Annotated in this window: 53 protein-coding genes (2 of these 53 running past the window's edge); 14 read left to right on the top strand and 39 right to left on the bottom strand. The window is 75.7% G+C overall.

The window, feature by feature from the left end; all coding sequences use genetic code 11:
* The 5 genes from CSPHI_RS05125 to CSPHI_RS12665 form a co-directional block, all read left to right on the top strand.
* Positions 1-375 carry the 3' portion of a hypothetical protein gene (locus tag CSPHI_RS05125; protein ID WP_075691801.1) on the top strand. It extends 408 nt beyond the left edge of the window, so the window shows 375 of its 783 coding nt (coding positions 409-783); its start codon lies beyond the left edge, outside the window; it ends in the stop codon at positions 373-375.
* Entirely contained in the window at positions 376-729 is a 354-nt protein-coding gene (locus tag CSPHI_RS05120) for a GntR family transcriptional regulator (RefSeq protein ID WP_075691800.1), read from the top strand.
* On the top strand, positions 729-1715 hold the full coding sequence (locus tag CSPHI_RS05115) for a DUF1648 domain-containing protein (RefSeq protein ID WP_075691799.1): 987 nt from the start codon (positions 729-731) through the stop codon (positions 1713-1715). Before CSPHI_RS05120 ends, CSPHI_RS05115 begins: the two co-directional genes overlap by 1 nt.
* A gap of 72 nt (positions 1716-1787) precedes the next feature.
* Positions 1788-3008: a methyltransferase domain-containing protein gene (locus CSPHI_RS12740; RefSeq protein ID WP_075691798.1), complete on the top strand. Its 1221-nt coding sequence runs from the start codon at positions 1788-1790 to the stop codon at positions 3006-3008.
* 29 nt (positions 3009-3037) lie between these two features.
* Positions 3038-7384 (top strand): DEAD/DEAH box helicase, encoded by a 4347-nt coding sequence (locus CSPHI_RS12665; protein WP_075691797.1) that lies wholly within the window; start codon positions 3038-3040, stop codon positions 7382-7384.
* On the opposite strand, the gene CSPHI_RS05100 is transcribed toward CSPHI_RS12665, so the two are convergent.
* A complete protein-coding gene (locus tag CSPHI_RS05100) occupies positions 7381-8022 on the bottom strand; it encodes a phosphatase PAP2 family protein (protein WP_157118488.1) in 642 nt (213 codons plus the stop codon). The genes CSPHI_RS12665 and CSPHI_RS05100 overlap by 4 nt on opposite strands.
* Positions 8023-8119: 97 nt before the next feature.
* Here CSPHI_RS05100 and CSPHI_RS05095 point away from each other — a divergent pair, with 97 nt between their 5' ends.
* On the top strand, positions 8120-8569 hold the full coding sequence (locus CSPHI_RS05095) for a cupin domain-containing protein (protein WP_084210259.1): 450 nt from the start codon (positions 8120-8122) through the stop codon (positions 8567-8569).
* Here CSPHI_RS05095 and trmD read toward each other — a convergent pair.
* The 3 genes from trmD to rpsP form a co-directional block, all read right to left on the bottom strand.
* Positions 8566-9435, bottom strand: a complete 870-nt coding sequence (gene trmD, locus CSPHI_RS05090; protein WP_075691796.1) for a tRNA (guanosine(37)-N1)-methyltransferase TrmD — start codon at positions 9433-9435, stop codon at positions 8566-8568. The two genes, CSPHI_RS05095 and trmD, sit on opposite strands and share 4 nt — an antisense overlap.
* A 2-nt stretch (positions 9436-9437) precedes the next feature.
* Entirely contained in the window at positions 9438-10025 is a 588-nt protein-coding gene (gene rimM / locus CSPHI_RS05085) for a ribosome maturation factor RimM (protein ID WP_075691795.1), read from the bottom strand.
* 142 nt (positions 10026-10167) lie between these two features.
* Positions 10168-10608 (bottom strand): 30S ribosomal protein S16, encoded by a 441-nt coding sequence (rpsP, locus tag CSPHI_RS05080; RefSeq protein ID WP_075691794.1) that lies wholly within the window; start codon positions 10606-10608, stop codon positions 10168-10170.
* A 372-nt stretch (positions 10609-10980) separates the two neighbouring features.
* Here rpsP and CSPHI_RS05075 point away from each other — a divergent pair, with 372 nt between their 5' ends.
* The 3 genes from CSPHI_RS05075 to CSPHI_RS05065 all read left to right on the top strand — a co-directional run bounded on the left by CSPHI_RS05075 (position 10981) and on the right by CSPHI_RS05065 (position 17485).
* The gene (locus CSPHI_RS05075; protein WP_075691793.1) at positions 10981-13128 is read left to right on the top strand and encodes an acyltransferase family protein; all 2148 of its coding nucleotides are present in this window, start codon (positions 10981-10983) and stop codon (positions 13126-13128) included.
* A 113-nt stretch (positions 13129-13241) separates the two neighbouring features.
* On the top strand, positions 13242-15392 hold the full coding sequence (locus tag CSPHI_RS05070) for an acyltransferase family protein (protein ID WP_075691792.1): 2151 nt from the start codon (positions 13242-13244) through the stop codon (positions 15390-15392).
* A 5-nt stretch (positions 15393-15397) separates the two neighbouring features.
* Positions 15398-17485, top strand: a complete 2088-nt coding sequence (locus CSPHI_RS05065) for an acyltransferase family protein (protein ID WP_075691791.1) — start codon at positions 15398-15400, stop codon at positions 17483-17485.
* Between the two features lie 43 nt (positions 17486-17528).
* Here CSPHI_RS05065 and ffh read toward each other — a convergent pair whose 3' ends face one another.
* The 15 genes from ffh to CSPHI_RS04990 form a co-directional block, all read right to left on the bottom strand.
* Positions 17529-19142, bottom strand: coding sequence for a signal recognition particle protein (gene ffh, locus CSPHI_RS05060; RefSeq protein WP_075691790.1), 1614 nt, complete (start codon positions 19140-19142; stop codon positions 17529-17531).
* A 27-nt stretch (positions 19143-19169) separates the two neighbouring features.
* Positions 19170-21320, bottom strand: a complete 2151-nt coding sequence (locus CSPHI_RS05055; RefSeq protein WP_075691789.1) for an HD domain-containing protein — start codon at positions 21318-21320, stop codon at positions 19170-19172.
* Between the two features lie 10 nt (positions 21321-21330).
* Entirely contained in the window at positions 21331-21669 is a 339-nt protein-coding gene (locus CSPHI_RS05050; RefSeq protein WP_075691788.1) for a P-II family nitrogen regulator, read from the bottom strand.
* Positions 21670-21700: 31 nt separating this feature from the next.
* A complete protein-coding gene (locus tag CSPHI_RS05045; RefSeq protein ID WP_075691787.1) occupies positions 21701-23038 on the bottom strand; it encodes an ammonium transporter in 1338 nt (445 codons plus the stop codon).
* A gap of 188 nt (positions 23039-23226) precedes the next feature.
* Positions 23227-24750 (bottom strand): signal recognition particle-docking protein FtsY, encoded by a 1524-nt coding sequence (gene ftsY / locus CSPHI_RS05040; RefSeq protein WP_075691786.1) that lies wholly within the window; start codon positions 24748-24750, stop codon positions 23227-23229.
* Between the two features lie 73 nt (positions 24751-24823).
* On the bottom strand, positions 24824-25927 hold the full coding sequence (locus tag CSPHI_RS05035; RefSeq protein ID WP_075691785.1) for an ABC transporter permease subunit: 1104 nt from the start codon (positions 25925-25927) through the stop codon (positions 24824-24826).
* Positions 25924-26829, bottom strand: coding sequence for an ABC transporter ATP-binding protein (locus CSPHI_RS12660; protein ID WP_075691784.1), 906 nt, complete (start codon positions 26827-26829; stop codon positions 25924-25926). Before CSPHI_RS12660 ends, CSPHI_RS05035 begins: the two co-directional genes overlap by 4 nt.
* Positions 26830-26905: 76 nt before the next feature.
* Entirely contained in the window at positions 26906-30466 is a 3561-nt protein-coding gene (gene smc, locus CSPHI_RS05025; protein WP_075691783.1) for a chromosome segregation protein SMC, read from the bottom strand.
* Positions 30467-30505: 39 nt separating this feature from the next.
* Positions 30506-30808, bottom strand: coding sequence for an acylphosphatase (locus CSPHI_RS05020; RefSeq protein ID WP_075691782.1), 303 nt, complete (start codon positions 30806-30808; stop codon positions 30506-30508).
* A gap of 11 nt (positions 30809-30819) precedes the next feature.
* Entirely contained in the window at positions 30820-31521 is a 702-nt protein-coding gene (locus CSPHI_RS05015; RefSeq protein WP_075691781.1) for a DUF2786 domain-containing protein, read from the bottom strand.
* 195 nt (positions 31522-31716) lie between these two features.
* Complete coding sequence (locus CSPHI_RS05010; RefSeq protein WP_075693749.1) at positions 31717-33180, bottom strand: alanine/glycine:cation symporter family protein; 1464 nt, start codon at positions 33178-33180, stop codon at positions 31717-31719.
* An 81-nt stretch (positions 33181-33261) separates the two neighbouring features.
* Positions 33262-34122, bottom strand: a complete 861-nt coding sequence (mutM, locus tag CSPHI_RS05005) for a bifunctional DNA-formamidopyrimidine glycosylase/DNA-(apurinic or apyrimidinic site) lyase (RefSeq protein ID WP_075691780.1) — start codon at positions 34120-34122, stop codon at positions 33262-33264.
* Position 34123: 1 nt separating this feature from the next.
* Positions 34124-34852 carry a ribonuclease III gene (rnc, locus tag CSPHI_RS05000; protein WP_075691779.1) on the bottom strand — a complete coding sequence of 243 codons (729 nt, stop codon included), beginning with the start codon at positions 34850-34852 and terminating at the stop codon, positions 34124-34126.
* On the bottom strand, positions 34849-35469 hold the full coding sequence (locus tag CSPHI_RS04995) for a YceD family protein (protein WP_075691778.1): 621 nt from the start codon (positions 35467-35469) through the stop codon (positions 34849-34851). Before CSPHI_RS04995 ends, rnc begins: the two co-directional genes overlap by 4 nt.
* A 54-nt stretch (positions 35470-35523) precedes the next feature.
* Positions 35524-36264 (bottom strand): ATP synthase subunit B family protein, encoded by a 741-nt coding sequence (locus CSPHI_RS04990; RefSeq protein ID WP_075691777.1) that lies wholly within the window; start codon positions 36262-36264, stop codon positions 35524-35526.
* 307 nt (positions 36265-36571) lie between these two features.
* Here CSPHI_RS04990 and CSPHI_RS04985 point away from each other — a divergent pair, with 307 nt between their 5' ends.
* The 5 genes from CSPHI_RS04985 to CSPHI_RS04965 all read left to right on the top strand — a co-directional run bounded on the left by CSPHI_RS04985 (position 36572) and on the right by CSPHI_RS04965 (position 39737).
* Complete coding sequence (locus tag CSPHI_RS04985) at positions 36572-36943, top strand: hypothetical protein (protein WP_075691776.1); 372 nt, start codon at positions 36572-36574, stop codon at positions 36941-36943.
* A gap of 68 nt (positions 36944-37011) precedes the next feature.
* On the top strand, positions 37012-37506 hold the full coding sequence (locus CSPHI_RS04980) for a hypothetical protein (protein WP_075691775.1): 495 nt from the start codon (positions 37012-37014) through the stop codon (positions 37504-37506).
* A 60-nt stretch (positions 37507-37566) separates the two neighbouring features.
* Positions 37567-37992 carry a helix-turn-helix domain-containing protein gene (locus tag CSPHI_RS04975; protein WP_075691774.1) on the top strand — a complete coding sequence of 142 codons (426 nt, stop codon included), beginning with the start codon at positions 37567-37569 and terminating at the stop codon, positions 37990-37992.
* A 3-nt stretch (positions 37993-37995) separates the two neighbouring features.
* Positions 37996-38847, top strand: a complete 852-nt coding sequence (locus CSPHI_RS04970; protein WP_075691773.1) for a hypothetical protein — start codon at positions 37996-37998, stop codon at positions 38845-38847.
* A complete protein-coding gene (locus CSPHI_RS04965; RefSeq protein WP_075691772.1) occupies positions 38835-39737 on the top strand; it encodes a tyrosine-type recombinase/integrase in 903 nt (300 codons plus the stop codon). Before CSPHI_RS04970 ends, CSPHI_RS04965 begins: the two co-directional genes overlap by 13 nt.
* Positions 39738-39928: 191 nt before the next feature.
* Here the strand turns inward: CSPHI_RS04965 and CSPHI_RS04960 are convergent, their stop codons facing one another.
* The 20 genes from CSPHI_RS04960 to CSPHI_RS12650 form a co-directional block, all read right to left on the bottom strand.
* On the bottom strand, positions 39929-40432 hold the full coding sequence (locus tag CSPHI_RS04960; RefSeq protein ID WP_075691771.1) for a hypothetical protein: 504 nt from the start codon (positions 40430-40432) through the stop codon (positions 39929-39931).
* The gene (locus CSPHI_RS04955; RefSeq protein WP_075691770.1) at positions 40404-40889 is read right to left on the bottom strand and encodes a hypothetical protein; all 486 of its coding nucleotides are present in this window, start codon (positions 40887-40889) and stop codon (positions 40404-40406) included. The genes CSPHI_RS04960 and CSPHI_RS04955 overlap by 29 nt, the downstream gene beginning before the upstream one ends.
* A complete protein-coding gene (locus CSPHI_RS04950) occupies positions 40873-41262 on the bottom strand; it encodes a hypothetical protein (RefSeq protein ID WP_075691769.1) in 390 nt (129 codons plus the stop codon). The genes CSPHI_RS04955 and CSPHI_RS04950 overlap by 17 nt, the downstream gene beginning before the upstream one ends.
* Positions 41259-42755 (bottom strand): DUF1906 domain-containing protein, encoded by a 1497-nt coding sequence (locus CSPHI_RS11855; protein WP_084210257.1) that lies wholly within the window; start codon positions 42753-42755, stop codon positions 41259-41261. The genes CSPHI_RS04950 and CSPHI_RS11855 overlap by 4 nt, the downstream gene beginning before the upstream one ends.
* Positions 42752-44065, bottom strand: a complete 1314-nt coding sequence (locus CSPHI_RS04935; protein WP_075691768.1) for a DUF4185 domain-containing protein — start codon at positions 44063-44065, stop codon at positions 42752-42754. Before CSPHI_RS04935 ends, CSPHI_RS11855 begins: the two co-directional genes overlap by 4 nt.
* 42 nt (positions 44066-44107) lie before the next feature.
* On the bottom strand, positions 44108-45829 hold the full coding sequence (locus CSPHI_RS04930) for an SGNH/GDSL hydrolase family protein (RefSeq protein ID WP_075691767.1): 1722 nt from the start codon (positions 45827-45829) through the stop codon (positions 44108-44110).
* Positions 45830-45841: 12 nt separating this feature from the next.
* The gene (locus CSPHI_RS04925) at positions 45842-46405 is read right to left on the bottom strand and encodes a collagen-like domain-containing protein (protein ID WP_075691766.1); all 564 of its coding nucleotides are present in this window, start codon (positions 46403-46405) and stop codon (positions 45842-45844) included.
* Positions 46406-46414: 9 nt separating this feature from the next.
* Positions 46415-46708, bottom strand: a complete 294-nt coding sequence (locus CSPHI_RS12655; protein WP_157118486.1) for a hypothetical protein — start codon at positions 46706-46708, stop codon at positions 46415-46417.
* Positions 46705-47022, bottom strand: a complete 318-nt coding sequence (locus CSPHI_RS04920) for an LtfC-like domain-containing protein (RefSeq protein WP_075691765.1) — start codon at positions 47020-47022, stop codon at positions 46705-46707. Before CSPHI_RS04920 ends, CSPHI_RS12655 begins: the two co-directional genes overlap by 4 nt.
* 2 nt (positions 47023-47024) lie before the next feature.
* Positions 47025-48128 carry a hypothetical protein gene (locus tag CSPHI_RS04915; protein WP_075691764.1) on the bottom strand — a complete coding sequence of 368 codons (1104 nt, stop codon included), beginning with the start codon at positions 48126-48128 and terminating at the stop codon, positions 47025-47027.
* Entirely contained in the window at positions 48125-49339 is a 1215-nt protein-coding gene (locus CSPHI_RS04910) for a hypothetical protein (protein ID WP_075691763.1), read from the bottom strand. The genes CSPHI_RS04915 and CSPHI_RS04910 overlap by 4 nt, the downstream gene beginning before the upstream one ends.
* A gap of 4 nt (positions 49340-49343) precedes the next feature.
* On the bottom strand, positions 49344-50228 hold the full coding sequence (locus CSPHI_RS04905; protein ID WP_075691762.1) for a hypothetical protein: 885 nt from the start codon (positions 50226-50228) through the stop codon (positions 49344-49346).
* A gap of 2 nt (positions 50229-50230) precedes the next feature.
* Entirely contained in the window at positions 50231-53101 is a 2871-nt protein-coding gene (locus tag CSPHI_RS04900; RefSeq protein WP_075691761.1) for a phage tail protein, read from the bottom strand.
* Positions 53102-53103: 2 nt separating this feature from the next.
* A complete protein-coding gene (locus CSPHI_RS12015) occupies positions 53104-53382 on the bottom strand; it encodes a hypothetical protein (protein ID WP_157118485.1) in 279 nt (92 codons plus the stop codon).
* Positions 53383-53486: 104 nt separating this feature from the next.
* Positions 53487-53945 carry a hypothetical protein gene (locus CSPHI_RS04890; protein ID WP_075691759.1) on the bottom strand — a complete coding sequence of 153 codons (459 nt, stop codon included), beginning with the start codon at positions 53943-53945 and terminating at the stop codon, positions 53487-53489.
* Between the two features lie 3 nt (positions 53946-53948).
* Positions 53949-54602 carry a phage tail tube protein gene (locus tag CSPHI_RS04885; protein ID WP_075691758.1) on the bottom strand — a complete coding sequence of 218 codons (654 nt, stop codon included), beginning with the start codon at positions 54600-54602 and terminating at the stop codon, positions 53949-53951.
* A complete protein-coding gene (locus tag CSPHI_RS04880) occupies positions 54599-55009 on the bottom strand; it encodes a hypothetical protein (RefSeq protein ID WP_075691757.1) in 411 nt (136 codons plus the stop codon). The genes CSPHI_RS04885 and CSPHI_RS04880 overlap by 4 nt, the downstream gene beginning before the upstream one ends.
* The gene (locus CSPHI_RS04875) at positions 55006-55320 is read right to left on the bottom strand and encodes a DUF5403 family protein (protein ID WP_075691756.1); all 315 of its coding nucleotides are present in this window, start codon (positions 55318-55320) and stop codon (positions 55006-55008) included. Before CSPHI_RS04875 ends, CSPHI_RS04880 begins: the two co-directional genes overlap by 4 nt.
* Positions 55320-55676, bottom strand: coding sequence for a hypothetical protein (locus CSPHI_RS04870; RefSeq protein WP_075691755.1), 357 nt, complete (start codon positions 55674-55676; stop codon positions 55320-55322). Before CSPHI_RS04870 ends, CSPHI_RS04875 begins: the two co-directional genes overlap by 1 nt.
* Positions 55676-55963, bottom strand: partial view of a hypothetical protein gene (locus tag CSPHI_RS12650; protein WP_075691754.1) — the 3' portion only. It continues 132 nt past the right edge of the window; only the last 288 of its 420 coding nucleotides appear in the window; its start codon lies beyond the right edge, outside the window; it ends in the stop codon at positions 55676-55678. The genes CSPHI_RS04870 and CSPHI_RS12650 overlap by 1 nt, the downstream gene beginning before the upstream one ends.

Here is a 55963-nt window from a genome sequence, read left to right as displayed (position 1 = left end):
GTCGCCGCGGCGCTGCCCTTCTTCGACGACCCCCTCGCCGGGGCCGGGGATCTCGCCGCCGGGGTCGCCGTCTGGCTGGTCTTCGCCGCCTCGGTCATCGCGGTGACCCTCCTCGCGGCCGCCGCGGGCGCCGGCGCCCTGGCCGCCGCGGCCGCCGGCATCGGCTACGTCGCCGCGATGGCGGTAGCGTCGCTGTGGCCCGTTATCGCGGAATGGTCCCCGGCCGGGCTGCTGCGCGCCACCGCCGACCTCGCCGCCGCGGCGGAGCCCGGCCCGCCCCTGACCGGGCCGCTCGCCGCGGGTGCGGCGGTCACCCTCGCCGCGCTCGCCGCCGCCGTGCACCTGCTCACCCACCGAGACCTGAGGAGCCCCTAGATGATCATCACCGTCGACCCCGGATCGGCGACGCCGCTCTACGCCCAGATCGTCACCGCGGTCACCACCGCGGTCGCCGCCGGGGATCTCGCCCCCGGCGAGCGCCTGCCCGGCGCCGAGGAGCTCGCCGGCGGCCTGGGCCTCAACCGCAACACGGTGCTGCGCGCCTACCGCCGGCTGCGCGACACCGGGGTCATCGAGCTGCGCCGCGGCCGCGGGGCCACGGTGCGCCGCGCCCCGGCACTGCCCGCGGCGGTGGCCGCCGCCCTCGACGAGCTCGCCGCCGCCGCCCGCGCCGCCGGCACCCCCCTGGACACCCTGGTCGGCGCGCTGGCCTGCCGGGGGGTGGCGTGATGGGCGATCGTTCCCCGCGGGACACCGCCGCCCGCCGGCTGCTGGCCCTCATGATCGGCGCCCCGCTGGCCCTGGCGCTGCTCCCGCTCGGCTACGGGCTGGCCGTGCTGGGCGAGCTGCCGGACCCGATGGCGGTGCACTTCCGGGCCTCCGGAGCCGCCGACGGCTTCGGCTCCCCGCTGCCGTTCATCCTTCTCTCCGCCGCGGTGACCGCCTCCATGGCCCTGGTCGGCGGGCTGCTCGCGCGCAGCAGCATCGCCGCCGGCGCGGGCTCCCGGATCACCGTGGGCGTCTTCGTCTTCGGCGCAGGCGTGGTCGCCGGGATCGCGGTGGCCGGGATGGGCGCCCAGCGCGGCCTCGCCGACGCCGCCGGCGCCCGGCTCACCGGGGCCGCCACGGCGGCGGTAATCGCCGCCGCGGTGGCCCTGGGCGCGCTCGCCGCCGCGGCCACCCCCCGGCTGCCCGGCGCCCCCGCCCCGGCCGCCCGGGAGCCACTGGGCCTACCCGAGCACTCCGCCTCGGTGTGGTTCGGCTCCGCCCGGATGCGCCCCGTCGGCTGGTGGGCGCTGGTCGCCGTGTCCGTGCTCGCCCCCGGTCTGCCCGCCATCTGGCTCTACCGGGAGGGCGAGCCGGTGGCCACCTGGGTCCTGGGCGCGACCGCCCTGCTCGGGGCCGTGGTCATGGGGGCCCTGCGGGCGGTGCAGGTGCGCATCGACGCCTCCGGGGTGCACTGGCGCTGCGTGCCGCTGCCGCTGCCCCGCGGGGAGCTGCCCTGGTCGCAGATCACCGCGGTGGAGGCGGTGCAGCTGGCCCCCGGCGACTTCGGCGGCTGGGGCTGGCGGCTCTCCGGGGCCGGCACCGCCATCCTGCTGCGCGGCGGCGAGGGCCTGCGGATCCGGCGCACCACCGGGATGCCGCTGCACATCTCCGTCGACGACGCCGCCACCGGGGCCGCCCTGGCGGAGCATCTGCGCAAACACAGCTGAGGGTTCCCTCATCGTGAATATCGGGCATACTGGAAATCGGAGTCTCAGATCCCGATTTACAGGAGTACGGCCGTGTCCGATACCGCATCCACCCCCACCCCCGACGCCGCGCACGCCCGCGGCAACAAACGCGACCGCGATGACGAGCACCTCGGCGGGCACTGGCTGCTCGCCAAGCTCGGCAAGCGGGTGCTGCGCCCCGGCGGCCGCAAGCTCACCGGCTGGATGGTCGACCGGGCCCGGCCCACCGGCGCCCGGGTCGTGGAATTCGCCCCCGGCCTGGGGCTGACCGCCCGGGAGCTGCTGGACCGGCACCCCGCCTCCTACGTCGGGGTGGACGAGGACGCCGTGGCCGTGGCCGCCACCGCCGAGGCGATCGGCGACGCCGGCCGGGTGGTCACCGCCAAGGCGCACGACACCGGCCTCGACGACGGCTGCGCCGACGTGGTCGTCGGCGAGGCGATGCTCACCATGCAGGGCGACCGGGGCAAGGCCGCGATCATCGAGGAGGCGCACCGGCTGCTCGCCGCCGGCGGCCGCTACGCCATCCACGAGCTGGCCCTGGCCCCCGACGACGTCGCCGAGGAGGTCAAGGAGGATCTGCGCAAGCAGCTCGCCCGCTCCATCAAGGTCAACGCCCGGCCGCTCACCGTCGCCGAGTGGACCGGACTGTTCGAGTCCCACGGCTTCCGGGTGGTGGAGGCGCGCACCACCGCGATGGGGCTGCTCGACCCGCGGCAGATGCTCGACGACGAGGGCCCCGCCGGGGTCGCCCGGATCGCGGCGAACCTGGCCCGCAACCCCGCGGCCCGCAAGCGGGTGCTCGGCATGCGCGAGGTGTTCACCCGCAACGCCGAGCACCTGCGCGCGGTGAGCCTGATCTGCGAGAAGACCCTCGCCCCCGGCCACGAGATCACCTTCGCCGAGGGGGTGGCCGCCGGCGCCGACTCGGCCCGGCTCACCGCCCACGACATCACCGCGGAGGCCCCGGCGCCGGCCGAGGGCGACCGGCCCGCGATCGCCCGGCTGGCCTCTGTGGCCGGGGTGAACCTGATCGCGATGCGCTTCACCGCCGGCCAGGTGCTGCCCGATCACAAGGCCGCGCACCCGATCACGGTGCAGGGGATCCGGGGCACCGCCCGGTTCATCGTCGGCGACCGGGCCGAGGAGCTCTCCCCCGGCCGGCTGGTGCACCTGCCGGCCATGGTCGGCCACCGGGTGGAGGCCGACGGCGACGCGGTGCTGCTGCTGAGCATGCACACCGGCGAACCCGGCGAGGACGCCGCCGGATAAGCCGCCCCGGCACCGGTATCCTCGGCGCCGTGACCGATGACCACGCCCCGGCGCCGGCCGCCGGGTCCGCCGCCGCGGACCCGGCGGCCGCCCTGGATCGGTTCCCCGCCCCGGTCGCGGACTGGTTCCGCGCCGCCGTGGGCGCCCCCACCGCCGCCCAGGCCGGGGCCTGGGCGGAGATCGCCGCCGGCCGGGACACCCTGGTGGTCGCCCCCACCGGCTCCGGGAAGACCCTCGCCGCCTTCCTCTGGGCCATCGGCGAGCTGCTCCTCGACCAGGCCCCGCCCGCCCCGGGGGTGCGGGTGCTCTACGTCTCCCCGCTGAAGGCCCTCGGCGCCGACGTGGGCCGCAACCTGCGCGAGCCGCTGGCCGGGATCGCCGCCGCCGCCCGCGCCGCCGGGGCGCCGGTGCGCGACATCACCGTCGGGGTGCGCGACGGCGACACCGAGCCGGCCGAACGCGCCCGGCTGGTGCGCCGGCCCCCGGAGTTCCTGATCACCACCCCCGAGTCGCTGCACCTCATGCTCACCTCGAAGGCGGCGGCCACCCTCGCCGGGGTGGGCACCGTCATCGTCGACGAGATCCACGCCCTGGCCGGGGACAAGCGCGGCGCGCACCTGGCGCTGAGCCTGGAGCGCCTGGACGCCCTGGCCGGCCGGCCCGCCCGCCGGGTGGGGCTCTCCGCCACGGTCTCCCCCGTCGCGGAGGTGGCGAACCTGCTCACCGGGGGCCGCGGCTGCGCCGTGGTCGCCCCGCCGGCGGCGAAGCGCCGGGAGATCACCGTGCGCCCGCCGGTGCCCGATCTGGCGCACCCCCCGGAGGAGGGCGACCGGCCCGGCAGCGTCTGGCCGCATCTGGCGGAGATGGTGTACCGGGAGGCCGCCGCGGCCCGGGCCACCCTCGTCTTCGTCAACTCCCGCCGCGCCGCGGAGAAGCTCACCGGCCGGCTCAACGAGCTGTGGGCCGCCGAGCACGACCCGGAGGCGCTGTCCGCCCCGGCCCGGCGCACCCCCGCCCAGCTGGGCCTGGTCGACGACGTCGCCGGGCAGGCCGCCCCGGTGTTCGCCCGGGCGCACCACGGCAGCGTCTCCCGGGCGGAGCGGGAGGACATCGAGGAGGGCCTGAAATCCGGCCGGCTGCGCTGCGTGGTGGCCACCGCCACCCTGGAGCTGGGCGTGGACATGGGCGAGGTGGACCTGGTGGTGCAGGTCGGCGCCCCGCCCTCGGCGGCGGCGACGGTGCAGCGGGTGGGCCGGGCCGGGCACCGGGTCGGCGGGGTGTCCCGCGGGGTGGTGCACCCGATGCACCCCGGGGATCTGCTGCTGTCCGCGGTCACCGTGCGCCGCGCCCTGGCCGGCCGGATCGAGGATCTCGCGGTGCCCGCCAACCCCCTCGACGTGCTCGCCCAGCACACCATCGCCGCCACGGCCGCCCCGGTGGGCCCCGACCCCGCCGACCCCGACGGCGCCGCCCCGGCCCGGGAGCGCGCCCCCGGCCTGGACCTGGACCGCTGGTACGCCACGGTGCGCCGGGCCTGGTGCTTCCGCACCCTGGACCGGGGCCTCTTCGACGCGGTGGTGCGCCAGGTCACCGGGGAGTTCGCCGCCCCGGACCTGGCGGACCTGCGGCCCCTGGTGGAGCGCGACCCGGCCCGGCCCCGTCTGCTGCGGCCCCGCCGCGGGGCGCAGCAGGCGGTGGTCTCCGCCCCCGGCACCATCGCCGACCGCGGCTATTTCGGGGTCTACCTCGCCTCCGCCGGCGGCGACGCCGGCGGGCCCCGGCAGCCCCGCCGGGTCGGCGAACTCGACGAGGAGCTGGTCTACGAGACCCGGGTGGGCGATGTGCTCACCCTCGGCGCGAGCAGCTGGCGGGTCACCGGGATCACCCGGGACCGGGTGCTGGTCGCCCCCGCCCCCGGGCTCACCGGCCGGCTGCCCTTCTGGAACGGCGACGCCCCGCCCCGGCCGGCCGCCCTGGCCCCGGCGATCGGGGCGGCGCTGCGCGATCCGGCGGGCATCGCCGACGTCGCCGGCGCCGGGGGCGCGGCCACCCTGGTGGACTGGGTGGGGCGGCAGCGCGCCGCCACCGGCATGGTGCCCGATGACCGGGACCTGCTGGTGGAGTCCTTCCGGGACGAGACCGGCGACTGGCAGGTGGTGCTGCACTGCCCGTACGGCCGCGGGGTCACCCTGCCCTGGGCGCTGGCCGCCGGGGACCGGGTGCGGGCCCGCTGGGGCGTGGACGCCCGGCCGATGGCCACCGATGACGCGGTGCTGCTGCGGTTGCCCGCCATGGACGTCGTGCCCGGCGCCGACCTGTTCGACATCGACCCCGGGGACCTGCCCGGGCTGGTCTCCGGCACCGCGCTCTACGCCGCCCGGTTCCGGGAATGCGCCGCGCGCAGCCTGCTGATGCGGCCGGGCCGGCCCGGCCGCCGGCAGCCGCTGTGGCGGCAGCGGCTGCGCGCCGAGCAGCTGCTCTCCGCGGTGCGCGACCTCGCCGATCTGCCGGTGCTGCTGGAGGCCGCCCGGGAATGCCTGGTCGACGTCTACGACCTGCCCGCGCTGCGGGAGGTCCTCGCCGGCGCCCGGCTGCACGAGGTGGAGACCACCGCCCCCTCCCCCTTCGCCGCCGCCCAGCTGTTCCGCTACACCGGGGAGTTCCTCTACGAGGGCGACGTGCCCGCCGCGGAGGCCCGGGCGGCGACCCTGCGCCTGGACCCGGCGCTGCTCGCCGCCCTGGTCGGCGGCGTGGACCTGCGCACCGCCCTGACCCCGGGGATCATCGACGAGACGGTCGCCCGGCTACGCCGGCGCGCCCCCGGCACCCGGCCCCGCGACGCCGGGGACGTCCTCGACGCGCTGCGCGCCCTCGGCCCGGTGCCCCGGGCGGAGCTGCCCGGGCTGCTCGCCGACGGCGCGGCGCCGCCGGGGACCGCGGTGGCCCTGGACATCGGGGGCGTACCCCATCTGGCGCATCCCGTGGACGCCGGCTTCGCCACCGCCGACCCGGCGCCGCTGCTGCGCCGCTGGGCCCGCGGCCACGGGCCCTTCACCCGGGCGGAGGCCGCCGCCGGGCTGGGCCGGGATCCCGCGGAGGTGGGCCGGCTGCTCGCCGCGGCCGGCCCGGAGCTGGTCCGGGGCCGGTTCCGCGCCGGGGTGGGCGAACCGGAGTTCTGCGACCGGGGCGTGCTGGACCGGCTGCGCGGCGCCGCCCGGCGACGCGCCCTCGCCGAGCTCGCCCCGGTGGACGCGGCGGCGCTGGCCCGCTGGCAGGCCCACCGCGGCGGCGACGCCGCCGAGGTGGTGGACCGGCTCGCCGGGATCGGCCTGACCCCCGCGGAATGGGATCTGCTCGCCGGGGCCGGGGACCTCGACGCCCTCGCCGGCTCCGGGGAGCTCGCGATCCGGTTGCGCGGCCGGGACCTGCTGCTCGCCCCGCCGGAGCTGGTCGACGCCTGGCCCGCCCCAGATCCGGGGGCCGCCGGGGACCTCGACGAGGACGCCGCGGGGCTGCTCGCGGTGCTGCGCCGGGGCGGGTCCTGGACCGCGGCGGACCTGGCCGGGGCGGCCGGCGCAGCCGCCGGGGCGACCGCGGCGGGCCTGCGCGCCCTCGCCGCGGCGGGCCTGGCCGCCCCGGAGTCGATGGCCGCCGCCCGGGCCCTGGCCGGCGGCGGCCCCGCGGGCGGGCCCGCCCGCCCGGCCCGGCCGGTGCGCCGGGCCCGGCCCTCCCGGGCCCGGGTGCGCCGGATCCCGCAGCCGCCGGATGTCGCCGGCCGGTGGCGGGCCGTGCCGGACCCCGCCGCCGACCCGGTGCTCGACGCCGAGGGCCTGCTCGCCCGCTGGGGCGTGGCCTGCCGCGGCGCGGCGGAGGCCGATGGGCTGTCCTGGGCCCGGCTCTACCCGGTGCTGCGCGCGATGGAGGACGCCGGCCGGGTGCTGCGCGGCGGCTTCCTCGCCGGGGCCGGGCCCGCCCAGTTCGCCGAGCGGGCGACGGTGGACCGGCTGCGCGCCGCCGGGGCGGCGCCGCGGGCCCGGGCGGTGCCGGCCCGGGCCCCGGCCAACCCCTATGGCGCGGTGGCGCCCTGGCCGGCGGGCCTGCCCGGCCGGGCCACCCGGGCGGCGGGGGCGCTGGCCCTCCTCGCCGCCGATGGCCGGCTCGCCGGCTGGGCCTCCTCCGGCGGGGCGAACCTCCTGGTCATGCCCGGGGCGGAGGAGGCGGCGGTGGCGGCCCTGGCCGGGCTGCCCGCGGCCCCGGCGGTGCGCCGGGTCAACGGGGAGCCGGCCCTCGCCGCGGCCGCCCGGGACGCCCTGGTCGCCGCCGGGATGCGGGTCACCCCGGCGGGGCTGGCCCCGCCGGGGCCGGCCGCCGGCTAGAGCCGCGGCCCCGCCCCGCGCGGCGCGGGCAGCGCGCGCAGCACCAGCAGCGCCGCGGAGACCCCGATCACCCCGACCACCAGCCCGGCGACCACATCGCCCAGCCAGTGCGCGCCGACCCACACCCGGGCCGCGGCGACCGCGGCGACCAGGGCCAGCGCCCCGGCCTGCAGCAGCCGGGTGAGCAGCCGGCCGGCCACCCGGCGCAGCAGCTGCAGCACCGCGATCACCGTCGCCGAGGCCCCGGCGACGTGCGCGGAGGGGAAGGCGGCGTCGCCGAGGTCCACCGCGGAGAGCCAGCCCGCCGGGCGGGGCCGGCCCAGGGCCCATTTGATCAGGTAGGTCACCGCGATGGAGGTGGCGAAGGAGGCGGGCACGAGCAGCGCGAAACGGCGGAAGCGCCACCACAGGACCAGGGCGAGCACCACCGTCGCCGGGGCGAGCGCCAGCGGCCGCAGCGCCGCATCCGCCAGTGTCGCCCAGTCCGCCACCGGCCCGGCGCCGCGCAGCCGGGCGATGTCGGCGGCGACCGCGCCGTCCAGCCGCCGGCCGGCGTCCGTGGTGGACCACCAGGCCAGGGCGGCCAGCACCGCCGTCCAGCCGAGCAGATGGCGCACCCGGGTCGGCCCGGCCATCATCGGCGCACCCCCCGCGGGGCGCGGCCGGCGGCGGGGGCCGGCGGGACTGGCGGGCTGACGGCGAACGGGGGCATGGTGGTCATGGGGCGTTGATAGCATGGACCCGGACGCCGCCGGCGACCCGGGGCCGCCCGCCCCGCCGCATCCCCGCACCCGACCAGCCCCGGAGGCGACCATGGGCCACGACCCCGTCGACCACGCATTCCTCGACCCCCTCGCCGCGGCGCCGCCGGCGCGTGCCGGGGACCACCCCGCCGCACTGCGGCTGGGCACCTTCGACGGCGCCGCGGTGGTGGTGATGCGCTTCGCCGCCGGCCAGCGCCTGGACACCCACCGGGCCCCGCACGCGATCACGGTGCAGGCCCTCGACGGGGCCATCGGCTTCCGGGTCGGCGACGAGTCCGGCCTGCTGGAGCCGGGCCGGCTGGTCTACGTCCGCGCCGGGGTGCCGCATTCGGTGCGCGCCGAGCAGCCGGCGGTGATGCTGCTCACCCTGCACACCGGCGACGAGGCCGGTTTCCGGCATTCGGCCCCGCACCGGGCCTAGCCCTCGGGGCTCTCCCCCTGCTCCAGCACCGCCCGATCCCGGGCGTCGAGGTCGAGTCCGGCGAGCAGCTCCGGCCGCCGGGCCGCGGTGCGCAGCAGCGCCTGGTCCCGGCGCCACCGATCCACCCGGGCGTGATCCCCGCTGAACAGCACCGCCGGGGCCTCCCGGCCCCGCCAGGTGCGCGGCCGGGTGTAGCAGGGGCCCTCCAGCAGCCCCTCGGAGAAGCTGTCCTGCTCATGGCTGAGCCGGTTGCCCAGCACCCCCGGCACCAGCCGGGTCACCGCCTCGGCGATCACCAGCACCGCCACCTCCCCGCCGATCAGCACGTAATCGCCGATGGAGACCTCCTCGACCCGCCACCGCGCCGCGGCATCGTCGAGCACCCGCTGGTCGATGCCCTCGTAGCGGCCGCAGGCGAAGCAGATCCGCTCCTCCAGCGACCAGCGCCGGGCCAGCTCCTGGGTGAAGGGCCGGCCGGCGGGGGTGGGCACCACCAGCAGCGGCCGGTCATCGCCCGCCGCCCCGGCGGCGCCCGCGTAGGAGGACTCCGGCGGCGCCCCGGCCTTCTCGTCCCGCCGCAGCTGCCCGGCATGCGGGGCCGCCGAGGTCAGCGGGGCGCTCGCCGCGGCCGGGCCCGCGCCGGCGAGCACGTCGTCCAGGGCCGGTCCCCACACCTCCGGCTTCATCACCATCCCGGGCCCGCCGCCGCAGGGCGGGCCGTCCACGCTCTGGTGCACCCCGGGGGCCCAGGCGCGCAGATCGTGCACGTGCACCGCCAGCCGGCCCTGCTCGATGGCCTTGCCGACCAGCGCCTGGCGCAGCGGCTCCAGGTAGCCGGGGAAGATGGTCAGCACGTCCAGGCGCATGCTCACAGCTCCAGCAGCCCCGCCGGCGGGGTGATCACGATCGCGCCCTGTTCGACGTCCACGATCGGCACGATGGCGCGCACGTAGGGCACCAGCGCCTCGCCACCGTCGTCGAGGGCCACCCGCAGCAGCCGCTGCGCCGGGTTGCGGACCACCCCGGCGACCTCGCCGACGTCGACCGGCTCCGGCTGCGCCCCGTCGTAGGCGCGGGCCTCGGCCTCCGCGGCGTCGACGTCGCCGCAGTCGAGCACCCGCAGCCCCACCAGCTCATGGTCGTAGTGGGCCTCCCCGGCGGCGTCGGGCACCGCCTCGGCGAGGAAGCGCATCCCGCGCAGCGATTCCGCGGCGGTGCGGTCGGGCACCTCCTCGAAGCGCACCAGCAGCCGGCCCTGGTGCGGCCGGGCGCCGGCGACGGTGAGCTCGCGCTCCCGGCCGGCCTGCACCCCGCGCAGCACCGTGCCCGGGGCGAAGCGCCCCGCCGGGTCATCGGTGCTGGGGTCGACGGAGACCTCCCCGCGCACCCCATGCGGTTTGGTGACCCGGCCGATCTGCACCAGCTCGGCGTCCTCGGCCCTTCTGTTCTCGCTCACCCGCCCAGACTATCGCCCCCCGGGGCCGGTCCGGCACCCGGGCCGGCCCCGCGGGCCGCGCCGATCCGGGCCCCGGCATGCGACGACGCCGCCGCCCGGTGCGGGCGGCGGCGTCGCGGGTGCGGTCCTGCGGGGCCGGGTGCTACTCGGCGTCCTCGGCGGGGGCCTCCTCGGCCTTCGGCTTCTTGGCCTCCTTGGCCTCGCGGCGCTTGGCGGCGACGGTCTCCGCGGAGGCGGACTCGTTGGCCTCGGCGAGGGCCTTGTTGAACAGGTCCAGCTTGGAGGGCTTCTCCTCGGCGACCTTGAGGGTGCCCTCGGCGCCGGGCAGGCCCTTGTGCTTCTGCCAGTCGCCGGTGATCTTCAGCAGGGCGAGCACGGGCTCGGTGGGCTGGGCGCCGACGCCGAGCCAGTACTGGGCGCGCTCGGAGTCGATCTTGATGACGGAGGGCTCGGACTTCGGCTCGTAGATGCCGATGTTCTCGATGACCCGCCCGTCGCGGCGGGTGCGCGCGTCGGCGACGATGATCCGGTAGTGCGGGTTGCGCACCTTGCCGAGGCGCTGCAGCTTGATCTTGACGGCCATGGTGGGGCTCACTTCCATTGTCGGTCACGGGGCAATTCTGATGTCACCCGCGCATCGGGCGCGGGCCGGTTTTGCCCTTGGATTTGGTCTGCAGGTGACCACCGGCCGACCGTGGTCGGGGACGGTGTCTGCAGTCGCCGCCCGGGGCGCCCCCGCCCCCGCGCATGCGGGATCGGGACGCCGGTGGGCGACCGGTGGCACTCTACCAGCCGCCGGGGCGGCCCCCAAGCCGCGCCCCGCCCCCACCCGGGGCGGCGCCGGCCCGGGCAACCGCGGCGGAGCGTCGCCGTTCACCCCCGTCCCTATCGCATGCCCCGGGAAATCCCTGGTGAAACGGCGTGCACCGGCCCGGTGCCGATTAGATTCTCAACCATGCCGAGCACACGCGACACCGATCGCATCCCCGCCGGCGCGCCCGCCGCCGCCCTGCGCCGGCTGGATCTGGACGGGTTACGCGGTTTCGCCATCGCCCTGGTGGTGGTCTTCCACGTCTACGTCGGCCGGGTCTCCGGCGGCGTGGACGTGTTCCTGCTGCTCTCCGGGTTCTTCTTCATCGGGGTGCTGATCCGCAACGCGGATCGCCCGGCGGCCTCCCTCAACCCCTGGTGGCCGCTGTGGCGCACCCTGCGCCGGCTCTACCCCACCCTGGTCACCGTCACCGCCTCCTGCGCGGCGCTGGCGCTCCTCGCCGCCCCCCAGCTGCGCACCGTGGAGATGGCCGAGCAGCTCCTCGCCTCCCTGCTCTACCTGGAGAACCTCAAGCTCACCCGCAAGGCCGCCGAGTACGGCGCCGCCGCCGATGACATCTCCCCGCTACAGCACCTGTGGTCGATGTCGGTGCAGTTCCACGCCTACCTGCTGGCGATCCTCGTGGTCGCCGCCCTCGGCTGGGTGACCCGGCGGGCGGGCGCCGCCGCCGGCGCGGTCGCCCGGGCGGCGCTGCCGCTGCTCACCCTGGGGGTGGCGGTGTCCTTCGGCTACGCCTGCTGGCTGCACGACCGGGACCAGGTCGCCAACTACTACTCCACCGTCTCCCGGTTCTGGGAGATCGGGCTCGGCGGGGTGCTCACCCTGGTCCTGGCCCGCCATGGGACGCGGATCCGGGCCCTGCCCGACCGCGCCGCCGGGGCTCTGGCCGCGGCCGGGCTGCTCCTGGTCGCCGCCACGGGCCTGGTGTTCGACGGCGCCGCGGAATTCCCCGGCCCCTGGACCCTGGCCCCCGTCGGCGGGGCCGCCCTGGTGATCATCGCCGGGGGCCGGCCCGGAGCGGCGACGTCCTTCCTGGAGAGCCGCCCGGTGCTGTTCCTGGGCCGGGTCGCCTACCCCCTCTACCTCTGGCACTGGCCGCTGCTCATCATCACCACCAACATGGTCGACAGCCGGCGGCCCGGCGCCGTGCTCGGCACCGCCATCATCACCGGGTCGCTGGTCCTGGCCTGGGCCACGCACCGGTTCGTGGAGACCCCGCTGCTGCAGCGCCGGGGCCGGCCCGCCGTCGGGGAACCGGTCGTAGCGCAGGCGCTGGCCGGGCTGCGCGGGCACCGGCCCGCCCAGCTGCGCGCCCTGGCCGGGGTGGGCGTCCTCGCCGTGGCCGGGATCTGCCTGGCCGCCCTGCCCTACTCCCGCGCCGAGACGGCCCGCTACGCCGGCGTCACCCCGGATCCGGCGACGCACCCGGGGGCGCGGGCCATCGTCGGGGCCGCACCGGCGGGGGTGGCGCCCTTCCCCCCGTACCTGATCCTCGCCGAGGATTCGGATCGGGTCGGCCGGGCCGGCTGCATCGCCGGCGCGGAATACCCCGAGGACTTCATCCCCACCAGCACCCGCTCCGGCGACCCCTGCGTATTCGGCGACCCGGCGGGCGATCGGACGATGCTGCTCGTCGGCGGCTCCCACACCCAGCAGTGGTTCGATGCCCTGGACGCGGTCGCCAAACGGCACGGGTGGCGGATCACCGTGCGCATCCGGCACGGCTGCCCCGCCGCGGTCGGCGAGGTCCCCGGCCGGCGGCACAAGTGCCGGACGTGGAACGCCCGGCTGCTCCGGCACATCCGGGACACCCGACCCGATCTCGTGGTGGGCACCACCACCAGGCCCCGCCCGGATGCCGTCGGCGACTACACGCCCCGCGCCTATATCGGGTTCTTCGAGGAGCTCGCCGAGCTGGGCATCCCCTTCCTCGGCTTCCGGGACAACCCCTGGTCCCGCGACGCCGAATTCCGGAACTTCGAATCCTCCCGGTGCGTGGTCGCCGGCGGGGACCCCCGCAGCTGCGGACCGGAGCGGGCGCTGACCCTGTCCGACGCGGATTCCGGGGCGCGGGCGCTGTCCCGGTACCCGGGCACCCTCGCCCTGGACTTCAGCGACATCCTCTGCCCCGACGGGACCTGCCCGGCGGTGATCGGCAACGTCTGGGTGTACCGGGACGACGATCATCTCAGCCCGACCTTCGTGCGCACCCTCGCCCCGGAGCTGGACCGGCGGATCGGGCCCTTCCTGGACGGCCTCGCCACCGGCTGAACCACCCGGTTCCGCCCCCGGTCCGGGCCCGGATCGGGTACCGGCCGCCGGCCGGTGCGGCGGGGGCCGCCCTGAACGCCGGGCCGCCGCCGGCCGGTGCTAGGTTCGGGGCCGTGCCCCCGACCCCCGCCGGCCGCGCCGCGCCCCCGCCCAGCCCCTACCGTCGCGATCTCGACGGTCTGCGCGGTATCGCGATCGCGCTGGTGGTGCTCTTCCACGTCTACGTGGGCCGGGTCTCCGGCGGCGTGGACGTGTTCCTGCTGCTGTCCGGGCTGTTCTTCCTCGGCTCCCAGATCCGCAACGCGGACCGCCCGCATCGCTCGATCAACCCCTGGTGGTCGATCTGGCGCACCGCCCGGCGGCTGCTGCCCGGCCTGCTCACCGTGCTCGCCGCCACCGCCGCCCTGGTGCTCTGGCGGGTACCGTCGATGCGCACCATCGACAACGCCCGGCAGCTGGCGGCCAGCGTGCTGTACTTCCAGAACTGGGAGCTCGCCGCCCAGGCCCGCGACTACCGGGCCGCCGGCGCGGACTCCTCCCCCCTGCAGCACCTGTGGTCGATGTCCGTGCAGGGCCAGTTCTACCTGGGCGCGATCCTGCTGGTCAGCCTGGTCGGCTGGATCGTGCGGGGACGCAACCGGCGCCGGGCCGGGGCCCGGCCGTGGACCACCGCGGCGGCGATGACCCCGATTCTGGCGGCGGTGACCATCGCCTCCTTCGGCTACGCCTGGTGGCTGCACGGGGTGGACCAGCCGCTGAACTACTACTCCACCTGGTCCCGGCTCTGGGAGCTGGGCTTGGGCGCCCTGCTCGGCCTGGTGATCGCCCGGGTGCGCCCGCCGCGCCGGCTCGCCGCCGCGGCCGCCGCCCTCGGGGTGACCATGATCGCGGTCACCGGCCTCCTCGCCGACGGCGCCTACCACTTCCCCGGCCCGCTGACCCTGTTCCCGCTCACCGGGGCCGCCCTGGTGGTGGCCTCGCGGGGCCGCGGCGGGATGGTCTCCGCCGCCCTGGGCTCCCGGGTGGCCACCTGGTTCGGCGACATCGCCTACGCGCTGTACCTGTGGCACTGGCCGCTGCTCATCATCGCGGTGCGCGAATCCGGCCGGGAGGCGCCCACCGCGGCGCTGGGCACCGCCGTGGTGGCGGTGTCGGTGGCCCTGGCCTGGGCCACCCACCGGTTCATCGAGCGCCCCCTGATGCAGCGCGGCACCCGCCCGGACCGCGGGGACCGGGTCCTCGCCGCCGCCTGGGCGGGGCTGCGCGCCCGCCGCGGCTCCCGGCTGCGCGCCGTGGCCGCGGTGGCGCTGCTGCTCATCGCCGGGTCCCTGGTGTCCGCGGAGGAGGTGCAGCGGCACCGGATCCGGGCGGCCCGGGTGGCGGTGCTCGACCCGACGGCCTACCCCGGGGCCCGGGTGGTCACCGAGGGCGCGGCCGCCCCGGCCGGGGTGCCCTACCGGCCCGCCCCGGATCTCGCGGACTCGATGTGGCCGCAGCCGGCCTGGGAGGGCTGCCTGACCCGGCGCGCCGACGACCCCGAGGCGATCTACACCGTGAAGCGCGACATCGGCGACGGCACCGAGCCCTGCGTCTACGGCGACCCCGCGGGTGCGCGCACCATGCTGCTGGTCGGCGCCTCCCATTCCGAGCAGTGGTTCCCGCCGCTGCACGCGATCGCCCGGGAGGAGGGTTTCCGGCTCATCCCGGTGCTGCGCCCGGGCTGCCCGGTGAGCCTGCAGCCCGGCTCGGGCGAGGTGTGCGACCGCTGGTCGCAGGCGGTGGTGGACTACATCGCGGAGACCACCCCGGATCTGGTGGTCACCACCGCCTCCCGGCCCGGTTCCGCGCGGCACGATTTCACCCCGGAGGGCTACCTGCGCTTCTGGGATGCGCTGCGGGCCATCGGGGTGCCCTTCCTGGCCATCCGGGACACCCCCTGGTTCGTCGACGCCCGCGGGGAGAAGCTGCGGCCCACCGAATGCGTCGCCGACGGCGGGGACCCGGACGCCTGCGGCGCCGCCGCGGACTGGCTGCTCACCCCCTTCAACCCGGCCGAGGAGTTCATCGGCGCCTACCCGGGCTCGACCACCGTGGACTTCACCGACGTGCTCTGCCCGGACGGCTGGTGCCCGGCGGTGCTCGGCAACATCTTCGTCTACCGCGACGACAACCACCTCACCGACGACATCGCCGCCTCCCTCACCCCCGAGTTCCGCCGCCGGGTCGCCCCGGTGCTGCGGGCCATCGCGGACGGGGGGCGCTGAGGCCGATGGGCTACCGCAGGGATCTCGACGGGCTGCGCGGCATCGCCATCGCGCTGGTGGTGGCCTGCCACGTCTACGTGGGCCGGGTCTCCGGCGGCGTGGACGTGTTCCTGCTGCTCTCCGGCTACTTCTTCCTCGGCTCCCAGCTGCGCGCCGCCGATGACCCGACCCGCAGCGTCAACCCCTGGTGGCCGCTGTGGCGCACCGCCCGGCGGCTGCTGCCGGCGCTGCTCACGGTGCTCGCCGCGGTGACCCTCGCCGCGCTCGCGGCGCTGCCGCAGCTGCGCACCCTCGCCCTGGCCCGGCAGGTGGGCGCCTCGGCCCTGTACTTCCAGAACGTGGAGCTGGCCCGGCAGGCCGCGGACTACGCCGCCGCCGGGGCCTCGGTGAGCCCGCTGCAGCACCTGTGGTCGATGTCCGTGCAGGGCCAGTTCTACCTGGCGGTGATCCTCGCCACCTGCCTGCTCGCGGCCACCCTGCGCGCCACGCACGCCCCGGGCCGGCCCTCGGCGCTGCTCGCCGCGCCGCTGGCCGCGGTGACCCTGGCCTCCTTCGCCCACGCCGTCCGGCTGCACGGGTCGGACCAGGCGCTGAACTACTACTCCACCGCCAGCCGCGCCTGGGAGCTCACCGCCGGCGGGCTGCTCGCCATCGCCGGCGCCCGGATCCTGCTGCCGGCGCGGGTGGCCCGCCTCGCCGCCCCGGCGGGGCTGGCCATGGTGGTGTCCACCGCGGCGCTCTTCGACGGTGCGGCGGTGTTCCCCGGTCCCGCGGCGCTGTGGCCGCTGGGCGGCGCGGCGCTGGTGATCGCCGCCGGGGGCGCGCCGGGGGCGACCACCCGGCTGCTCGCCTCGGCGCCGATGACCTGGCTCGGCGACATCGCCTACGCCCTGTACCTGTGGCATTGGCCGCTGCTCATCCTGCTGCTGCGCGCCACCGGGGCCGAGGAGCCCTCGGCGGCGGCGGGCACCGCGGTGATCGCGGTGTCCCTGGTGCTGGCCCACCTCACCCACCGGCTGCTGGAGCGGCCGCTGATGCAGCATGCGGCCCGGCCCCGGGTGGGCGAGGCCCGGGTGCGGGCGGCGTGGGCGGGGCTCGCCGCCGGCGGCGCCCCGCGGGCCCGGGCCGCCGCCGGGGCGGCGCTCGCCGTGGTGCTGGCCGGCCTGGTGGCGCTCACCCCGGTGCAGCAGCACCGGATCGCGGCGGCCGCCGGCGGGGAGCTGGACCCGGCGCTGTACCCGGGGGCGCTGGCGATGGACCAGGGCCGGCCGGTGCCGGCCGGGGTGCGCCCGGAGCCGAACCCGGAGATCATCCGCTCCCTGTTCCCCGAGCCGGCGAAGCGCGGCTGCATCACGCTGAGCGGCGAGGGCCCGGAGACCCTGGCCCTGGAGCGGGAGGACGGCCGGCCCTGCCTGTGGGGCGACCCGGCCGGGGAGCGGGAGATCCTGCTGCTTGGCGGCTCCCATTCCGAGCAGTGGTTCAGCCCCCTGGACATCGTCGCCGCCCGGCACGGCTGGCGGCTGCGCCCGCTGCTGCGGCAGGGCTGCCCGCCGGTGCTGGGCGACATCGACGAGGTCGGCGGGGCCTGCCCGGAGTGGACCCGGCTGGCGATGGCGCATATCGCGGACAATCCCCCGGATCTGGTGGTGGTGACCTCCACCCGGCCGGACCGGGCCGGCGACGGGGACTTCGTGCCGGGCCCCTACGTGAACTTCTGGCGGGAGTTGGAGCGGCTCGGGGTGCCCTTCGCCGCGCTGCGCGACACCCCGTGGTTCACCGACGACCGGGGGGAGCGCTACTCCCCCACCGAATGCCTGCTCGCCGGCGGCGACGCCGCCTCCTGCGGGATCGCCCGGTCCCGAGTGCTCGACGAGGCCAACCCGGCCGATGCGGTGCTCGCCGGGATCGCCGGGGCGCATTCCCTGGATCTGACCGACCTGCTCTGCGGGCCGCGGTTCTGCCCGCCGGTGATCGGCAACATCTACGCCTACCGGGACGACAACCACATCACCGATGAGCTGGCCCGCACCATGGCCGCGCGGCTGGACCGGGAGCTGACCCCGATCCTGGAGGGGATCGAGGCCGCCGGCTGACCGGGCGCGCGGGCGCCCGCCCCGGGGTGCGCGGGGGCCGGGGCTAGCGCCGGCCGGGCTTGCCCTCGCCGAAGTCCAGGGCGGAGAGATCGATGCCCTCCATGCCCGGGGGCAGCTGATCGCCCATCTGCTTCTGCAGCTCCGCCAGGTCCGGCATCCCGCCGCCGGCGCCGGGCATCCCCGGCATGCCGGGCATCCCGGGCATCCCGGGCATGCCCTGCCGGGCGGCCTTCGGCGGGGTCGGCCCCCGGCCGCGGCCCTTCTTGCCCTTGCGGCCCTTCTTGCGCTTCTTCGTCGCGCTGCGGCTGCCGCCGGGCATCCCGAACTGGCCGGCCATCTGGTTCATCATCTTCCGGGCCTCGAAGAACCGGTCCACCAGCTGGTTGACCTCGGTGACGGTCACCCCGGAACCGCGGGCGATGCGCTTGCGCCGGGAGGCGTTGAGGATCTTCGGGTTCTCCCGCTCCGCCGGCGTCATGCCGCGGATGATGGCCTGGATCCGGTCGAGCTGGCGCTCGTCGACCATGTCCGCCATCTCCGACATCTGGGAGCCGCCGGGCAGCATCTTCAGGATGTTGCCGATGGGGCCCATCCGCCGGATCATGAGCATCTGCTCGAGGAAGTCCTCCAGGGTCAGCTCCCCGGAGCCCATCTTGCGGGCGGTCTTCTCCGCCTCCTTCGCGTCGAAGACCTGCTCGGCCTGCTCGATGAGGGAGAGCATGTCGCCCATGCCGAGGATCCGGCCGGCCATCCGCTCCGGGTGGAAGACGTCGAAGTCCTCCAGCTTCTCCCCCGTCGAGGCGAAGAGGATCGGCTTGCCGGTGACCTCCCGGATGGACAGCGCCGCACCGCCGCGGGCGTCGCCGTCGAGCTTGGTGAGCACCACCCCGGTGAAGCCCACCCCGTCGCGGAAGGCCTCCGCGGTGGTCACCGCGTCCTGGCCGATCATCGCGTCGATGACGAAGAGCACCTCGTGCGGGTCGATCGCGTCGCGGATGTCCCGGGCCTGGCCCATGAGCACCTCGTCGATGCCCAGCCGGCCGGCGGTGTCCACGATCACCACGTCATGGTGCGCGCCCCGGGCGAAGGCGATGCCGCGGCGGGCGACCTCCACCGGGTCCCCGTGGCTGGTGCCCATCTCATGGTCGTGGGAGCCCTCGGCGGTGCCCGGGTCCGGGGCGAAGCAGGCCACCCCGGCGCGCTCGGCGACGATCTGCAGCTGCTGCACCGCCCCGGGGCGCTGCAGGTCGCAGGCCACCAGCACCGGGGTGTGGCCCTGCCCGGCGAGGTGCTTGGCGAGTTTGCCGGCCAGGGTGGTCTTGCCGGCGCCCTGCAGGCCGGCGAGCATGATGATGGTCGGCGGGTTCTTCGCCAGGTTGAGCCGGCGGGTCTCCCCGCCGAGGATCGCGCGCAGCTCCTCGTCGACGATCTTGATGACCTGCTGGGCGGGGTTGAGCGCCTGGGAGACCTCCGCGGAGGCCGCCCGGGTCTTGATCCTCTTGATGAAGGCCCGCACCACCGGCAGCGCGACATCGGCCTCGAGCAGGGCCAGGCGGATCTCCCGCGCGGTGGCGTTGATGTCGGCCTCGCTGAGCCGGCCCTTGCCGCGCAGGTCCTTCAGTGCCCCGGTCAGCCGTTCGGACAGTGATTCGAACACGTGCCTGGTACTCCCTGATTGATTCGACTATCGAGCGCTAACCCCCTCACCATACCCGGCGCCGAGAACGCCGAGCACCCCGGTTTCCGCCGCCGCGGCCCGCCCCGGGCGGGCCCCGAGCAGGTCCACCGCGGTGCCCGCGACGGTGCCGGCGCGCACCCAGGCCAGCTCCGCCCCGGCCGCGGCGACCACCTCGGCGAGCAGCCCCGGCCGGTCCGGGGCGCGCAGTTCCACGATCCCGCCGCCGGGGCCGCGGCGCAGCAGCCGGGCATCCGCCGGCGCCGCGGGGGCCGGGCCCGGGATCGCCGCCGCCGCCGGCCCGGGGCGGCCGGCGGCGCGGTACCGGGCGCGCAGCGCCTCCGGCCGCGGCGGCCCGCCGTGGCGGGGCCGCAGCACCACCTCGGCGCGCACCCCGGCCTCGTCGAACACCGCGGTGGCCGCGGCGACCGCGCAGCCGGCGGCGGCGAGCGCCCGCAGCAGCCCGGCCAGCGCCGCCGCACCGGCCGGGTCGGCCAGCCGCACCGTCCACCCGGCCACCGCCACCGGACCCGGCTCCGGCGCCGGCGGCGGCTCCGGGGGCCCCGGCACCGCCCCGGCCAGGCGCTCCCGGGCCCCGGCGGCGAGCCGGCGCACCCCCGCCGCCCGGGAGGGCGTCCACACCCCGGGCCCGGTGCCCAGCGAATCGGCCTCGGTGAGCACCTCCAGCACGTCCAGGGCCAGGGCCGGGTCCCCGGCGTCGGCGAGCCGCCCCACCAGCGCCGCGGCCGTCGCCGGGGCCGCCGGGTCGGCGCGGGTGGCCAGCTCGGCGAGCCGCTGGTGCTCGCGCACCAGCACCTCCAGGGTCGCCGCATCGGCCGCGGGCAGCCCCGCGGCGGCGGCGAAGCCGGCGGCGATGCTCGCGCCGACCTCCGCATGGGGCCGATCCCGGCCCTTGCCGAGATCGTGCAGCAGCGCGGCGAGCAGCAGCAGATCCGGCCGGGCCACCCGGGTGCGCCGGGCCGCGGCCCCGGCGACCACGGCGATGGTGTGCTCGTCGACGGTGCGGATGTGGCTGCGCTCCCGGGGCACCAGGCCCCGGATCGCCGGCCAGTCCGGCAGCAGCGGCTCCAGCAGCCCGTGCGCGTCGAGATCGCGGAGCACCCCCGGATCCGCGGCGAGCACGGCGAGCAGATCGGCGAGCACCGCCGCCGGCCAGGGCCGCGGCGGGGCGGGGCAGTCGGCCAGCCGCCGCCAGGTGGCCTCCCCGGCGGCCATCCCGGTGCGCGCCATCGAGGCGGCCGCGCGCAGCGGCAGCCCCGGATCCCCGAGATCGGCGCCGCGGGCCAGCGCCACCTGCCCGCCGTGGTCGACGACCCCCTCGTCCAGGCTGCGCCGCACCGGCCAGCGCAGCGCGGTGCGCCGGGGCAGCGCCGCCCGAGCGGTGCCGGTGGCCCGGGTCAGGGCGGCGTCGATCTCCGCGGCGGCGTCGGCCAGGCCGCGCTGCAGGGCGCGGCCGTCGGGGTAGCCCAGGTCGGCGTGGATGAGCTCCGCGAACTCGGGGTCGAGCACGTCATGGGCCCGCCGGGCGACGAGGTGCAGCCGGGCCCGGATGTCCAGCAGCACCCCCCGGGCGGCCTCGGTGCCCCCGGTGTCGGCGATCTGGGCCAGGGCCAGGGCGCGCAGCAGATCATGGTCGCGCAGCCCGCCGCGGCCGTGCTTGAGATCCGGCCGGGTCATCGCGGTCACCGCACCGCAGCGGCGCCACCGGGCGGCGGCGGTGCCGATGAGCGCGTCGAAGCGGCCGGGCATGCCGCGCCGCCAGGCGGTGCGCAGGCGCTCCCGCAGCTCCTCGGTGAGCTCCTCGGCGCCGCGCAGATGCGCCAGATCCAGCAGGGCCAGGAACACCGCCGGGTCGGCCTCGGCGGCGGCCAGCGCCGCCGCCGGGGTGCGCACCGAATGGTCCACCGGGATCGGGTGGTCCCACAGCGGGTACCAGATCGACTCGGCGACCCGGGCGACCTCGGCCTCCGGCACCGCCGGGTCCACGATCAGGGTGAGGTCCAGGTCCGAGTGCGCGGTGGCCTCCCCGCGGGCGTAGGAGCCGGTGGCGGCCAGGGCGAACCCGGCCGGCGGGTCGATTGCGGCGAGCAGCGCCGCCGGGTCCGGCCGCGGCGGGTCGGCGCCGGGTGCGGCGGCCATCGGCGCCGGCCTAGACGGCGGCGTCGCCGACGTCGCCGGTGCGTACCCGCACCACGTGGGAGACGTCGGTGACCCACACCTTGCCGTCGCCGATGGACCCGGTGCGGGCCGCGCCGACGATCGCCTCGACCGCGTCGGCGGCGGAGCCGTCGCCGACGACGACCTCGATTTTGAGCTTGTCGACGAAGTCGACGCTGTACTCGGCGCCGCGGTAGACCTCGGTATGGCCCTTCTGCTGGCCGTAGCCGCGGACCTCGCTGACGGTCATGCCGTGCACGCCGATGCGCTGCAGCGCCTCCTTGACCTCCGGCACGGTGAAGGGCTTGACGACTGCGGTGATGAGCTTCATGGTGTTCCTCTTCGGTCGTGACGGGGTCCGGCTAGGGGCGCGGGGAGGGGATGGCGGTGGTGGTGTCGTAGGCGGTTTCGCCGTGCTCGGCGCCGTCGATGCCGGAGCGCTCCGCGGCATCGGCGACCCGCCAGCCCATGGTGGCGCGCAGGCCCAGGCCCAGTGCGGCGGTGACCGCCCCGGAGAAGACCATGGCGACCGCGGCGATCAGGATCTGCACCACCAGCAGCCGGGCGCCGTCGGCGCCGCCGCCGGTGAGCAGCCCCCGGCCGTCGGCGAGCAGGCCCACGCCGACGGTGCCCCACAGCCCGGCGACCAGGTGCACGCCGACCACGTCGAGGCTGTCGTCGAACCTGAGGCGGTACTTCAGGCCCACGCCCAGGCAGGCCAGCACCCCGCCGACCGCGCCGAGCGCGATCGCCCCGGCCGGGGTGAGGTCCCCGCAGGCGGGGGTCACCGCGACCAGGCCGGCGACCACCCCGGAGGCGGCGCCGAGGGAGGTGGCCTTGCCGTCGCGGATCCGCTCGCAGCCCAGCCAGCCCAGCATCGCCGCGCCGGTGGCCACGGTGGTGTTCAGCCAGGCCAGGCCGGCGACCCCGTCGGCGGCGAAGGCGGAGCCGGCGTTGAAGCCGAACCAGCCGAACCACAGCAGGGCCGCGCCCAGCATGACCAGGGGCAGGTTGTGCGGGCGGTGCGCGGTGCGCAGGAAGCCCACCGAGGGCCCGACGATGATGGCCAGCACCAGGGCGGCCATGCCGGCGTTGATGTGCACCACGGTGCCGCCGGCGAAGTCGATGGGCGCGATCCGCGCGACCCGCTCGCCGCCCTCGGCGACGGTGCCGAACAGGGCGGCGGGGATCCCGCCGGCGCCGTCGGAGAGCAGCCCGCCGCCCCAGACCATGTGCGCCATCGGGAAGTAGGCGAAGGTCACCCAGGCGGCGGCGAAGACCAGCCAGGTGGCGAAGCGGGCCCGGTTGGCGATCGCGCCGGTGATCAGCGCGGCGGCGATCACCGCGAAGGTGAGCTGGAAGCAGACGTCGATGACGTTGGCGTAGCCCGCGGCCCCGGCGACGTAGTCCCCGGCCCCGTCGACGATGGCCCCGGAGAGGCCGAACTGGGTGAAGGGGTTGGCGAAGACGCCGGCGACGGAGCCGCCGCCGTAGGACATCGACCAGCCCCAGAGCACGTAGACGACGCTGACCACGCCGAGGGAGCCGAAGGACATCATCATCATGTTGAGCACCGCCCGGCGGCCGGCCATGCCCCCGTAGAAGCAGGCCAGGGCGGGGGTCATCAGCAGGACCAGGGCGGCGGAGATGAGCATCCAGGCGGCGTCGCCGCTCATCGCCGCGGTGTGTTCTGCGGTCATCGGTTCTCCTCTGGGGATCGGGTGGGTGCCCCGATGACCTTTCCGGCCCGGTGTTTCCGCCCGCCCGCGGCGGCGGTAACCGGCGGGTAAACACCACTCCGCCGCCGTATCCGGCAGGTTTCGCCCCGCCGACGCCGCCGCGCCCCGCCGGGGGCTCCCGGCGGGGCGCGGTGCGGTGCGCGGTGCGGCTACTCGCCGAGCAGCGCGTCGACGAAGCTCTCCGGTTCGAAGGGGGCCAGGTGGTCGGCGCCCTCGCCGAGGCCGACCAGCTTCACCGGCACGCCCAGCTCATGCTGCACCTGGAAGACGATGCCGCCCTTGGCGGTGCCGTCCAGCTTGGTCAGCGCCACCCCGGTGATGTCCACCACGTCCCGGAAGGTGCGCGCCTGCATCAGCCCGTTCTGGCCCACGGTGGCGTCGAGCACCAGCAGCACCTCGTCCACGGCGGCCTTCTTCTCCACCACCCGCTTGACCTTGCCGAGCTGGTCCATCAGCCCGGTGGCGGTGTGCAGCCGGCCGGCGGTGTCGATGAGCACCACGTCGGCGCCGCGGTCCACCCCGGCGGCCACCGCGTCGAAGGCCACCGAGGCCGGGTCGGCGCCCTCGGCGCCGCGGATGGTGTCCGCCCCGACCCGCCGGCCCCAGGTGGCCAGCTGGTCCACGGCGGCGGCGCGGAAGGTGTCCGCCGCGCCGAGCAGCACGCTGTGCCCCTGGGCGACGAGCACCCGGGCGAGTTTGCCGGCGGTGGTGGTCTTGCCGGTGCCGTTGACCCCGACGACCAGGATCACCGCGGGCTTGCCCGCATGGGGCAGCGCGCGGATGGAGCGGTCCATGTCCGGGCCGCACTCCTCGATGAGCACCTCGCGCAGCAGGGCGCGCACCTCGGCCTCGGTGGAGATCCTGCGGGTGGCGATCCGCTCGCGCAGCTTGTCCACCACGCTCATCGTGGTCGCCGAGCCGAGATCGGCCATCAGCAGGGTGTCCTCGATCTCCTCCCAGGAGTCCTCGTCGAGGTCCCCGGCGCCGAGGATGCCGAGCACGGAGTCGCCGATGGCGGACTGGGAGCGGGAGAGCCGGCCCTTGAGCCGGCCGAGCCGGCCCTCGGCGGGCGCGATCTCGTCGAGCCGCTGCTCCGGCTCGGGTTCGGGCGCCGGCTCGGGCTCCGGCGCGGGCGCCGGGGCAACCTCCGGCTCGGCCGCCGGCTCGGGTTCGGCGGGCGGTTCCGGCGTGGGCTCGGCAACCGGCTCGGGCTCCGGCGTGGGCTCGGCAACCGGCTCGGGCTCCGGCGTGGGCTCGGCAACCGGCTCGGGCTCGGCGGCCGGGTCCGGCGCCGGGGGCGTGGGTGGCGCCGGCGGCGTGGCCGGCTCATCCGGTTCGGCCGGCACCGGCTCCGCGGGGGCGGCCGGCGGCGGGGTCGGCGGGACGGGCTTCGCCGCCGGGGCCCCGCCGACCGGGGCGGAGCCGCCGAGCTCCTGGCCGGGCAGCACCTCCGGGGATTTCGCGGCGCCCGCGGCCGGGCCGGCGGAGAAGCTGAACCCGCTCTGGGCCTGGTAGTTGCCCGACTTCTGCTCCCGGGTGAGCTCCCTGGCCTCCTCCCGCTTCGTCAACGAGATGGTGTTCGCGCGGCGGCGGGCCCGTCCCACGAGGAACAGGATCAGCAGCAGCAGCGCGAGGACGACGAGGGCTAGCGCAATCCACTGGGGTGTTGTCATGGACCCAGTGTGTCAGGTGCGGCCCGGGCTGTCAGACCGCACCCCGCCCGGCGGGGCGGCGGGGTGCGCCGGCTCAGGCGATGCGCACCCCGCGGGGCAGCCGGCCGGCGGGCACCCGCAGCCGGCGCAGCGTGGCGTAGAAGCCGGCCCCGCCGATCAGCAGGTTCACCAGCAGGCCCGGGATCCAGCGCCAGCCGGGGGTCCCCGGCGGATCCGGGTAATCCCAGGGTTCCTGGCCGCGCTTCTCCCGTTCCCGCCACTGGGCGCAGTTCAGCGACTCCGGCGGGGTGGCCGGGGTGAAGGCGTCCTCCACCCCGTCGCGGATGAGGAACATCGGGGCGTAGTCCACCCCGGCGACGCCGGGCTGGCTGTCGGCGAGCACCACCAGCGGCTGCGCCACCAGCAGCGGCGCCACCGGCCGGGTGTGCCAGATCTCCTCGGTGTACTCGGTCTCCACGCAGGGGATCGAGTCCGGGTCCAGGAAGGAGCCGTCGTCCGCGTACAGCGCGTCGAGGTCCTCGTCCGACCCGGCTTCCAGCGTCTCCCAGTCCGGGCGGGCCATGGTCACCGAGACCTCCTCGCGCAGCGCCGGGGCGATGAGGCCGAAGGCCATCGGCAGCCCCACCACCAGCACCGCCACCAGCAGATAGGACAGCATGGTGGAGGCCCCGGTGCGCGGGGTCAGGGAGCTGATCCCCAGCCCGGCGGCGCACACCGCCAGCAGCAGGGCCGCGATCACCGCCACCGCCAGCGGCAGTGACCAGGGCGCCATCGCCGACCACACCGAGGTGAACAGCAGCACCGGCAGGCTGACCAGGAGGAAGGCCAGGGAGGCGGCCCAGGCGGCGAGTAGTTTGCCCAGGGCCAGGGCCAGCGGGGACAGCGGGGTGGCCTGCACCGTGGCCAGCACCCCGTCCCGGCTGTCGCCGTTGACCGAGGTGGCGGTGAGCGCCGGGGCGATGATGAGGCCCACGCAGAGCACGAAGAACAGCACCAGCTGGTGCAGCACCACCACGCCCTCCCGGCCGGCCTCGAGCACGCCGAAGGTGCTCACCATGCCGATGGTCACCGCGACCAGCACCAGGAACCAGGCCGCCAGGGAGGCCTTCCACCGCCCGGAGCGCACCCGCTGGGTCAGCTCCAGGCGGGTGACCAGGCCCACGCCGCGCAGGCTCATCGGGTCCCCCCTCCCCCGGCGGTGAAGTACTCGTCCTCCAGGGAGGCCCGGCCGAAGGAGCGCACCGGCACCCCGGCGGCCACCGCCCGGCCGAGCACCCCGGTGGCGGCGGCCTCGTCGGCGGCGGGGAAGCCGGCCCGGGCGGGCCCGGCGCCGGGCAGCAGCCGCACCCCGGCGCCCTCGGCGGCCTCGGCGGCGGCCCAGGCGGCCAGCGCCGCGGCGTCCGGGGACTCCAGGCACCAGTTGCCGTCCCGGGCGGGGGCGGCCCCGGTGCGCCCGGCGCGCATCACCACCACGTCGTCGACCATCTCGTCGAGCTCGGGCAGCACATGGGAGCTGACCAGGACGGTGGCCCCGCCGGCGGCGAGCTCGCGCAGGATGTCGCGCAGGTCCTTGCGCCCCTCCGGGTCCATCCCGGAGGCGGGTTCGTCGAGCAGCAGCACCTCGGGGTCGTTGACCAGCGCCCGGGCCAGGGAGAGCCGCTGCTTCTGCCCCCGGGAGAGCACCCGCACCGGGCTGGCCGCGTGCTCGGCCAGTCCGACCCGCTCCAGCAGGGCCGGGGCCCGGCCGGCGGCGTCCCCCCGGTCCATCCCGTACATCCGGGCGAAGACCTCCAGGATCTCCGCGGCGCGCATCGACTCCCACATGCCCACCGCATCGGGCATCCATCCGATCCGGGCCCGGGCGGCGGGGCCCTCGGTCACCGGGTCCGCGCCGAGCACCCGGATCTCCCCGGAGTCGGGGGCGAGCAGCCCGGCGAGCATGAGCAGCAGGGTGGTCTTCCCGGAGCCGTTGGGGCCGATCAACCCGGTGATCCGGCCCGCCCGGAGGTCCAGGTCGGCGCGGTCCACGGCGACGGCCTCGCCGAAGGTCCGGCGAACGGCGGTGGCGGTGACGGACATGGGGCTGAGGATACCCTCGCCCACCCCCGGGGGCCCGGGCGCGGCCGCGGGCGCACCCCCGGTCGCGGCCGCGGAATCAGCCCCGTGGGCCCCCGGGCCCGGCCGGCGCGGCCTCCCCGCCGGCGTCCCCCTCCCCCGGGCCCGGCCCGGCGTCGGCGTCGGCGCCGGGCCGCGGCGCCGGGGACATCCGCTGGGAGAGCACCCGGGTCACCCCGTCGCCGCGCATGGCCACCCCGTAGAGCACGTTGGCCACGTCCATGGTCGGCTTCTGGTGGGTGATCACGATCAGCTGGGAGGATTCCCGCAGCTCCTCCAGCAGGGCGATCAGCCGGCGCAGGTTGACGTCGTCGAGGGCGGCCTCGACCTCGTCGAGGACGTAGAAGGGGCTGGGCCGGGCCCGGAAGATGGCCACCAGCATGGCCAGCGCGGTGAGCGACTTCTCGCCCCCGGAGAGCAGGGACAGCCGCTTGACCCGTTTGCCGGGCGGGCGGGCCTCCACCTCGATCCCGGTGGCCAGCATGTCCTCCGGTTCGGTGAGCACCAGCCGGCCCTCCCCGCCGGGGAAGAGGGTGGCGAAGACCTTCGGGAACTCCGCCTCGACATCGCGCCAGGCCTCGGTGAACAGGCGCAGGATGGTGTCGTCGACCTCGGCGACGACCTCCAGCAGATCCCGGCGGGCCCGGCGCACGTCCTCCAGCTGGGTGGACAGGAAGGTGTGCCGCTCCTCCATCGCGGCGTACTCCTCCAGGGCCAGCGGGTTGACCCGGCCCAGGGCGCGCAGGTCCCGCTCCGCCCGGGCCAGCCGTTCGGCGACCTCCGCCCGGTCGAAGCCCTCCTCCGGGGCGTGCTCGGCGAGCAGCTCCTCGACCCCGATGCCGAGCCGCTCCCCGGCGGCGGCCTCGGCCTGGTCCACCCGCAGCTGGGCCTCGGCGCGGGCGACGTCGCCGCGGTGCGCCTCGTCGGTGGCCCGGGCCAGGGCGGCGGTGGCCGCGTCCGCGGCGTTGCGCGCCGCCTGGGCGCGGGCGGCGAGATCCTTGCGGGCGGCCTCGGCGGCGTCGCGGGCGGCCGCGGCGGCGGCCAGCTCCACCCCCACCCGGGCGCCGAGGTCCTCGGCGCGCCCGGCGACCGCGGCGGCCAGCTCCCGGGCCCGGGCCCGGCGGGCGCGGGCCCGCTCGTGCCGGGCCCGGTTGGCCCGCTCCGCGGCGGCGGTGCGGCGCAGCCGGTCGGCCCGCCCGCGCACCGCGGCGGCGCGCTCCTCGGCGGTGCGCAGCGCCAGCCGCGCCTCGGTCTCCATCGCCCGGGCCTGGGCGAGTTCCGCCCCCGCCCGGTCCCGGGCCTCGGTGGAGGGCTCCGCCTCCTCGGGGTCCTCGTCGACCCGGGCCAGCCGGGCGACGATCCCGTCTAGCTCCCCGGCGAGATCGGCGGCCCGCCGCTCCGCCTCCGCCCGGGCCCGGCCGGCGCGCTCGGCGTCGTGGGCGATGCCGTCGAGGTGCGCCGCGGCCCGGGTGCGGGCGTCGTCCAGCCCGGCCAGGGCCCGTTCATGCTCGCGCAGCGCGGCCCGGGCGGCGGCGGCGTCGGTGCGCCGGTCCTCCTCCTCGGCGGCCGCCCCGGACAGCGCGCCGGCGAGATCCGCCAGCTGCGCCTCGGCGTCCTCCAGCCGCTGCCGGGCGGCGGCGATCTCCCCGCCGAGCTCCACGGCGCCGCGGCGACCCCCCGCCCCGCCGGCGACCCAGCCGGGCCCGTGCAACCGGCCGTCCGGGGTGACCGCGCGCAGCCGGTTGTCGGCCTCCACCGCCGTCCGGGCGGTGCCCGCGTCGGGGCAGAGCAGCACGTCGACCAGCAGCGCCGCCAGCGGGGCGGCCAGGTCCGGGGGCGCGATGATCTCGTCCAGCGCCCAGGCGCAGCCGGCGGGCACCGTGGCCTGCAGCCGCCAGGTGCCCCCGGCGGCGGTCTCCAGCACCATCGCCCGGCCCGCCCCGGCCTCGGCGAGCTCGGCGATGAGCCCGTCGGCGTCGTCGACGGCGACGAGGGCCTCGGCGGCCGGGCCGAGGGCGGCGGCCACCGCCGCCGACCAGTGCCCGCGGACCTGGATCAGATCCGGCAGCGCGGCCAGGCCGTGGCGCTCCCGCAGCCAGCCGGCGCCGTCGGTGAGCGCCTCCGCGGCGGCGGCCTCCAGGGCCTCGATCCGGGCGGCGGCGGCGGACACCGCCCGCTCCAGCCCCCGTTCGGCCTCGCGCAGCTGGGCGTGCCGGGCGGCGGCCGCCTCCGCCTCCGCGGCGGCCCGGTCGTCGGCGGCGGCGAGCTCCGGGCCGGCGGCCTCGGCGGCGGCGCGGGCGGCGTCGGCCTCCTCGGCGGCGGCGCGGGCGGCGGCCAGCCGCGGCTCCGCCTCGGCGATCTGCTCGTCGATCCGGGCCACCTCCGCCTCCGCGGCGGCCAGCCGGGCGCGCAGCGACTCCTCGGCGGCGACCAGGCGCACCACCCCCTCCCGGCGATCCGCGATGGCGCGCACCGCGGCGAGGTGCTCGGCCTCGGCCTCCCGGGCGGCGTCCTCCGCCGCGGCCAGCAGCTCCCGGACGTGCTCCAGGCGGCCGCGGGCGTCGTCCTCGGCCTCGGCGAGCTCCGCCTCCCGGTCCGCGGCCTCGGCGGCGCGGGCCTCCAGCTCCGCCGGGTCCGGGCCGGTCCACGGCGGCTCCGGTTCCGCCGCGGCCCGGTCGGCGGCGATCCGGGCGGTGGCGGCGACCCGCTCGGCCAGCGCGGAGAGCCGGAACCACAGGTCCCGGGCGGCCTCGGCGGCCGGGGTGGCCGCGGCCAGCTCCTCCTCCAGCCGATCCCGGCGCGCCCCGGCGTCCTCGGCGGCCGCGGCGGCGTCTTCGGCGGCCTCGGCGGCCAGCCGCAGCCGCGCGTCCGCGCCGCCGAGGGCCTCGCGCAGCTCCACCAGGTCCGCGGCGGCCAGGGCCAGCCGGGCGGCGCGCAGATCGGCCTGCACGGTGCGCGCCCGCCGGGCCGCCTCCGCCTGCCGGGCCAGGGGCTTGAGCTGCCGGGACAGTTCCCCGGTGAGGTCCTCCAGGCGGTCCAGGTTCGCCTGCATCGCGGTGATCTTGCGCTGCGCCTTCTCCTTGCGCCGCCGGTGCTTGAGCACCCCGGCGGCCTCCTCGATGAAGGAGCGCCGGTCCTCCGGGCGGGACTCCAGGATCTGGGCGAGCCGGCCCTGGCCGACGATGATGTGCATCTCCCGGCCGATGCCGGTGTCGGAGAGCAGCTCCTGGACGTCCATCAGCCGGCAGCGGGCGCCGTTGATCTCGTATTCGCTGGCCCCGTCCCGGAACATCCGGCGGGTCACCGAGACCTCCGAGTACTGGATCGGCAGCGCCCCGTCGGCGTTGTCGATGGTCAGGGTCACCTCGGCGCGGCCCAGGGGCTTGCGCCCGGAGGTGCCGGCGAAGATGACGTCCTCCATCTTCCCGCCGCGCAGGCTCTTCGCGCCCTGCTCGCCCATCACCCAGGCCAGGGCGTCGACCACGTTGGATTTGCCGGACCCGTTCGGCCCGACCACCGCGCAGATGCCGGGCTCGAATTTCAGGGTCGTCGCCGACGCGAAGGACTTGAAGCCCTTGAGGGTCAGCGATTTCAGGTGCACGGCCCGTATTGTGCCATGCCGCCGGCCGCCCGGGGTCGGCTACCTGCGCGCGAAACCCTCCCCCAGCCCGCGGGCCGGGCCCCGGTCGGCGACCACGGTGCGCACCGCCCCGGGGGTGCCGCCCCCGCGCAGCCAGTCCAGCAGCGCCGCGACCGCCGCAGGCGGGCCCTCGGCGATGACCAGCACCCGCCCGTCCGGGTAGTTCGTCGCCGAACCGGCCAGGCCCAGCTCCAGGGCCCGGCAGCGGGTGGCCCAGCGGAAGCCCACCCCCTGCACCCGGCCGTGCACCCAGGCGGTCAGGCGCACCCGATCCCCGGGGGCGTCGTCGGTTCTCGAGCTCATGGACGCACACGCTACCCGGGCAGCGCCGGCCGCGGGCGCAGCCGGGTCTGCCCGAGATCCGCCCGGGCGGCGGCGCGGCGGCCCTCGGCGAGCGCGGCCCGGGACAGCGCCCCGGTGGCCCGGGTGCGCCGGATCCCGGGGAAGCGCTCCGCCAGCGCCGCCTCCGCCCGGCGCCGGTCGTCGAGGAGCACCAGGCCCGCACCGGGGGCGTCAGCGGCGGCGGCGCCCTCCGCGGCGGTGAGCCGGCGGTGCACCCCGGCGGCGAAGCCGAGCATCCAGGACCGGCGCACCTGGGCGGTGCCCAGGCGCTCCCCGGGGGCGGGCCGCGCCCGGGCGGCGCCGGCGGCCATCGCCGCGTTGAGCATGGGGAACAGCAGCCGCACCCGCTCGAGGTGCCGGGGCGCCCCGGCCAGGTGGTAGTCCATCACCCCGCCCGCGGCGCCGGAGCGCACCACGGTGCAGTGCAGCCCCTCGGCCACCGCGGCGAGCAGCGCGGCCTGCTGGTGCAGGTAGCGCCCGGTGAGCCGGCCGTGCTCCACCACCGGCGCCCGCCGCGGCCCCGCCCCGGCGAGGTCGCCGGGGTCCAGCCCGTAGCGGGCGAGCAGCTGGTAGGCCCGCTCCTCGAAGGCGTCGCCCTCCGGGGTGCCCGCCCGGTCCGCGGCCTGGGCGAGCAGCCCCCGGATCCGGGCCCGGATCCGATCCCGATCGGCCATCGCTGCCTCCCCTCCCCCTCGCTCCCCGGCGGCGCCTCCGCCGGTGGCGCGGCCCAGGCTAGCCCGCCGGCCGCCGCGCGCGACCCGCCCGCGCCCCGCCGCGGGCGGGGGCGTGGACGGCGCCCGGAATGTCGACGGCCCCGCCCGGGCCGGCCCGGGCGGGGCGGCTCCGGCGGGGCCGGCGGGGCCGGGCGCTCAGCGGTAGCGGGGCAGCTGCTGGTGCACGGTCATCGGGTCGGTGCCGTCCCAGCACTCGATCCGCTCCCGGCCGCGCAGATCCGGGATGTCGTCGCGGTGGTAGACCGGCTCCTCCCCGCGGGCGCGCTGCTCGGCGTAGTTGGCCAGCAGCGCCACCGCCACCCCGCCCAGGGGCAGGATGGCGACCAGGTTGATGGTGGCCATCAGCGCGGAGAACACGTCGGCCAGGGCCCACACCAGCGGCACCGAGCCGATCGCGCCGCCGAAGACGCAGAGCACCACCACCGCGCGCACCCCGAGCAGCAGCCCGCGGGAGCGGGAGAGGAAGGGGATGTTCGCCTCCGCGTAGTAGTAGTTGCCGATGATCGAGGAGAAGGCCAGGAAGAAGATGATCACGGTCACCGCGTGCACCGCCCAGCCGCCGACCTGGGCGGCCAGCGCGGACTGGGTCAGCGAGGTGCCCTCCGCCTCCCCGCCGTAGGTGGGGTGCGAGAGCAGGATGATGATCGCGGTCATGGTGCACATCACCAGGGTGTCGAAGTAGACGCCCAGGGTCTGGATGAGGCCCTGCTTGCAGGGGTGCGACACCGAGGCGGTGGCCGCGGCGTTGGGGGTGGAGCCCATGCCCGCCTCATTGGAGAACAGGCCCCGGCGCACGCCCTGCATGATCGCGGTGCCCACCGCGGCCCCGGCGATCTCCCGGATGCCCAGGGCGTGCTGCACGATGAGCGCGATCATCGACGGCACCTCGGTGATGTTGAGCACCAGCACGGTCACCGCGAGCAGCACGTAGGCCCCGGCCATCAGCGGCACCAGCACCTGGGTGACCCCGGAGATCCGGCGCACCCCGCCGAAGATGACCAGCGCGGTCAGCGCCGCGATCACCGCGCCGATCACCATCCGCAGGGTCATGCCCCCGTCGGCGGAGGTCACCACCGCGGCGGTGATCGAGTTCGACTGCACCGCGTTGAAGACGAAGCCGTAGGTCAGGGTGATGATCACGGCGAAGGCCAGGGCCAGCGGCCGCCAGCGCTCCCCGAGGCCCCGGGTGATGTAGTACGCGGGCCCGCCGTAGTAGGAGTCCTTGTCCCGGGACTTGTACACCTGGGCCAGGGTGGACTCGACGAAGGCGGTGGCCCCGCCGACGATGGCCAGCAGCCACATCCAGAACACCGCCCCGGGCCCGCCCAGCGAGATCGCCACCGCCACCCCGGCGACGTTGCCGGTGCCCACCCGGGAGGCCGCGGAGATGGTGAAGGCCTTGAAGGCGGAGATGCCCTTGACCCCCTCGGAGATGTCCGAGGGGGTTTCCCCGAGGGTGCGGAACATCTCCGGCAGGTAGCGGATCTGCACCAGCAGGGTCCGCACGCAGAAGTACAGCCCGGCGCCGATGAGCAGCACCATCATGAACTGCCAGTACACGCCGTTCCAGGCGTCGATTGCCTCGACCGCCGAATCCATCCATGCCATGGGGGGAAGGATACCGCCGTTCCCGCCCGGGGAGTGAAACGGGTTACCCGCGTGGTCCGGCGGTGATCCGGATCACCTGCGCTGGCAGCGCGGGCAGAGGTAGCTGGACCGGTTCATGAACCGCCGGCGCACCACCGTCGCCCCGCAGCGGGGGCAGTCCGATCCGGCGCGGCCGTAGACCGCCAGCTCCCGGGAGAAGTAGCCGGATTCGCCGTTGACGTGCACGTAGAGGGAGTCGAAGCTGGTGCCCCCGGCGGCCAGGGAGCGCTCCATCACCGCCCGGCCGGCGCGGATCAGCCCGGCCAGCCGGCGCACCCCCAGCTCATCGGCGGGCACCTCCCCGTCCAGCCGGGCCGCCCAGAGCATCTCGTCGGCGTAGATGTTGCCGATGCCGCTGACCACCTCCTGGTTGAGCAGCACCCGCTTCACCCCGCTGCGCCGGGCGCGGATCCGGTGCGCCAGCTCCGCCGGGCCCCGGGCCCGGTCGGTGACCTCCAGCAGATCCGGGGCGATATGCGCCGCCGGGGCGGGCACCGGCCGGCCGTCGTGGCGGGAGGGCGCCAGGTCGCAGGCCCACAGCCAGCCGAAGGTGCGCTGGTCCCGGAAGGCCACCACGGTGCCGTCGTCGAGGGTGAACGCCGCCCGCAGATGCCGGTCCGGGCCGGCCTCGGCGGCGGGCAGGGTGAGCTGGCCGCTCATCCCCAGGTGCACCAGCAGCGTGGCGCCGTCGTCGAGGACCCACCACAGGTACTTGCCGCGGCGGTCCACCGCCGTGACCCGCCGGCCGGTGACCCGGGCGGCGAGCTCGGCGGCCCCGCCGGGCTGGCGGCGCGCCGCCCGATCCCGCAGCACCGCCGCGGACTCGATCCGCCGGCCGGCCAGGTGCGGGGCCAGGCCCCGGCGGATGGTCTCCACCTCGGGCAGCTCGGGCATCTCAGGCCAGCGCCTCGGTGGCCTGGTGCGCGGCCTGCATCTCGGCCTCCTTCTTCGTCGGCGCCGCGCCCTCCCCGCGCACCGCCCCGTCGACCAGCACCCGCACCGCGTAGCGGCGGTCGTGGTCCGGCCCGGAGACCTCCACCTGGTATTCGGCGGCGGGCAGCTTGCGCGCGGCGAGCCGCTCCTGCAGCAGGGTCTTCCAGTCCCGGCCCCGGGCCTCGGTGGGCGCGGAGTCGATCATGTCGGTGAACAGGTCGTGGATCACCCGGCGGGCGACCTCGAAGCCGTGCTCGAGGTAGATCGCGCCGAGCAGCGCCTCGGTGGTGTCGGCGAGGATGGAGTGCTTGTCCGCGCCCCCGGTGACCTGCTCGCCCCGGCCGAGCAGGATGTGCCCGCCCAGGCCCAGGCCGCGGGCGACGTCGGCGAGGGCGTACATGTTCACCACCGCCGCGCGCATCTTGGAGATGTCCTGCTCGGTGCGCTCCGGGAAGCGCCGGTAGAGCTCCTCGGCGACGCACATGCCCAGCACCGAGTCGCCGAGGAACTCCAGGCGCTCGTTGTTGGGCAGGGTGCCGTTCTCGTTGGCGAAGCTGCGGTGGGTCAGCGCCAGGGTGAGCATCGCCTCGTCGAGGTCCACGCCCAGCCCGGCCAGCAGCGGGGCGTGGTCCACGGCGGCGAAGGCCGCCGCCCGGGCGGCCTCCCCGGTGAGCCGGCGCCGCCGGCTCATCGGGCGGACTCCCCCGCCGGATCCGCGTCGGAGCCGGCGTCGGCGTCGTCCCGGCCGAAGCGCTCGGCCAGCGCCGCCCAGCGCGGGTCCACCGCCTCCGGGGCCCCCTCGCCGACCACCCCGTCCGGGGCGGGCACCCCGGTGTCGCGTTCGGCGCAGTCCACCCCGCCGAAGTCGGCGCAGGTCGGGGAGAACGGCAGGGTCAGCACGGTCTCGTCGATCACCGCCTGGGTGAGATCGGCGTAGTCGCCGACCAGGGGCGGGGCGTCGTCCTCCAGGTCCTGGTCCTCCCCGGAGTCGTCGACGACGAAGCCCTCGCCGGCGCCGAAGGCCCGGGAGACCCGGATGTCCAGCCGGTCGTCGAGATCGGCGAGGCAGCGCGCGCAGGTGCCGGCGAGGGGGGCGCGCACCTCCGCGTCGACGAGCACGCCCCCGCCCAGCGGGGTGATCCTGCCCTCGACGAGCACCTCGGCGCCGGCGGGGACGCCGATCAGCTCGGCGCCGATCCGCTCGGGCGCGGGGGCGGAGGCGCGGAAGGGCGCCGCGGCGCCCTCGCGCAGCACGGGGCCGACGTCGACGACGAAGGGGGAGGCTGGGTCGATTCTGCGGGTGCTCATGATGCGGCCAGCATACCCGCCGCCCCTCCCCCGGGGCGGGCCCGGTGGCGCCGGTCAGCGCCGGTAGTCGCGGCCCTCGCCCTCGGCGGGCTCGCGGCCGTAGGCCCCGGAGGCGCCGGCGCCCTGGCGCAGCGCCGCGCGGTCCCGGCCCACGGCGCGCAGCGTGGTGGACAGCGCGTCCTCGAACTCGGCGAGCTTGTTGTCCACGTAGACGTCGCATTCCCCGCGCAGCCGCTTGGAGTCGGCGTGCGCGGCGTCGGTGACCCGGCGGGCCTCCTCGTGGGCGCCGCGGACCACCTCGGACTCGGAGATGAGCCGGCGCTGCTCGGCGAGGGCCTCGTCGATGGAGCGATCGTAGGCCTCGTTGCCGGCGGTGACCAGCCGGTCCGCCTCCGCGGCGGCGCGCTCGGTGACCTCCCGGTACTCCCGGTCGGCGTCCTCGCGGCGGCGGGTGGCCTCCTCCTGGGCCTTCGCCACGGTGACGTGGGCGCGCTCCTCGGCGTCGGCGATGGTGCGCTCGGCGCGGCCGGTGGCCTCCTCCACCAGGCGGGTGGCCTCCGCGTCGGCGTCGGCGACGGTGGTGGTGGCCCGCTGCTGAGCCTCCCGGAGGATCTCGTCGCGCTGGTCCAGCACGTCCTGCGCGTCGTCGATTTCGGCGGGCAGCGCATCGCGCAGCTCGTCGAGCAGGATGCGCACATCCCGGCGCGGCACCATGCAGTTCGGGGTCATCGGGACGCCGTAGGCCTCCTCGACGATCTGGTTCAGCTGGTCCAGGCATTCAAAGACGCGGTACATGCACAGGATCTTACCTGGCGACCTGCGGCAACGCCGTTTGTGCTGGTCAAAGGATTTTACGTAGTGCATGAATTCCCTGGATTGCACTGGCTCACCATAATTTTGCGGGACGGATGCGGGACGGGGCCCCATCCGGCCGCGCCGGGGAGGCCGCCGCGTCGGCCCCTCCCGGCGACCGGGCACCACGCCACGGCCACCCCCGCAAATCACCCCCGTTGTCACCAGGTGGCGACATTGGGTGTATGCTCACTGGTGTCAGCAACCAAGGGCCGGCACAAGCCGCCCGAGACCGGCAAAGGAGCCGAAAATGACCACCAGCACCACCACCTGGACCCTGACCGACACCACCGACGAGGACATGACGACCGCCTGGGACGTGGCCGTCCAGATCCTCAACGGCCTTCCCGGCGTCGAGGACGTCGAGCGGGTGCGCGGACACGAGGACGTGCGCGTCACCGCCGTCACCGGCGAGTCCCTCGTCTTTGACTTCGAGCGCGAGACCGACGACGAGGGCGCCGAGAGCATCACCGGCTGGACCTTCACCCGCCGCGACGCCGAGGGCCTGGACTACACCACCGATGGCGACGAGATCGCCGACGCCGCCGAGATCGACTCCAAGGTCGTCGCCCGCATCCGCGATTGGGCCGAGCAGCAGGCCGCCGACGTCGCCGAGGCGTAGCCCCCGACGCTCATCCACCCCCCGGGGCCGGCACAAGCCGCCCCACGACCGGCAAAGGAGCCGCAACCATGACCGCCCCCGACTTCCACACCGAAGACCCCATCGCCCAGATCACCGCCGCCATCGAGGCGACCAGCTCCACCACCGACGCCGAGCAGGACTTCGACGTGTGGGCCATTCTCGACGCGACCTACACCCTCAAGCCCCACCAGAACATCTTTGAGCGCACGGGCACCGACGCCGAGTTCTGGCAGACCGTCGAGCACTACCGGGTCCACGAATGCGACCTGGTGATCGGTGACGACGGCCTGGACCAGATGCGCATCTATGGCGCCGCCACCGTCGAGGACTACGAGGCCGCCACCCTGGACTTCCACACCAATTGGGAATTGGATCTGGTGGACACCGAGGACGGCGAGCGGGTCGACGTGGTGGTCTACGGCATCCCCTCCGCCGAGGAGCCCGGCCCCTACAACTTCGCCATGAAGAAAGCCGGATGGCTCCCCGTCGGCACCGGCGGGAACCGGGCGGTTCGTCTGCCGAAGACCCGCGCCGAAGCCTAACCCCCCCGCCCTGGCGGGCCGCGCACGGCGGCCCGCACCCCTACCCCCGAGAGGACCACCATGAGCTTCGATTCCCTGTGGGGCCCGCCCCACACCACCACCGACCCCGGCGCCTTCCCCTCGCGCACGGTCGAGCCCGGCGACACCGAGGGCATCAGCGGCCTGGAGCTGCGCCTGACCCGGGAGACCCTGGGCCTGAGCGGTGACGACCTCGCCGCGGCGCTGGGCATCAACCGGCGCACGATCCAGCGCTGGGAGCGCAGCGAGGCGATCCCCGCCTGGGCGACCTTCGAGCTCGACGCCCTGGTCACCGAGACGATCACCTGGATCGACCTGCTGGAGCACCGCGCCGAGGCCCGGGTTTTCCACGACGGCTGGCACGTCATCAGCACCGGGCAGGCCTTGCCTGCCTCCTGGTGGCGCACCGTGGTGGGCCGGGCGCTCACCGGCGGCAACCCGGGCCTGGCCGTGCACTGGGGGGACTGAGCCGTGGCGGCGCCGCGGGTGCGGGACCTGCCCCGGGTGCGCGATGAGCTGCGCGCCTGGGAGGCCGCCCACCCCGGCGACCCCGACCCCGGGGTGCACCGCGCCACCCTGGCCGGGCTGCGCGACCCGTCGCTGTGGTGGGTCTCCCCCGACATGACCGCCCTGGCCGCTGCCGCGGCCGCCGACCTGCCGGACTGGACCCCGGGCATCTGCCGCCCGGAGCCCACCGGGCTGCTGCTCTGGGCCGGCGACGCCGGGGACGCCCCCGGCGACGACCTCGCCCCGGTGGCCGGGCCCCTGGGCGAGGTGCCGCACCCGCCGGTGCCGCTGTGCGGGGTGATGTGGCAGGCCCGCGGCGACCGGATCCGGGTGCTGGCGCTCACCGACCGCGCCGCCGTGCGCGGCGCCGACCCGGCCGCTGGGGCGACGCTCATCACCGCCGCGGTGGACTGGGCCGCCGACCGGCCCGTCTCCCGGGTGCTGCTGCCCACCGCGATGCGCGACCTGGCCGGCCTGGTCGGGGCCACGTGGATCCTGATGCAGCAGACCACCATCGCCGAGGCCCGCCCGGTGCCCGCCCGGCCCGGGGCCGGTGCCGCGGCCGGGGACCCGCCGGCGGCCCGGGACGTCCAGGTGATCGACCTGCGGCGGCTGGCTCGCCCCGACCGCGACGACCCGGACAGCACCGGCGCGGCCCGGGAGTACCGGCACCGGTGGTTGGTGCGCGGGCACTGGCGGCAGCAGCCCTGCGGGCCCGGCCGCGCCGCCCGGCGTCCGGTCTACGTGGCCCCGCACATCAAGGGCCCCGCGGGCGCGCCGCTGCTCGATGAGCGGGTGAACGTGTGGCGCCGCTGAGCCCGGTGCCGCCGGGGCGGGAGCACTGGGTGGTCTCCCCCGAGCAGCACGCGGCCGAATTCGTCGCCGGGCTGCGGTCGCCGGCGACCCGCACGGGCTACCGCGGTGCCCTCCGCCGCTGGCTGGCCTGGTGCGAGGAGGCCCACCTCGACCCGTGGGCCGTGGACCGCCGCCACATCGAGGCGTGGCTGGCCACCCAGCCCGCCGGCACCGCACCCGGGGCGGCGACCGCCGTGTGCAGCTTCTACCGCGACGCCCACGACATGGGCCTGACCCGGGAGGACCTCGCGCGCGGGGTGCGCCGGCCCCGCCGCCCCTCCGGCCCGCGCGGCACCTGGGCCACCGTCGAGGAGATGCGCCGCATGCTCGACCTCGCCCGGCGCGTCGGCGGGGACACCTGGGCGCTGCTGGCGATCCTCACCCTCATGGGCGCCCGCTCCGGGGAGACCGTCGCCCTCGACGTCGACGACGTCCTCCGCGACCACGGGGCGATCCAGCTGCGCTTCCACCGCAAGCGCCAGATCGTCGACGTGGTCGCCTGCCCGCCCGGGGTCATCGAGGCCCTGGGCCCGCTGCTGGCCCGCCGCCGGACCGGCCCACTGCTGCGCAACCAGCACGGGAACAGGATGACCAGCCGGCAGGCGCAGGAGCGGGTCCGGGACCTCGGCAGGCGCGCCGGCTGCGAGCAGCCCATCAGCCCGCATTCGCTGCGGCGGAGCTTCATCACCGCGGCGTGGGCGGCCGGGGCCACCACCTCCGAGATCATGGCCGTCACCGGCCACCGCGACCCGGGCATGGTCGAGCACTACATCCGCGGCGCCCGGCAGCAGACGGGCGACGCGGCCGTCATCGTGGACCGGCTGCTGGGCGGTGACCAGGCACCTGAGTAGAGATCGGGCCCGCTCGCAGCGCCCCTGGGGGCGGCCGCGGCGGGCCCAACGGTTGCTTGCCAGGATAGCAGCAGGCCGCGGCGCGCCGGCCACCTCGGGGGGATGGGGATCGGCCGGCGCGCCGCGGTGCGGGCAGTATCGCACCCGGGTGCGGGTGGCGCTACCCCCGCGGGGGCCAGGGTGCGCCGGGGCTACGGGCCGGGCGGCTCCCGGGGGTGCGGTGACCGGACTCGATGAGCCTCCAGCCAGGCGAAATACGACCGCCATCCGGGCGGGAGCTCATGGCCGCCCTCGGCGGCCCACAGCAGTACCTCCCGGACCCATGCCGTGGTCTCGCGGATCCAGCCGGCCTGGAGCTCGATGGTGTGGTCGGCCTCGATGCGTAGCGCGTCGATCTCGTCCTGGAGCGCCTCGACCCGGGTTTTCTGGGTGGCGAGCTCACTGGTCAGGGTGTCCACTGCCTGCTGGAGCACCTGGACGACGCGGTCACGGTCGCTCTGCTCGCGCTCGGCCTCGCGGCGGGCCTGGGCGTCGCGCCACTGGTCCCAGGAGTGGAGCAGGCCCCTCTCCGCGGTGCCGAAGAGCAGCTTGAGGACGGCGGGGAGGAAGGGGCCGACCACGAGGGCGACGAATGCGGCGCCGATCGCGGCGGGCCAGCCCCCGAGGTCAGCTGCCCCGTCTGCAAGCGGCGCCATCATCCATCCTCCTGCGCTGGCACTCGACGTGTCCTGACCACCAGGACGCTGCTGCGATGATCCACCAGATGATCGCCTTCGAGGCGAAGTCCACGGGGGCGCGGGCGCCGTCGAAGCCGACGCCGAGGCCGAGTAGCGCCAGGGCGGTGCCGCCGGCGAGAGCCGCGTAGGCGGCGCCGCCGAGGATGCCGGCGAGGATCACCAGGCGGGGCTGGCTGATCACCGTCCCGGCGACGGCGAGCAGCGCCGTCACCGCCAGTACGGCTCCCCACGCCGGGATCGGCATCGTCCGGTCGATGATGGCCAGCTCAGCCGCAAGATCCGGGCGGTGGCCACCCAGGTAGTCGACTGCTCGCACGCTCGCCTCCGCGGAGAAAAGCAACAGGACCGCGGTGAAGAACCGGCCGGCGACGGCGGGCCGCCAGCGGGGCGGGAGCGGGTCATGCGGGATGGTCATCACCGGCTCCCCGGGTCAGGTCCGCCCGGGCCCGGTCCAGCAGCCCACCGGCGGCGCCCGGCGCGGCGGCGGGCCCGTAGGCGATCCAGTCGACGGCGCCCTTGGCGGCACCCCTGGCGGCGACGTCGGCGGCGTGGGCGACGTCGTCGATGGTGACCGGGTCGTCGGAGCCGCGGTGCGTGCGGGTGGCGGCCATGCCGGTGGTCAGGGTCAGCGCCAGGGAGACCAGGGGGGCGATGGACTCGTCCCAGCCGTCGACGGTGGCGGGGTCGATGATGCCGGCGGCGACCATGACGAGGCCGATGATGGCGGCGATGGTGTAGATGCTCTTGCGGATCACCCAGGGCTGGGTGAGGCGCTCGCGGGTGGTCATGATGCGCTCCTGTCCTGCTCGATGGCTTCCTGGATCCGGCGGTCGTAGTCCAGGCCGAGGTGGTCGTAGATCCCGCGGACGGCGATCCGGTTCTCCCAGGCGTAGGCGTCGAGGAGCGCGAGGAGGCCGGCCAGCGGCAGCGTCACCCGGGGGTTGATGATCGAGGTGATCGGGGTGGCGGTGGTCAGCGGCGCCGGTGCCGGTGCCGGTCGGCCCGGCGGCGCCGGGGGCCGGGGGGTCGCGGCGCCCGGGGCGGCGGGCATGCGGTCGCGCACCATCTGGAGGAAGACATCCCAGGGGAAGCCGCTGCCGGGGTCGGTGTGGTCGGTCTGGTGCCAGGCGTGGGAGACGTCGACGTGACCGAAGATCCCGCGGGCGCCCTGGCGAAGCTCCCGGGCCCCGATCTTGCGCACCGGGAAGTGGTAGCGCCGGCACCAGTAGGCGGTGATGTCGGCGCCCTCGGCGAGCATCAGGGGGGCGGACAGCCACTCCTCCCGGGTCATGGACGCCTCGGCGGCGTAGCTCAGGTGGAGCGCGATCTGGTTGCCCTTCTGCGCCGCGGCCCACGCCACCCAATCGTCTGTGTTTTCCCTGATAGAGCGGATATTGTCGTCGGTGGTGTTGTCCACCAGGGCGTGGTAGGCGCCGCTCTCGGTGCGCAGCTGCCAGGCCGCGACGTCCTCGGCGCGGGAGCCCAGGCGGTTCTCGGTGGTGTGGATGCACACGCCCTGGAGCCCGTCGGTGGAGCGGGGCCCGCCGAAGCCGAATCGCTCGGCCCAGTCCGCGTCGACGGGGTCATCGTTGATGAACGCCGGTGGGGCGGTGGGCGCCGGGGCCGGGGCGGTGGGCACCTCGGGGCGCTCATCGGGCGGGGTCTGCCCCCACCACGGGGCGAGGACCTCGCTGACGTCGCAGCCGACGCCGCCGACGGTGACCTCCCCGGGCCGCTGGAAGAGCACCGCCTCGGGTGCGCGGTGGCCACCCGACCAGGCGGCGGTCTGCCAGGCGAGGTGCCGGCCGCCGCCGGCGTCGGCGATGACCCCGTCCTCCACCGCCCACGCGATGACGCGCGAGTGCCCGTAGATCCCGACGCGGTCGCGGCCCAGCACCCGGGCCGCCGCGAGGAAGTAGTCGCAGGCCCGGGAGTTCCACTCGTCCAGGGTGATGTCGAAGTCCACGGCGAAGAACACGGGTGCGCCGGGACGGCCGATCTTGCGGAGCTGCTGCTGTGCGGCCAGGGCGTCGGCGCGGCCGCCCTGGCCTCCGCGCATGACGTCGGGGTTTCGGGTCTTGCCGTACTGCCAGACGAACGCCAGGTCCAGGCCGATACCCTCGAAGGCGTCGACTTCGGCGCGGTGGATCGGCTTGCCGCGCATCCAGCCGGCGCCGGGGCGGGGCGGGGACAGGTAGCGGACGGCGCCGGCGTGGCCGGCGTCCCGGATAGCCGCGGCGGTGGGGACGCCGCCGGCGTAGTCGAGGACGGTGGTGCTCATGGGGTGCTCCCGGGGTCGGTGTCGCAGGCTGCGGCGATGCGGGCCAGGGTGTCGGCCCGCTCGAAGTCGGTCATGGCGGAGGTGTCCAGCCCCATCGCCCGCGGGGATTCCGTCACGGTGACGGGATCCTCGGCGAGGAGGCTGCCCCGAAAGCTGTAGGCGCAGTAGTCGACCGGCACCTCATCGAGGTCGACGCCGCCGAGGCGGCCCGGGGTGCGCGTCCAGGCGGACAGGTGCATGAAGGCGTCGTCGAGGCTCGACCACGGGTGCACGCTGGGCGCGTAGAGGGTGCACAGGTCCCGGCGGGGGACGAGGACGACCGGGGCGGTCCAGGGGGCGTCGGGGGCCGGGGCGGTGACGGCGACGGCGCCGAGGGTGATGTCCACGTAGGTCAGGACGATGGTGCCGGCGATGACCTGGGCGTTGATCTCCCCGATCGGGCCGCGCGGCGTCGCCGGCCGGAGGATCGGGGTGGGCCAGACGTCACGGCCCCACTGCCAGCGGCCGTCCCGCCAGCCCCAGAACTCCCAGGCCCGGTCATCGCAGAGCCGCCTCCAGTCCGCGCGCCGCAGGTAGATCCCGGAGTCGCCGCCGGCCTTGCGGCCGCCGGGGGTGCCGAGGCAGTAGACGTGGTCGTCCCCGGCCGGCTGGATGAGGGTGGTGTTCTGGAAGAGCCCGTCGCGCCCCACCGCCGCCCATTCGTAGAGCTGGGCGAGGTCGTCGGCGTGCCGGCAGGGCTGCCACACCTCGGCATGCGGGTCCTGGGACCACCACCAGGAGTTGCTGAGGGTCTCGCACATCGTGCGCCCGTCCGCCGTCGGGGCGTCGAGCCAGCGGCGCACCCGGAATCCGCAGCCGACGTAGATGCCGTTCGGCAGCTGGATCGCGTCGTTCGGGATGATGGTGAAGCAGTCGAAGCTGCGGCCGTCGACGACGCCGGCTTCCCCGATGTGCTCGTAGCCCCACAGCTGGGTGGCCATCCCCTCCCCCGTCGGCGCGCCGGCAGCGTTGTCCCAGACGATGCCGCGGTCCAGGAAATCCCGGTTGGAGGTGCGGCACATCACCGGGGACCGCCAGTGCCGATCGGTGCCCGCCGGCACCGGGCAGGTGCCGGAGTCGGTGGTGAAGGTGTCGCCGAAGAGCCCACCGACCCAGAGGCTGGACTGCCCGGGGGGTGCGTCCTGGCGGCCGCCCTCGAAGAGGAAGCCGAGGTCGGTGCCCACGACGCCGAGCCCGGCGGTGGGCCGGGCGGCGGGGTTGGTGCCGGCCAGCTCGGAGCTGTGGCCGGCGCTGACCTGGATGCGGTGCATGGTGGCCACGCTATGGGCGCGGGCGGACATGTCCGCCCAAAATCACTTCGCCGGGTAGCGGATGCGCCCGGCGAGGTAGCTGTTCGGGTGGTCGATCACGAAATCCGGGTTGAGGGGCCGGCCGGTGCCGACGCCCTCGGTGCCGTCCCAGATGCGCATGAGCTCCTGGATGGAGGATGCCCCGTCGCGCGGCACCCAGAATTTCATCTCCTGCTTGTGGGCATCGACCCAGGGCACGATGGAGAAATGCAGCTTCGGACCGGACGCCCAGTAGTGCCCGGACCCGAAGTAGTACAGGTTCGGCGAAGTCGAGGGTGCGACGGGGAGATCCCGGATCCGCAGGGGGCCGCCGCTGGAGCTGCGGCCCTCATTGCCCCAGCGGATGAAGAACTCAAAGTCCACCATGCCCCGGTCCAGCCGGTACTTATACCACTCGCCGGCGATGCTGCCGTCGCCGATGCTGATCGGGGCGTCGTCGCGGAAGTCGCAGCTGATGTTCTTGAACCCGCTCGGCGCGGGCGCATCAGCGCCGTCGACGCCGGGTGGTCCGGGCGGACCGGGGATGCCCTGTGGCCCGATCGGACCCCTGGGGCCCGCGGGGCCGCCGACGCGGGGGGCCGCTCCCCCGTCGGCGGTCCACAGGCCCATCGCCCGGGCCAGAGCGTCGGCGACGACCGCCTGGCCTGCCGCCGGGGAGTGCCCGCCCCCAGGCCCGATCAGGCCAAGCTCCTGAGCCAGGCCGGTGTCGCCGGGCAGGATCGCGTCCCCGTTGACGAACACGATCCGGTGGGGCTCCGCCTCGGCGGCCGCCTCCATCGGATCGGTGACGATAGTCCGGTCGAAGTCCGAATTTGTTCGCCCCACCTGGGACACCAGGACCATGGGGATCGGGGTGTCCGTCGCCCATGACGTGAAGTCCACGATATCCTCGAAGCTCCCCGCAACGTGATCGCGGCTCCGATCTAAATTCTGCTCATTCGCGCCGGTGTAAACGACGATAAAGTCTGGTTTGATGGTCTGGAGCCGCTCGCGCAAAGTCGCCTGATATGTATGCTGAAAAAGCGTTTGACCAGGCCAGCCGTCATTCAGCAAGACCGCACCGCGGTCCTCGTCATCATCGTGGATGTGCACGAAATCAGTCGCCGCATGACCGCCGGTGACGGCGATGGTCAGGGTGTGCTGCGCGCGCTCCAGTCGCCCGGACTCCCACTGCCCGGTGAATGCGATGCTGCGGGTCCAGGTCGAGTGGGCGTTTTTCTTGGTCGTCACGGCGGTCTGCTGGAGGTCCACAGGGGTCGGGTCGCCGCCGTCGATCGTGACGGTCACATCCCCGGTGCCCTTGCCCTCCCGGAAGCCGATCCAGAAGCCCGTGCACGGGCCGGGGCTGGTGATGGTGATGGTCTCCCCGTCGGTGATCTCCCGCGGCCGGTGGCCAAGGCCCCGGGTGCCGCTGCTGCCGGTGAGGATCGTGCCGCCGGTGATGACCTCCGGCCACTCCGCGTCGGCGCGCAGGGTCAGCGGCGCCCGGTCCTCACGGCCGCCGCACGCCCGGTGGATCATGCGCTCCAGGCGCGCCGCGGCGCACTCCCGCGCGCGCAGCTCCCCATCGTCGTCGATGCCCTCGCCGGCGACGGTCGAGCTGCCGATGATGAAGCCCACCGGCCGGGGCTTTGCCAGGGCCGCGGCGAGCATCGCCGGCGGGCGCGTGGCCGCCCCGCCGTCTCCAGGCGGCCCGGTGAGGTCCGCGATCGGCGTCCAGGCCATGGTGGTGTGCTCCTAGGTCAGCTCGTAGACGACACCATCGGTGGTGTCGAGGTACATGTCGCCGGCCCGTGCGTCGGCGATGGTGCCCGGCGCGCCGGCGCCGGTGAACCAGCGGCTGCCGCGGGGGCCTTCGGGTCCTGCGGGGCCGGCGGGGCCCTGGGGGCCTTCGGGGCCTTCGGGGCCTTGGGTGCCGGCGACGCCGTCGCGGCCGGCGGGGCCCTGGGGGCCGGCGGGGCCGGCGGGGCCTCGGAATTCGACGCCGTTTCCGTTGGCGGGCCAGCTGGTCCCGCCCCAGACGTAGAGGAGGCCGTCGGCGTCATTGATGTAGGCCTTGCCGGCGTCGGCTTCGGTGAGGTCGGTGGGGAGGTCGGCGTGGGTGGGGACCTGTCCGGCGACCGAGATCGACTTGCCGTCCTCGCCGCGGGCGCCCTGGGGTCCTGCGGGGCCGGCGGCCCCCTCGGGGCCGGGGATGCCCTGCTTGCCCTGGGGGCCCTGGGTGCCGGCGGGGCCCGGGGGGCCTTCGGGGCCCTGGGGGCCCTTTGGGCCGCGGAGGGTGCCTTTCTGTGTCCAGGCCATGGTGTTCTCCTAGGTGAGCTCGTAGATGGCGCCGGTGGTCTCGTCGAACCATCGGTCCCCCGGTGTGGCGCCGGGGATGACGTCGGGTGGGGTGCCCTGGCCGACCCAGAGGACCGGGCCGGGGTGTGCGGGGCCCTGGGGGCCGGGTGGTCCCGGGGGGCCGGGTGCGCCGTCGGTGCCGTCGTGGCCGGCGGGGCCCGGGGGGCCGGGGGCCGGGTAGGCGATCACGCGGTCGGCGGCGTCGACTGCGGCGTCGGGGATGGGGATGGGCCGGCGGCGGGTACGGGCGGTGCGGGCGGTCATGCTGCCTCCCCTCGGGTGGTGCGGCCGTGGATCCAGGCGATGCGGGTGCCGTCGCCGAGGTCCAGGTAGAGCGTCGCGGCGGCGTGGTCGCCGATGTGCTGGTGGTCGGCGGCGGGGACCCGGAGGCTGATGGTGTGGGCGGTGACCTCGGCGGGCCAGCGTCGGCCGTCCATGATGAGCTCGCCGGCGGTGATGGTGTGCTCGCCGTGGATGCTGGCGGACCAGGTCCAGTCGGCGCCGTCGATGAGCAGCGGCTCCCACCAGACCGGGGCGAGGCCGCCGGGGGCGGTGTGGGCGATGCCGGGGGTGGTCATGGCTACACGTCCACGGGGTACCGGAGATTGAATGTCATTACGCCGACCGTGTAGCCACCGGCGATATACGGTTTACCCGTGCCTTTCTGGCCGCTGGTGTCGGCTGCCCGGTAGGGCTCCATCCTGGCGTCGCCCATGATGGGGTTGACCCAGATGAGGCCGCGGCGCCACCCCGCCTTGACCAGCAGCTCGGCGTGCCAGTCGAAATCGCCGTCGCCGCCGTAGCCGAAGTTGTAGAAATGCCCCTGCGACCAGGTATCTTCCTGCCAATTCGCGCACGGCAGGGGCAGATCGAGGGTGACCGGGCCCTGGCCGAGGGTGGCGCCGGTGGCGCCGGGGCGGATGTGCACGAAACCGTCGAGGACGCCGTCGACGACCCGGTAGCGGGCGCTGGCGGTGCCGCCGTTTCCGAGGCCCACCAGGTGCCCGCCGGAAACGCCATTCGGGGTCGCGCTCTTGTAGTACCGCAAGCGCGGATTCCAGGTGCGCCATGGATTCGATTCGGTGAGGACGTCGCGCCACACGCCGTCATCGTCGAGGCGCTTGGTCATGTCGCCGCGGTCGGTGGAGATGAAGGTGCCCTTGCGGAGGTCGAGCAGGTGCGGCTCGGCCATCCCGTCGGCGGTGACGCGCAGCGGGCCGCCCTCGCCTCCCCAGCAGCGCAGGTCGTGGATGGTGACGCCGCCCGCCGTCCGCACAACTCGCGCGAGCAAAGCGTCATAGATCACGCCGGGGATCCGGTTGATCTGGTCGGTCTTCGGGGTGGCGGTGGCGTTGATCACCGGCATGCCGGAGCTTCGCCGCAGGGCCTTGATGGTGACCGCCTCGTCGGCCGGCTTGGACCAGTCGATCCGCAAGACGATCGCGTAGGTGCGCGAGCCCGATGACGGCGGGGCCAAGTCCACCGGCTTATTCCAGGAGTTGCTGATCCGGGTGCCCGCGGCGATGGCGTGGCCGGTGTGGATGTAGAGCTGCCCGTTCCACCAGGACAGGTGCAGATCGTCGGGCGAGTCCACGACGAATCGGGGTGCCAGGGCCTGGGCCATGTCGGCCCACTGCGGCGGCCCGATCTCTGTGTTCTGGGTGCCCAGGGCGGTGATGGTCATGCCTGTCCTCTCTCCAGCCGCGCGACCCGCTCCCCCAGGCGGGCCACGCGGCGGTGGATGCTGCGGCTGAGGCTATCGGGGGTGGCCACGACCGGGGCGATATGGAACGTGCTGGGGGTCATCGTCGCCACGATCTCGGTGATGACCTGCTCCACCACCCCGACGACCGGGAGGCTCACCTGGACGCGGTCTCCGAGCCAGTAGGTGCCCGCCCCGGCATGGCGCTGCGGCCGCCACTGCGCCGCCGGGGTCAGGCGGATGTCCGCGCTCGCCGACGCCGCCGAGTCCTCCAGCAGCTCCGCGGCCGTGGACTCCGCCGACTGCCCGCCGCGGAGCCCGCGGTAGGCCCAGCGGGTGGCCCAGGGCCGGGCGCCGCGGTCATGGGCGCGGTAGCGGAAGCCGGCGGGCTGGTCGTCGTCGGCGCCGGGGTTGTCGAGGCGCTCGCCGGTGAGGACCGCGGTGATGGTGGCGCGGCGGTACTCCAGCGCCCAGGTGTCGATGTCGCCTGCCTCGGCGGACCAGATGAGGCCGGGGCGGGCGCGCCAGGGCACGACGTCGATGAGGGCGCAGGGGGCGGTGGCGGTGATGCCGGTGGGCAGGGGGTCGCCGGGGATCCACCCGATGACGTCGAGGCGGTGCCCGGAGCCGGCGAGGGCCTCGTCGATGAGGTCGCCGGCGGGGGTGAGCTTGGAGGTGAGGGTGACGGTGCGGCCGCGGCGGTGGCTGGGCAGGACGCGGATGGGGTGGCCGGACCAGCGCACGGCGTCGACGATGATCCCCTTGACGATGTCCTCGACCGGGCCGCGGTAGCGGGACTCCTGCCGGGGCGGCTGGGACTCCAGGGTCAGGTGCGGGTCGGGGGGCGCGACGGCGGCGTCGAGGAGGGTGCGGGCGCCGGCGGCGATGACCCGGATCCGGCCGGCGACGGGGTCGCCGGCGTCCTCGACGACGCTGACCGCGGGCACGGCCAGCAGCCGCTCGGTGCCGACGCGGGCGGAGATCAGCACGCTACCGCTGGTGTCCAGCAGCGCCGCGTTGGCGGGGTCCAGGGCGCAGGTGACCTCCAGGAGGTCGGCGTCGACGGCGGACCAGCGGGCGATGGCCTTCTCGATCCGGTTGACCTTGCCGAGGGCGTCGCCGCCGTCGGTGTGCATGGTGATCTCCAGGGGATCCCAGGAGGGCCCCCAGGGGGTCTGGTAGCGGGTGGTCATCTGGTCACCAGGCCTGGGCGTGCTGCTCGGCGGCGGTGGCGATGATCGCGGCGCCGGGGGCGATGCCGTCGACGTCGATGACGACGGGGACGCGCTGCCCGGCGGGGATGGGCGCCCAGGTGCCGGAGACGAGGTGGAAGAGGGTGTCGCCGGTGTCGACGTCCCAGACGGCGCGGCGGGTCGGGTCGGTGACGATGATCATCTCGTCGCCGGAGCCGAGGGGGCCGGCGACGGCGAGGAGGTCGTCGGCGACGCCGACGCGGGCGCCGGCCATGGGGCCCCGGATCCGCCAGTTCGGCCACATCGGGCCCGCCCCGGTGTTCGTGATGTGCTTGCCGGTGGCGTGGGAGGAGGCGCCGATCTGGAGGGGCCAGCCGTGGCCGTCGTCGGTGTAGTAGAGCCGCGTCGGCGCATTCGTGTTGTAGCGGTGGGCGATCTCCTGCTCGGGGCCGGACCACCAGGGGCTCATGCACAGCAGGGGCCACAGCTCCGCGGGCCGCTCCTGGCCGCGCAGGCCCGGGTCGTAGGGCCACGTGGTGCCGGGGCTCTCCCGCAGCCGGGCGCGGCGGGTGCGCGGCGCGCGGCCCGGGCGGGCCACCGCGAGGGTGCCCTCCATGAAAGGGGAGTTCGCCTGCTCCCACCACTCGGAGCTGAGCCTGTAGTAGTCCTCGGCGTACTTGGTGTCGTCGAGGCGGATGATGAGGTCGAGCTCCGCGGGGGCGACGCGGGAGGCGGCCAGGGCGGTGTCGTCGCGGATGAGGGAGTGCCGGATCCGCGACCAGCCGAGACCGGATTGGCCGATGTCCAGCTTGACGCCGCGGTCGCCGCTGGTGAGGTCCCAGACGATGCCGCGGGGGTCGGTCCAGGTGACGGTGAGGGTGTCGTCCATGGTCAGATCGCTCCTGCCCTGATCTGCTGGCGGGTCTGCTCGGTGCGGGCCTCGCGCAGCGGGGCGTCCGGGTCGGCGGCGATGATCGTGCCGATATGCAGGCTCGCGTCGAGTCCGGCGCGGCCGGCGGCGTAGGGGCCGGCGGCGGCCGCGGCGGCGCCGGCGCGCAGCGGCCCGATGTTCGCCCGGGCGGCGCGCATCATCCGGGCGGTGGCCTCGGCGGCGTGCCCCCCGGTGTCGTCGATGCCCTGCGCAAATGCGGCGCCGATCGCCTGGCCGGAGTAGCGAACCCATCCGCGCCCCGAGAAGGGTCCCTCCTTCGCCGGGGAGAACGGGAACAGGCGGCGGGCGGCGTTGACGACGCCGCGGACGGCGCTGATGACCCGGCCGATCATCGCCTTGATCCCGTCGATGAAGCCCTGGATCAGTGCGCGGCCGGACCCGCGCAGCAGGGAGCCGAGGTTGCGCAGCGCGCCGAGCACCTTGCCGGGCAGCGCCCCGACGAGCGCCACCGCCCGCGAGATGCCCCCGGAGACGGAGTTGACGAATCCCCGCCACATCGCCCGGGCCCGGTCCAGCACCCGCCGGCCCAGGTTGACGAAGAACGCGACGACCCGGGCGACGAACCCGGCGATCGCGGCGACGACGGTGGCCACCATGGAGATGAAGCCGCCGATCACCCCGGCGACGAAGCTGACGATGAGGCCGAGGGCGCTGCCGACGAAGCCGATGATGGTGGCGAGCAGCTCCAGGAAGGCCCCGACGACCTGGGCCACGATCTCCAGGACCGGGGACAGGGCGCTGACCAGGGCGGCGATGACCTGCGCGGCGACGACGATGATCGGCAGCAGCGCGCCGAGGACCGGCATGAGCGCGCTGATGATGGAGCCGGCGACCTGGATGACGATCTCCAGGATCGGGGCCAGGGCGTCGACGATCTGGAGCAGCGCCTCGGCCAGCGGCTGGAGGTGCGGGGTGAGCATCTCGAAAGCCTCGGCGAGCAGCCCGCCGACCGTCTCGGCCAGCAGCCCGAAGATCGGGGCGATGCGCTCGATGATGCCGCCGAGCAGCCCCAGGATCGGGGTGAGCGCGCCGGCGGCGCCGACCAGGGGGCCGCCCATGGCCTCGGCGATGGTGCCGACCACCGGGGACAGCGCCCCGAAGGCCTCGGCGATGATGCCCACGGCCGGGGCCAGGGCCTCGATGACGGGGGCCAGCTGCCCGGCGACGCTGCCGAGCATCTCCCCCAGGGTCTCCACGATCGGGGCGGCGGCCTCCACGATGGCGCCCAGGGCGTCGCCCAGCGGGGCGATGGCGGGGGCGATGGCCTCCAGGCCGGCGCCCAGGCTGTCGATGAGGGTGCTCGCCGCCGGGGCCAGGGCCTCGATGAGCTCGGCGACCGCGGGGGCGACGGTGCCGCCGATGATCCCGGCGAGTTGGCCGAGCAGTGGCAGCACCGCCCCGACCGCCGACGTCATCGAGGAGAAGAACCCGGTCAGGGCCTCCTGCCCAGCAATGCTGTTCACCCATTCATTGGTGGCGTCCAGGGCCTGCCCGATCGCGCCGAGGAAGGGTGCGCCGCCGGCGCTCATCGCCGACCACACCCCGGACACCACCCCGCCGACGTCGCTGAAAACGTCCCCCAGGTCTCGGGCGGCGTCGAGGGCGTTGCGCATGTACTGCTCAAGGCTGCCGTCGGCGAAGGCGTCCTGCATGCGCGCCGACCAGCCCTCGGCGGCCTCGGCCAGGCCCGCGGAGAGCTCCTCGATGATGGGGCCGGCGGCCGCCCCGACCGACACCAGGCCGCCGACGGCGTCCATCAGGGCGTAGTAGAGGCTGGCGGCGGCACCGGAGGCGCTGTCCAGCAGCGCCGACGTCGCCGACAGGCCGGTGCCCTGCGACATGAAATCCACCAGGCCCGCGGCCGCGTTGCCCATGTCCATGGACAGCCCGACCATCGCGCCGCGCACCGGCTCGACCAGGGCCTCCAGGTCGCCGATGTTGGAGAGGTTCGCCCAGAAGCCCTGCCGCACCTCATCGCCGATCGCGGCGAATTCGCCCTTGAGGTCGCGCAGCGTGGAGGCGGCCTCCGCCATCGCCGGGGGCATATCGGCGATCGCGGCGTTGAACTCCTCGGGGCTCGCCGCCGACAGGGCGTCGCCCAGCCCGGCGGTCGCGGTCTTGAGGGTGGCCACCGCCAGGCCCGCCGCGGTGAGGCCGGCCACCGCCCCCGCCCCGGCGAGCGCCCCGAGGGGCACTAGCGCCGTGGCGGCCGCGGAGGTCATCGCCGCCAGCGGGGCGAGCATCCCGGACACCGCCACGGTCGCGGTGCCGGCCGCCCCCGCATAGGCCAAGGTCGTCGCGGACAGCCGGAGCATGCCGCCGGCGGCCACCCGGGAGGCGATGCCGGCCTGGGTCACCGCCGCAGAGAGCACCGCGCTCGCCGCGGCGGCCGCACCGGCGCCCCGGAGGTTCATCCGCACGTCGATCCGGCCGGCGGTGGCCTCGGCGGCGCGCACCGCCCGGCGCGTCTGCCCGATGAGCTCGGTGGGGTCGAGGTCGACGTCGATGTCGAGGTCGCCGGCGACGGCTTCGGCGGCGTGGATGGCGTCGCGGGCGTCGGCGGCGACTTCGGTGGCGTCGATGTCGGTGAGGATGTCGAGCTCGCCGGCTGCGGCCTGGGCGGCGGCGATGGCTTGGCGGCCGGCGCGGGCGGCGGAGTCGAGGTCGAGGTCGATGACGGCGGGGATTTCGACGCGGAGGGTGTGCTCCAGGCGCTTTAGGGTTTTCTGGAGGTCCTGGGCGAATCCTGCGGTGTCGGGGACGACGCGGACGCCGACGCGGCCGACTTCCATGCCTCCGGGGCCGGCCATGGTCAGTCCTCCGATCCGGTGGGGAAGTTCTCGGCGAGTGCGAACAGGTGCTCGAACCGGCGGCGTGCGGCGGCGTGCTTCTGCGCGTCATGGCCGGGGTAGTGCTCCCACTGGCGGAACTTTGCTTTCTCCCTGGTGAGGGCGCTGGCGATGAGGGTGCGCATCGACTCCAGGGTGTCGCGGGCGTCGAGGGCCAGGAAGTCGCCGGGCGCCCAGCATCCGCCGTGCTCCTCGCCGACCATGCGGGCGGCGAGGCGGCTTGTGGCGGGGAGGCCGTGCATGAGGATCAGCACCTCCTGGGGGTGGCGGGTGCGGACGACGTCGACGAGGGCGAGCCCGTAGTGCTCCTGGAAATCCGGGACTAGCGCCGTCGCATGCCTCCGGATCAGCTCATGGACGGCGAGGGATTTCCCAGGGCTCCCAGGAGCTTGTGGAATGCCCAGGTCATCGCCTGGTAGGAGGCCGGGCCCTGGGTGAGGAGCCATTCGGCCATGGCGTCCCGGTCTTCGGCGTTGTCGAGCAGCATCTCCTGCATGGCGCGGAGTGCCTTGCGGAGCGGCTTGACCCGGGCTATCTCCTGCTCGATGCTGAGGTCGCCGGCGTCGGCGCCGTCGAGCAGGCCGGGCGGGGCCTCGTCGAGCATCTCGGCTAGGCCGAGCTGGAGATCGAGCCGGTCGGCCGGCAGCAGGCGCGAGAAGTCCTTGAAGGCCGGCATCGCCGCGGCATCGACGCCGTCGGGGATATCGTGGTCGAACTCGACGCCGGTGTCGGCGAGCGCCGGGGAGGCGTCGACGACGGGCTCCGGGTTCGGGGCGGTGGTGTCGGGGGTGCTGGGGGTGCTCATGGGCTAGACCGTCCCGGGGGTGTCGTCGGAGTGGTCGGGGATGCCGTCGCCGTCGCTGTCCTTGGTCTCCAGGTGCGCGCCGAGGATGAAGCCGGCGCCCTCCTTCCCCGGCATGGTGAGGAAGGTGTACTTGAAGGGCAGGGCCATGAATGCCTCTTCGGAGGGCTTGATCTCGCCTTCGGGGGAGGTGGAGCCCTTCCACCAGTGGAGGCCGAGGACCTGGGTGCCGCTGACGAAAAGGACCAGGACGGCGTCCTCGACCGGCTCGTAGGTGTCCGGGCGCAGGATCCGGCCGGTGGCGCCGTCGAGCTTCGCGCCGGCACCCCAGCGGCGGCGGATGGGCTCCTCCGACCACTGGATGGGCGAGACCACGATGGACTCGGAGGAGGTCACCGCGGTGGTGCGCAGCCGGTGGTTCTCCCAGCTGCCGGCGGCCTTGCCGCCCTCGATCTCCGCGCTGATAGCGGGCATCTCGTCGAGGGAGGTGTAGCCGATCGGCTTCCAGCCCCCGGCGATTTCGCCGTCGCGGCCGGTGGCAATCCACTGCTGGATCGCGTCGAGGGTCGGGGGCTCGGTGCCAGGGTCGGCGACGTAGACGGCGCCGTGGTCCGGCATGAGCACCGCGGAGTCCTGGTAGGCGGGGAGTGTGACGGTCATCGTGATTCCTCTCGGAGGTGGAGACTGTAGATCGAGACCTGCCCGGGCCAGTCCGGGCCGGGTCGCGGCGTTAGCTCCTGTGGCTCTTGGGTGCACCGTAGGGCGCAGATGCGGTGCGGCGGGTCAAACGTGGTCGGGGTGGCCAGCATGGCCCGGGCGGCGGTGAGGTGCGCGGCCCGGGCGGCGGCCGGGGATTCGGCGAAGCTGGTCAGCACGCAGGTGAGCTGGAAATCCCACCGCACCAGCCACCCGGCCTGGGTCATGGTCGGGACGGTGACGATCGTGACCGGGAGCGCCCGGGCGCCGACGCCGGCGTCGATGGAGGTGAAAACGTCATGGTCGAGCACCCGGTGGAGGTGGCCGGCGATGAGCGCGGCGGCGTCGAGGTGGCCGTGGTCGAGGCTCATGAGCCACCTCCGGCCGCGCGGGTGAGGATGAACTGGCCGGGGACCCAGCGCAGCGCCCTCTTGCCCTGGAGGTGCCCGTATTCGATCGCGGCGGCGGCGGGATCGTCGCTGTAGACGAACCGGTCGGTGACGCCCTTCGGGCCAGCGATGCGATCCACGGCGAGGCTCGCCGCGTAGGCGCCGGAGTCCACGTGCGCGGCCGCGGCGGCCTTGGCGCGGGCGAGGACCTCCGCCGCGGCGGCGTCCAGGGCGCCCTGGACGCCGGGCATCCGCGCGATCCTGGTGCCGAGATCCCGGGCGACGTGGGCCATCACGCCACCTCCCTGGGCTGGTGCTGCGCGGTGATGAGGACGACGTCGCGGGCGGTCATCCGGCTGGCCCGGTGCCGGCGGGGGGTGCCGATGACCTCCCAGACCATCGGCCCGTCGAGGACCAGCGACAGGTCGTCGCCGGGGAATTCGGCCGCGATGAGCCGGTAGACCTCGGTGACCGCGGTGCCGGTGCCGCCGAGGCGCTCGACGTCGCCGGACGTCGCCGGCTGGATCCGGCAGGTGCACAGCACCCGATCCACCTCGACGGGCACCTGGCGGCGGGCCTCGTCGACCCGCATCTCCCGCAGCACCACCGTCACGGTGTGGGTGCCGCCGGTGGAGGCGAGCATGGCCATCACCACCACCCCCTGGGCGAGCGCTCCCCCAGCCCGGATGGCGCCGCGGCGTCGCCCCGGGTGGTCGAGACCACCCGCAGCCCGCCGGCGGCCGCGCCCGGCGCGAACCGGCGCAGCCGGCCCTGTTCACTGGGGGTGAACACCGCGGCGTCGGTGACGCTGGAGTCGAGGGCGTAGCCGTAATCGCCGTCGTTTTCCCTGGTCATGCGGTCGGGGTTGGTGTAGAGGCGGCGGGCGGCGAGGCCGATGATCGCCAGGACCGCCGCCGGGCAGGTGTCCGGCTCCCA

This window comes from Corynebacterium sphenisci DSM 44792 (genome assembly GCF_001941505.1).
Taxonomy (GTDB): domain Bacteria; phylum Actinomycetota; class Actinomycetes; order Mycobacteriales; family Mycobacteriaceae; genus Corynebacterium; species Corynebacterium sphenisci.
The sequence above is the reverse complement of the archived record's forward strand: the minus strand, read 5'-3'. Positions and strand labels throughout refer to the sequence as shown.

What these genes read in the sequence shown, in the direction of transcription:
- CSPHI_RS12655 (WP_157118486.1), bottom strand. Translation starts at nt 46,708, where the DNA reads ATGACCGCCCGCACCGCCCGTACCCGCCGCCGGCCCATCCCCATCCCC.
- ftsY (WP_075691786.1), bottom strand. Translation starts at nt 24,750, where the DNA reads ATGACAACACCCCAGTGGATTGCGCTAGCCCTCGTCGTCCTCGCGCTG.
- CSPHI_RS05100 (WP_157118488.1), bottom strand. Translation starts at nt 8,022, where the DNA reads ATGATGGCCGGGCCGACCCGGGTGCGCCATCTGCTCGGCTGGACGGCG.
- rpsP (WP_075691794.1), bottom strand. Translation starts at nt 10,608, where the DNA reads ATGGCCGTCAAGATCAAGCTGCAGCGCCTCGGCAAGGTGCGCAACCCG.
- CSPHI_RS05020 (WP_075691782.1), bottom strand. Translation starts at nt 30,808, where the DNA reads ATGAGCTCGAGAACCGACGACGCCCCCGGGGATCGGGTGCGCCTGACC.
- CSPHI_RS05010 (WP_075693749.1), bottom strand. Translation starts at nt 33,180, where the DNA reads ATGGATTCGGCGGTCGAGGCAATCGACGCCTGGAACGGCGTGTACTGG.
- CSPHI_RS05065 (WP_075691791.1), top strand. Translation starts at nt 15,398, where the DNA reads ATGGGCTACCGCAGGGATCTCGACGGGCTGCGCGGCATCGCCATCGCG.
- CSPHI_RS04950 (WP_075691769.1), bottom strand. Translation starts at nt 41,262, where the DNA reads ATGACCACCCGCGAGCGCCTCACCCAGCCCTGGGTGATCCGCAAGAGC.
- CSPHI_RS04925 (WP_075691766.1), bottom strand. Translation starts at nt 46,405, where the DNA reads ATGGCCTGGACACAGAAAGGCACCCTCCGCGGCCCAAAGGGCCCCCAG.
- CSPHI_RS05075 (WP_075691793.1), top strand. Translation starts at nt 10,981, where the DNA reads ATGCCGAGCACACGCGACACCGATCGCATCCCCGCCGGCGCGCCCGCC.
- CSPHI_RS04875 (WP_075691756.1), bottom strand. Translation starts at nt 55,320, where the DNA reads ATGGCCCACGTCGCCCGGGATCTCGGCACCAGGATCGCGCGGATGCCC.
- CSPHI_RS05045 (WP_075691787.1), bottom strand. Translation starts at nt 23,038, where the DNA reads ATGACCGCAGAACACACCGCGGCGATGAGCGGCGACGCCGCCTGGATG.
- CSPHI_RS05095 (WP_084210259.1), top strand. Translation starts at nt 8,120, where the DNA reads ATGGACCCGGACGCCGCCGGCGACCCGGGGCCGCCCGCCCCGCCGCAT.
- CSPHI_RS04880 (WP_075691757.1), bottom strand. Translation starts at nt 55,009, where the DNA reads ATGAGCCTCGACCACGGCCACCTCGACGCCGCCGCGCTCATCGCCGGC.
- CSPHI_RS04870 (WP_075691755.1), bottom strand. Translation starts at nt 55,676, where the DNA reads ATGGCCATGCTCGCCTCCACCGGCGGCACCCACACCGTGACGGTGGTG.
- CSPHI_RS05015 (WP_075691781.1), bottom strand. Translation starts at nt 31,521, where the DNA reads ATGGCCGATCGGGATCGGATCCGGGCCCGGATCCGGGGGCTGCTCGCC.
- CSPHI_RS05055 (WP_075691789.1), bottom strand. Translation starts at nt 21,320, where the DNA reads ATGGCCGCCGCACCCGGCGCCGACCCGCCGCGGCCGGACCCGGCGGCG.
- CSPHI_RS04935 (WP_075691768.1), bottom strand. Translation starts at nt 44,065, where the DNA reads ATGCACCGCATCCAGGTCAGCGCCGGCCACAGCTCCGAGCTGGCCGGC.
- CSPHI_RS04915 (WP_075691764.1), bottom strand. Translation starts at nt 48,128, where the DNA reads ATGACCATCACCGCCCTGGGCACCCAGAACACAGAGATCGGGCCGCCG.
- CSPHI_RS04985 (WP_075691776.1), top strand. Translation starts at nt 36,572, where the DNA reads ATGACCACCAGCACCACCACCTGGACCCTGACCGACACCACCGACGAG.
- CSPHI_RS04975 (WP_075691774.1), top strand. Translation starts at nt 37,567, where the DNA reads ATGAGCTTCGATTCCCTGTGGGGCCCGCCCCACACCACCACCGACCCC.
- CSPHI_RS04910 (WP_075691763.1), bottom strand. Translation starts at nt 49,339, where the DNA reads ATGACCACCCGCTACCAGACCCCCTGGGGGCCCTCCTGGGATCCCCTG.
- CSPHI_RS04930 (WP_075691767.1), bottom strand. Translation starts at nt 45,829, where the DNA reads ATGGCCTGGACGCCGATCGCGGACCTCACCGGGCCGCCTGGAGACGGC.
- CSPHI_RS05115 (WP_075691799.1), top strand. Translation starts at nt 729, where the DNA reads ATGGGCGATCGTTCCCCGCGGGACACCGCCGCCCGCCGGCTGCTGGCC.
- rnc (WP_075691779.1), bottom strand. Translation starts at nt 34,852, where the DNA reads ATGAGCCGGCGGCGCCGGCTCACCGGGGAGGCCGCCCGGGCGGCGGCC.
- CSPHI_RS04995 (WP_075691778.1), bottom strand. Translation starts at nt 35,469, where the DNA reads ATGAGCACCCGCAGAATCGACCCAGCCTCCCCCTTCGTCGTCGACGTC.
- CSPHI_RS11855 (WP_084210257.1), bottom strand. Translation starts at nt 42,755, where the DNA reads ATGAGCACCACCGTCCTCGACTACGCCGGCGGCGTCCCCACCGCCGCG.
- CSPHI_RS05050 (WP_075691788.1), bottom strand. Translation starts at nt 21,669, where the DNA reads ATGAAGCTCATCACCGCAGTCGTCAAGCCCTTCACCGTGCCGGAGGTC.
- CSPHI_RS04955 (WP_075691770.1), bottom strand. Translation starts at nt 40,889, where the DNA reads ATGACCATCCCGCATGACCCGCTCCCGCCCCGCTGGCGGCCCGCCGTC.
- CSPHI_RS12660 (WP_075691784.1), bottom strand. Translation starts at nt 26,829, where the DNA reads ATGTCCGTCACCGCCACCGCCGTTCGCCGGACCTTCGGCGAGGCCGTC.
- CSPHI_RS04900 (WP_075691761.1), bottom strand. Translation starts at nt 53,101, where the DNA reads ATGGCCGGCCCCGGAGGCATGGAAGTCGGCCGCGTCGGCGTCCGCGTC.
- CSPHI_RS04905 (WP_075691762.1), bottom strand. Translation starts at nt 50,228, where the DNA reads ATGGACGACACCCTCACCGTCACCTGGACCGACCCCCGCGGCATCGTC.
- CSPHI_RS05120 (WP_075691800.1), top strand. Translation starts at nt 376, where the DNA reads ATGATCATCACCGTCGACCCCGGATCGGCGACGCCGCTCTACGCCCAG.
- trmD (WP_075691796.1), bottom strand. Translation starts at nt 9,435, where the DNA reads ATGCGCCTGGACGTGCTGACCATCTTCCCCGGCTACCTGGAGCCGCTG.
- CSPHI_RS04920 (WP_075691765.1), bottom strand. Translation starts at nt 47,022, where the DNA reads ATGACCACCCCCGGCATCGCCCACACCGCCCCCGGCGGCCTCGCCCCG.
- CSPHI_RS04885 (WP_075691758.1), bottom strand. Translation starts at nt 54,602, where the DNA reads ATGACCGTCACACTCCCCGCCTACCAGGACTCCGCGGTGCTCATGCCG.
- CSPHI_RS04960 (WP_075691771.1), bottom strand. Translation starts at nt 40,432, where the DNA reads ATGGCGCCGCTTGCAGACGGGGCAGCTGACCTCGGGGGCTGGCCCGCC.
- CSPHI_RS04890 (WP_075691759.1), bottom strand. Translation starts at nt 53,945, where the DNA reads ATGAGCACCCCCAGCACCCCCGACACCACCGCCCCGAACCCGGAGCCC.
- mutM (WP_075691780.1), bottom strand. Translation starts at nt 34,122, where the DNA reads ATGCCCGAGCTGCCCGAGGTGGAGACCATCCGCCGGGGCCTGGCCCCG.
- CSPHI_RS04980 (WP_075691775.1), top strand. Translation starts at nt 37,012, where the DNA reads ATGACCGCCCCCGACTTCCACACCGAAGACCCCATCGCCCAGATCACC.
- CSPHI_RS04990 (WP_075691777.1), bottom strand. Translation starts at nt 36,264, where the DNA reads ATGTACCGCGTCTTTGAATGCCTGGACCAGCTGAACCAGATCGTCGAG.
- CSPHI_RS05035 (WP_075691785.1), bottom strand. Translation starts at nt 25,927, where the DNA reads ATGAGCCTGCGCGGCGTGGGCCTGGTCACCCGCCTGGAGCTGACCCAG.
- CSPHI_RS12015 (WP_157118485.1), bottom strand. Translation starts at nt 53,382, where the DNA reads ATGCACGGCCTCCCCGCCACAAGCCGCCTCGCCGCCCGCATGGTCGGC.